This is a genomic window from Segatella copri, from assembly GCF_051861805.1.
In the GTDB taxonomy this organism is placed as follows: domain Bacteria; phylum Bacteroidota; class Bacteroidia; order Bacteroidales; family Bacteroidaceae; genus Prevotella; species Prevotella copri_M.
In genome coordinates this window covers 3522672-3580342 of record NZ_CP146520.1, presented here as the reverse complement: position 1 = coordinate 3580342, position 57671 = coordinate 3522672, and the positions used below count along the sequence as shown (strand labels likewise).

Annotated in this window: 48 protein-coding genes, 4 pseudogenes and 1 CRISPR repeat array (1 of these 53 only partly in view); of the genes and pseudogenes, 32 read left to right on the top strand and 20 right to left on the bottom strand. The window is 44.7% G+C overall.

Annotation, left to right across the window (positions count from 1 at the left end):
- Positions 1–4455, top strand: partial view of a cell surface protein SprA gene (sprA, locus tag V8Z93_RS14190; RefSeq protein ID WP_439431914.1) — the 3' portion only. 3309 nt of this gene lie to the left of the window's left edge; only the last 4455 of its 7764 coding nucleotides appear in the window; its start codon lies off the left edge, out of view; its stop codon occupies positions 4453–4455.
- A gap of 87 nt (positions 4456–4542) precedes the next feature.
- On the opposite strand, the gene nadB is transcribed toward sprA, so the two are convergent.
- On the bottom strand, positions 4543–6138 hold the full coding sequence (gene nadB / locus V8Z93_RS14185) for an L-aspartate oxidase (RefSeq protein ID WP_203049762.1): 1596 nt from the start codon (positions 6136–6138) through the stop codon (positions 4543–4545).
- A 272-nt stretch (positions 6139–6410) separates the two neighbouring features.
- Between nadB and V8Z93_RS14180 the strand changes: the two genes are divergently transcribed.
- The 4 genes from V8Z93_RS14180 (at position 6411) to mutY (ending at position 10759) form a co-directional block, all read left to right on the top strand.
- A complete protein-coding gene (locus tag V8Z93_RS14180) occupies positions 6411–6818 on the top strand; it encodes a PH domain-containing protein (RefSeq protein WP_439431913.1) in 408 nt (135 codons plus the stop codon).
- Positions 6815–8095, top strand: a complete 1281-nt coding sequence (gene dacB / locus V8Z93_RS14175; RefSeq protein ID WP_203049766.1) for a D-alanyl-D-alanine carboxypeptidase/D-alanyl-D-alanine endopeptidase — start codon at positions 6815–6817, stop codon at positions 8093–8095. The genes V8Z93_RS14180 and dacB overlap by 4 nt, the downstream gene beginning before the upstream one ends.
- A gap of 95 nt (positions 8096–8190) precedes the next feature.
- Positions 8191–9474: a mechanosensitive ion channel family protein gene (locus V8Z93_RS14170; RefSeq protein WP_439431912.1), complete on the top strand. Its 1284-nt coding sequence runs from the start codon at positions 8191–8193 to the stop codon at positions 9472–9474.
- 205 nt (positions 9475–9679) lie between these two features.
- Positions 9680–10759 carry an A/G-specific adenine glycosylase gene (gene mutY / locus V8Z93_RS14165; RefSeq protein WP_439431911.1) on the top strand — a complete coding sequence of 360 codons (1080 nt, stop codon included), beginning with the start codon at positions 9680–9682 and terminating at the stop codon, positions 10757–10759.
- Between the two features lie 421 nt (positions 10760–11180).
- Here mutY and rbr read toward each other — a convergent pair whose 3' ends face one another.
- Together rbr and V8Z93_RS14155 are read right to left on the bottom strand one after the other, a co-directional pair.
- The gene (gene rbr, locus V8Z93_RS14160; RefSeq protein WP_439431910.1) at positions 11181–11723 is read right to left on the bottom strand and encodes a rubrerythrin; all 543 of its coding nucleotides are present in this window, start codon (positions 11721–11723) and stop codon (positions 11181–11183) included.
- Between the two features lie 96 nt (positions 11724–11819).
- Positions 11820–13433, bottom strand: coding sequence for a Na+/H+ antiporter NhaC family protein (locus V8Z93_RS14155; RefSeq protein ID WP_439431909.1), 1614 nt, complete (start codon positions 13431–13433; stop codon positions 11820–11822).
- 280 nt (positions 13434–13713) lie between these two features.
- Between V8Z93_RS14155 and V8Z93_RS14150 the strand changes: the two genes are divergently transcribed.
- The 4 genes from V8Z93_RS14150 (at position 13714) to trxA (ending at position 17078) form a co-directional block, all read left to right on the top strand.
- A complete protein-coding gene (locus V8Z93_RS14150; RefSeq protein WP_439431908.1) occupies positions 13714–14421 on the top strand; it encodes an SIMPL domain-containing protein in 708 nt (235 codons plus the stop codon).
- Between the two features lie 17 nt (positions 14422–14438).
- Complete coding sequence (locus V8Z93_RS14145; protein WP_439431907.1) at positions 14439–15857, top strand: hypothetical protein; 1419 nt, start codon at positions 14439–14441, stop codon at positions 15855–15857.
- A 411-nt stretch (positions 15858–16268) separates the two neighbouring features.
- On the top strand, positions 16269–16502 hold the full coding sequence (locus tag V8Z93_RS14140) for a DUF2442 domain-containing protein (protein WP_203039805.1): 234 nt from the start codon (positions 16269–16271) through the stop codon (positions 16500–16502).
- A gap of 36 nt (positions 16503–16538) precedes the next feature.
- On the top strand, positions 16539–17078 hold the full coding sequence (gene trxA / locus V8Z93_RS14135) for a thioredoxin (protein ID WP_439431906.1): 540 nt from the start codon (positions 16539–16541) through the stop codon (positions 17076–17078).
- 51 nt (positions 17079–17129) lie between these two features.
- On the opposite strand, the gene V8Z93_RS14130 is transcribed toward trxA, so the two are convergent.
- The 8 genes from V8Z93_RS14130 to V8Z93_RS14095 all read right to left on the bottom strand — a co-directional run bounded on the left by V8Z93_RS14130 (position 17130) and on the right by V8Z93_RS14095 (position 23497).
- Positions 17130–17690 carry a DUF5675 family protein gene (locus V8Z93_RS14130; RefSeq protein WP_439431905.1) on the bottom strand — a complete coding sequence of 187 codons (561 nt, stop codon included), beginning with the start codon at positions 17688–17690 and terminating at the stop codon, positions 17130–17132.
- A 37-nt stretch (positions 17691–17727) separates the two neighbouring features.
- A complete protein-coding gene (locus V8Z93_RS14125) occupies positions 17728–20169 on the bottom strand; it encodes a hypothetical protein (RefSeq protein WP_439431904.1) in 2442 nt (813 codons plus the stop codon).
- 24 nt (positions 20170–20193) lie between these two features.
- Positions 20194–20577, bottom strand: coding sequence for a hypothetical protein (locus V8Z93_RS14120; RefSeq protein ID WP_439431903.1), 384 nt, complete (start codon positions 20575–20577; stop codon positions 20194–20196).
- A gap of 33 nt (positions 20578–20610) precedes the next feature.
- Positions 20611–21123: a hypothetical protein gene (locus V8Z93_RS14115; RefSeq protein ID WP_439431902.1), complete on the bottom strand. Its 513-nt coding sequence runs from the start codon at positions 21121–21123 to the stop codon at positions 20611–20613.
- A 201-nt stretch (positions 21124–21324) separates the two neighbouring features.
- The gene (locus V8Z93_RS14110; RefSeq protein WP_439431901.1) at positions 21325–21729 is read right to left on the bottom strand and encodes a hypothetical protein; all 405 of its coding nucleotides are present in this window, start codon (positions 21727–21729) and stop codon (positions 21325–21327) included.
- On the bottom strand, positions 21705–21866 hold the full coding sequence (locus tag V8Z93_RS14105; protein ID WP_439431900.1) for a hypothetical protein: 162 nt from the start codon (positions 21864–21866) through the stop codon (positions 21705–21707). Before V8Z93_RS14105 ends, V8Z93_RS14110 begins: the two co-directional genes overlap by 25 nt.
- Before the next feature lie 262 nt (positions 21867–22128).
- A complete protein-coding gene (locus V8Z93_RS14100) occupies positions 22129–22539 on the bottom strand; it encodes a hypothetical protein (RefSeq protein ID WP_439431899.1) in 411 nt (136 codons plus the stop codon).
- A gap of 589 nt (positions 22540–23128) precedes the next feature.
- Positions 23129–23497 carry a DUF1016 N-terminal domain-containing protein gene (locus V8Z93_RS14095; protein ID WP_022120218.1) on the bottom strand — a complete coding sequence of 123 codons (369 nt, stop codon included), beginning with the start codon at positions 23495–23497 and terminating at the stop codon, positions 23129–23131.
- A gap of 517 nt (positions 23498–24014) precedes the next feature.
- Between V8Z93_RS14095 and V8Z93_RS14090 the strand changes: the two are divergent.
- Positions 24015–24458: pseudogene (locus V8Z93_RS14090) on the top strand (dehydrogenase); the annotation flags it as partial.
- Between the two features lie 90 nt (positions 24459–24548).
- Here the strand turns inward: V8Z93_RS14090 and V8Z93_RS14085 are convergent.
- On the bottom strand, positions 24549–25004 hold the full coding sequence (locus tag V8Z93_RS14085) for a hypothetical protein (RefSeq protein WP_439431898.1): 456 nt from the start codon (positions 25002–25004) through the stop codon (positions 24549–24551).
- Positions 25005–25251: 247 nt separating this feature from the next.
- On the opposite strand from V8Z93_RS14085, the pseudogene V8Z93_RS14080 reads away from it, so the two are divergent.
- A pseudogene (locus tag V8Z93_RS14080) lies at positions 25252–25416 on the top strand (tRNA-dihydrouridine synthase); the annotation flags it as partial.
- A 54-nt stretch (positions 25417–25470) separates the two neighbouring features.
- Here V8Z93_RS14080 and V8Z93_RS14075 read toward each other — a convergent pair.
- On the bottom strand, positions 25471–25665 hold the full coding sequence (locus V8Z93_RS14075; protein WP_439432875.1) for a hypothetical protein: 195 nt from the start codon (positions 25663–25665) through the stop codon (positions 25471–25473).
- Complete coding sequence (locus V8Z93_RS14070; RefSeq protein WP_439431897.1) at positions 25662–27026, bottom strand: phage integrase SAM-like domain-containing protein; 1365 nt, start codon at positions 27024–27026, stop codon at positions 25662–25664. Before V8Z93_RS14070 ends, V8Z93_RS14075 begins: the two co-directional genes overlap by 4 nt.
- Before the next feature lie 818 nt (positions 27027–27844).
- Here V8Z93_RS14070 and V8Z93_RS14065 point away from each other — a divergent pair.
- From V8Z93_RS14065 to V8Z93_RS14030, 8 genes are all read left to right on the top strand, one after another.
- Positions 27845–28546, top strand: a complete 702-nt coding sequence (locus tag V8Z93_RS14065) for an HU family DNA-binding protein (RefSeq protein WP_439431896.1) — start codon at positions 27845–27847, stop codon at positions 28544–28546.
- A 134-nt stretch (positions 28547–28680) separates the two neighbouring features.
- On the top strand, positions 28681–28776 hold the full coding sequence (locus V8Z93_RS14060) for a smalltalk protein (RefSeq protein WP_238405158.1): 96 nt from the start codon (positions 28681–28683) through the stop codon (positions 28774–28776).
- A 282-nt stretch (positions 28777–29058) separates the two neighbouring features.
- Entirely contained in the window at positions 29059–30492 is a 1434-nt protein-coding gene (locus tag V8Z93_RS14055) for a hypothetical protein (protein ID WP_439431895.1), read from the top strand.
- A gap of 24 nt (positions 30493–30516) precedes the next feature.
- Positions 30517–31152, top strand: a complete 636-nt coding sequence (locus V8Z93_RS14050) for a DUF4903 family protein (RefSeq protein ID WP_439431894.1) — start codon at positions 30517–30519, stop codon at positions 31150–31152.
- Positions 31153–31301: 149 nt separating this feature from the next.
- Positions 31302–33656, top strand: a complete 2355-nt coding sequence (locus tag V8Z93_RS14045) for a TonB-dependent receptor (protein WP_439431893.1) — start codon at positions 31302–31304, stop codon at positions 33654–33656.
- Positions 33656–34603: an HmuY family protein gene (locus V8Z93_RS14040; RefSeq protein WP_439431892.1), complete on the top strand. Its 948-nt coding sequence runs from the start codon at positions 33656–33658 to the stop codon at positions 34601–34603. Before V8Z93_RS14045 ends, V8Z93_RS14040 begins: the two co-directional genes overlap by 1 nt.
- Before the next feature lie 222 nt (positions 34604–34825).
- Positions 34826–36133 carry a phosphopyruvate hydratase gene (gene eno, locus V8Z93_RS14035; RefSeq protein ID WP_119229179.1) on the top strand — a complete coding sequence of 436 codons (1308 nt, stop codon included), beginning with the start codon at positions 34826–34828 and terminating at the stop codon, positions 36131–36133.
- Between the two features lie 199 nt (positions 36134–36332).
- Positions 36333–37079, top strand: a complete 747-nt coding sequence (locus V8Z93_RS14030) for a ZIP family metal transporter (RefSeq protein WP_439431891.1) — start codon at positions 36333–36335, stop codon at positions 37077–37079.
- 181 nt (positions 37080–37260) lie between these two features.
- Here the strand turns inward: V8Z93_RS14030 and V8Z93_RS14025 are convergent, their stop codons facing one another.
- From V8Z93_RS14025 to dapF, 3 genes are all read right to left on the bottom strand, one after another.
- Complete coding sequence (locus tag V8Z93_RS14025; protein ID WP_118116350.1) at positions 37261–39450, bottom strand: glutamine synthetase III family protein; 2190 nt, start codon at positions 39448–39450, stop codon at positions 37261–37263.
- Between the two features lie 55 nt (positions 39451–39505).
- Positions 39506–40738 (bottom strand): LL-diaminopimelate aminotransferase, encoded by a 1233-nt coding sequence (locus V8Z93_RS14020; protein WP_439431890.1) that lies wholly within the window; start codon positions 40736–40738, stop codon positions 39506–39508.
- 91 nt (positions 40739–40829) lie between these two features.
- The gene (dapF, locus tag V8Z93_RS14015) at positions 40830–41675 is read right to left on the bottom strand and encodes a diaminopimelate epimerase (protein ID WP_439431889.1); all 846 of its coding nucleotides are present in this window, start codon (positions 41673–41675) and stop codon (positions 40830–40832) included.
- Positions 41676–42164: 489 nt separating this feature from the next.
- Here dapF and V8Z93_RS14010 point away from each other — a divergent pair, with 489 nt between their 5' ends.
- Both V8Z93_RS14010 and V8Z93_RS14005 read left to right on the top strand, forming a co-directional pair.
- On the top strand, positions 42165–42521 hold the full coding sequence (locus V8Z93_RS14010; RefSeq protein ID WP_006849503.1) for a P-II family nitrogen regulator: 357 nt from the start codon (positions 42165–42167) through the stop codon (positions 42519–42521).
- Between the two features lie 155 nt (positions 42522–42676).
- Positions 42677–43354, top strand: a pseudogene (locus V8Z93_RS14005) (ammonium transporter); the annotation flags it as partial.
- Positions 43355–43466: 112 nt separating this feature from the next.
- On the opposite strand, the gene V8Z93_RS14000 reads toward V8Z93_RS14005, so the two are convergent.
- The 3 genes from V8Z93_RS14000 to V8Z93_RS13990 are packed head-to-tail and all read right to left on the bottom strand — an operon-like array spanning position 43467 to position 45894.
- Positions 43467–44945 carry an ATP-binding protein gene (locus V8Z93_RS14000; protein ID WP_439431888.1) on the bottom strand — a complete coding sequence of 493 codons (1479 nt, stop codon included), beginning with the start codon at positions 44943–44945 and terminating at the stop codon, positions 43467–43469.
- A gap of 48 nt (positions 44946–44993) precedes the next feature.
- Positions 44994–45167: an abortive infection family protein gene (locus tag V8Z93_RS13995; RefSeq protein WP_254949409.1), complete on the bottom strand. Its 174-nt coding sequence runs from the start codon at positions 45165–45167 to the stop codon at positions 44994–44996.
- Between the two features lie 49 nt (positions 45168–45216).
- Positions 45217–45894 carry an SGNH/GDSL hydrolase family protein gene (locus V8Z93_RS13990; protein WP_439431887.1) on the bottom strand — a complete coding sequence of 226 codons (678 nt, stop codon included), beginning with the start codon at positions 45892–45894 and terminating at the stop codon, positions 45217–45219.
- 460 nt (positions 45895–46354) lie between these two features.
- Between V8Z93_RS13990 and V8Z93_RS13985 the strand changes: the two genes are divergently transcribed.
- From V8Z93_RS13985 to V8Z93_RS13935, 11 genes and pseudogenes are all read left to right on the top strand, one after another.
- On the top strand, positions 46355–46546 hold the full coding sequence (locus V8Z93_RS13985; RefSeq protein ID WP_439431886.1) for a hypothetical protein: 192 nt from the start codon (positions 46355–46357) through the stop codon (positions 46544–46546).
- 126 nt (positions 46547–46672) lie between these two features.
- The gene (cas6, locus tag V8Z93_RS13980; protein ID WP_439431885.1) at positions 46673–47452 is read left to right on the top strand and encodes a CRISPR-associated endoribonuclease Cas6; all 780 of its coding nucleotides are present in this window, start codon (positions 46673–46675) and stop codon (positions 47450–47452) included.
- 1 nt (position 47453) lies between these two features.
- Positions 47454–48221 (top strand): type I-PGING CRISPR-associated protein Cas5p, encoded by a 768-nt coding sequence (cas5p, locus tag V8Z93_RS13975; protein WP_439431884.1) that lies wholly within the window; start codon positions 47454–47456, stop codon positions 48219–48221.
- Positions 48218–49627, top strand: a complete 1410-nt coding sequence (locus V8Z93_RS13970; RefSeq protein ID WP_439431883.1) for a hypothetical protein — start codon at positions 48218–48220, stop codon at positions 49625–49627. Before cas5p ends, V8Z93_RS13970 begins: the two co-directional genes overlap by 4 nt.
- Before the next feature lie 28 nt (positions 49628–49655).
- Positions 49656–50693, top strand: coding sequence for a type I-PGING CRISPR-associated protein Cas7/Csp1 (cas7p, locus tag V8Z93_RS13965; RefSeq protein ID WP_439431882.1), 1038 nt, complete (start codon positions 49656–49658; stop codon positions 50691–50693).
- Positions 50694–50711: 18 nt separating this feature from the next.
- Positions 50712–53000, top strand: a complete 2289-nt coding sequence (cas3, locus tag V8Z93_RS13960; protein ID WP_439431881.1) for a CRISPR-associated helicase Cas3' — start codon at positions 50712–50714, stop codon at positions 52998–53000.
- A gap of 11 nt (positions 53001–53011) precedes the next feature.
- Positions 53012–53602: pseudogene (gene cas1 / locus V8Z93_RS13955) on the top strand (CRISPR-associated endonuclease Cas1); the annotation flags it as partial.
- Position 53603: 1 nt separating this feature from the next.
- Entirely contained in the window at positions 53604–53867 is a 264-nt protein-coding gene (gene cas2 / locus V8Z93_RS13950; RefSeq protein WP_118119984.1) for a CRISPR-associated endonuclease Cas2, read from the top strand.
- 214 nt (positions 53868–54081) lie between these two features.
- Positions 54082–55804: a CRISPR direct-repeat array (repeat unit 30 nt; unit sequence GTTCTAATCGTACCTTTATGGAATTGAAAT).
- Positions 55805–56533: 729 nt separating this feature from the next.
- The gene (locus V8Z93_RS13945) at positions 56534–56782 is read left to right on the top strand and encodes a DUF3791 domain-containing protein (protein ID WP_203039711.1); all 249 of its coding nucleotides are present in this window, start codon (positions 56534–56536) and stop codon (positions 56780–56782) included.
- Positions 56782–57267, top strand: a complete 486-nt coding sequence (locus tag V8Z93_RS13940) for a DUF3990 domain-containing protein (protein ID WP_439431880.1) — start codon at positions 56782–56784, stop codon at positions 57265–57267. Before V8Z93_RS13945 ends, V8Z93_RS13940 begins: the two co-directional genes overlap by 1 nt.
- 2 nt (positions 57268–57269) lie before the next feature.
- Positions 57270–57476: a DUF3791 domain-containing protein gene (locus tag V8Z93_RS13935; protein WP_203039707.1), complete on the top strand. Its 207-nt coding sequence runs from the start codon at positions 57270–57272 to the stop codon at positions 57474–57476.
- The last annotated feature ends 195 nt before the right edge of the window (positions 57477–57671 follow it).

Genomic DNA, 57671 nt, shown 5'->3' with positions numbered 1-57671 from the left:
TTCGCCACCACCAGCGGCAGCCGTGCCCTGCAGGATGTGGGCTTCAACGGACTCACCGATGGCGAGGAGCAGGAATTCTACAAGAGTGCCTATCTCGACCAGATTCAGGGCAAGGTGAACCAGGCGGTGTTCGACAGCATCTTTGCCGATCCGGCACGTGATGACTACCACTATTTCCGCGGTTCCGACTGGGATCAGCAGAAGACATCCATCCTGGACAGATACAAGTATATCAACAACCCTCAGGGCAACTCGCCGGATAGCGACAGTCGTACCGAGAGTTATGATACATCTTATAAAACCACCCCTGATGTGGAAGATATCAACCAGGACTATACGCTCAACGAGTATGAGAAGTACTACCAGTATCACGTGAGCATCCGTCCGGAAGATCTCGTGGTGGGCAGCAACTTCATCGTGGATAAGCGAGAGTACAGCCAGACCTGGCGCGACAATACGAAGTCGTCAGTAACCTGGTATCAGTTCCGCATCCCAGTGGATGAGTTTGAGAAGCGTCAGGGCAACATCAACGATTTCTCCAGCATCCGCTTCATGCGCATGTTCCTCACCAACTTCAAGAAGCCGGTGGTGCTCCGATTCGGAACCCTCGACCTGGTGATGAGCAAATGGCGCACCTACGACCAACCATTGGGAGCTGCCAGCGGCGGAACCCTGGAGGCGAGCACCGTGAGTCTGGAGGAGAATGCCGAGAAGACACCGGTGAACTATGTGCTGCCTCCTGGCATTGAGCGAGAGAAAGACCCTAGTCAGCCACAGCTGGTTGAGGCCAACGAGCAGGCGCTGAGCATGGTGGTCAAGAACCTGAGCAATGGCGAGGCAAAGGCGGTTTACAAGAACTCTACCATCGATTTGCGCCAGTATAAGCGCATCCAGATGTTCACCCATGCCAATGCCCTGGAGCAGAACACCACCAACCTGAAGGATAATCAGCTGTCTGTGTTCCTGCGTCTGGGTAGTGACTACAAGAACAACTACTATGAGTATGAGATTCCGTTGCAGGTGACCGAACCTGGCAAATACGTAAGAAACAGCACTGCTGACAAGAAAAAGGTATGGCCTGAGGAGAACATGCTGAATGTGGCGCTCAGCGTCTTCACCAACCTGAAGAAGGAGCGCAACAAGGCGAAGGCACAGGGCCTGGCTTCCTATATGGCACCTTATACCATGTATGATGCCAACCATCCGAACAACAAGCTCACCATCGTGGGTAATCCTACCCTGGGCGAGGTGAAGACGATGATGATCGGTGTGCGCAACAACTCGGGCGAGGAGAAGAGTGGAGAAGTTTGGATCAACGAGCTCCGACTGCTGGAGCACAACAACAAGGGCGGTTGGGCAGCCAATGCCAACCTCAATGTGCAGCTCTCCGACTTCGGTAGCGTGAATGCCACCGGAAGATATATGAGCGAGGGCTTTGGCGGACTGGAAGACGGCGTGGCAAGCCGAAGCACCGACAATTACGGCACCTACAGTGTGACCACATCGCTGGAGATGGGTAAGTTCTTCCCAGACAAGGCGAAGGTGAGCATACCTTTATATTATAGTGTGACCAAGGAGAAGACTTCGCCGAAGTATAATCCGCTGGATACCGATATGGAACTGAAGGATGCCCTGGATGCCACCGGTTCGAAGGCAGAGCGAGACTCTATCGAGAACATCGCCGTAACCAAGGTGACGCAGACCAACTTCTCTGTTTCCAATGCCCGTGTGGGTATCGCCACCAAGGGCCATCCGATGCCGTACGACCCAGCCAACTTCTCGTTGACCTACAGTCATGCGCATCAGCATACCACCGGCGAGACCACGGTTTATGAGAACCGTGACAACTGGCGAGGTGCCTTGGATTATTCCTGGACTCCTGTGTATAAATCGTGGGAGCCATTCAAGAAACTCAAGAACAAGAGTAAGTGGCTCGATATTCTGAAGCGGTTCGGTCTGAACTGGCTGCCTCAGAACATCGCCTTCAATACGGAGATGACGCACGAAACCTACGAGCTGGAGGAGCGCGATATGGAGAGTACGCTCAATTCGCAGCTGCCGCTCACCTATAGCGACCAGTTCCTCTGGAACCGAGAGTTCTCCATGCGCTGGGACTTGACCAAGAACCTGCACATGAACTTCCAGAGTGCTACCCATGCTCAGGTGGATGTGCCTTATCCGGAAGTGAACACCGACCTCTATGCCGACCAGTATCATGCCTGGAAAGACTCGGTTTACAGAAGTTCGGTATGGAACAGCGTGAAGAGCTGGGGTACGCCGCTCGACTACAGTCAGAACTTCACGGCATCGTATAAGGTGCCGCTCAATCTGCTTCCTATCTTCGACTGGCTGAACACCGATGCCAACTACAGCGCCAACTATTCGTGGGAGCGAGGCATGGAAGATGAAGAAGGCCACTCGTATGGCAATACCATCAACAGCCAGCGCGAGGTGACCCTGAACGGCAACATCGACCTGGTGCGTCTCTACAACCACGTTCCATTCCTCAAGAAGGTGAACGAGAAATATGAACGTTCCAAGAGCAGGAGTGAACTGGCTAGGATGAAGAAGGAGAAGGAAGACAGAAAGAAGGCCAAGGCGAAAGCCAGGGAAGAGGAGCTGAAGGCGAAGGAAGAGGCTGAGAAAAATGGCGGCAAGGAACTTGCCAAGACCGACGGCAAGGACGTGAAGGATGGCAAGAACGCCAAGACCAACGCCAAGGATAAGGGCAGAAACGACCTGGCAAAGAAGCTGCCTAAGAACAAAAAGGCCTTTGAGAAGGAAGTGACCCTCCTGCCTGATACCACCCTGCTGGTAAAGCATGGTAAGAACAGCAAGCGCCTCATCGTATCGGCGAAGACGGCAGATGGCAAGATGTTCCACCTTAAATATAAAAAGGTGGATAACAACCAGATTAAGCTTCTCTCGAAGGTGGATAGCGCCTTGAAGCTGAAACTTACCGTCTTGCCGAAGGAGCCGCTTGACAACAAGAAGTGGTACAAGGCTGCCCAGTTTGCATCGCGTTTGGCAATGATGGTGCGCAAGGTGAGCTTCACCTATCGCAACAGCTACCAGATGACCCTGCCGGGCTTCACTCCTAGCGTGGGCGATGCCTTCGGACAGAAGAAGGTGGGACAGATGGCACCAGGACTTGACTTTGCCTTCGGTATGATTGACGATGATTATATCCAGAAGGCTAGGGAGAACGACTGGCTGCTCTTCAACGATTCCATCGCAACACCGGCTACGACGAGCAAGACAGACAACTGGCAGTTCCGTGCCACCCTGGAACCTGTTAAGGATTTCAAAATCGACCTCTCTGCCACCCACTCGAAGACTACGCAGAAGAGTATACAGTATATGTATGAGGGCACGCCGACTACCCAGAGCGGAACCTTCCAGATGACCACCATCTCGCTGGGTTCTGCCTTCGAGGGAATGGGCAATGCCAACAGTGGTTACAAGAGCAAGACCTTCGAGAAGTTTGTCAACTCGCTGGAAGGCTTCCGCCAGAGGGTAGAGGCGCAGTATGCCGGAGCGGTTTATCCGGCTGGCTCTGCGCTGAGCGGAGGCAAGTTTGATGCATCCCGCACCCCGGTTAACAAGTACAGTGGTGATGTGATGATTCCTGCCTTCCTCAATGCCTATACATCGATGGGCGGCGGTTCGCTCTCGATATTCCCAACGTTGAGCCGCCTGTTGCCAAACTGGACTGTCCGCTACAGTGGACTCGGCAAGTTGCCTTGGTTCTGCGACCACTTCAAGAGTGTGAACATCAACCATGGTTACAAGAGTGTATATGCGGTGGGCAGTTACAACAGTTTCAGCACCTATCAGGAGTTCATGAACGGCCTGGGCTTCATCAGCGATGCCTCTACGGGCAATCCATCGCCAAGCAGCATGTTCAACGTATCGCAGGTGAGCATCAACGAGGCATTCTCTCCATTGCTCGGAATGGACATGACGTTTAACAACAACATGACCCTGAAGGCTGAGTATCGCCAGACCCGCGTATTGAACCTCAGTATGACGAGTATCCAGGTGAACGAGGCCTTGAGCAAGGATTGGGTGATAGGTATGGGCTACCGCATCAACGACTTCGACCTCTTTGGTCCTAGAGCCAAGAAGGTGAAGAGAACGGGCAAGAAGAATCAGCAGGACAGCAAGAGCACGCAGAAGTCGAAGGGTGCCAACCACGACCTCAATCTCCGTGCCGACTTCAGTTTCCGCAAGCAGGCAGCCATCGTCCGCGACATCGCTTCTATGACGAGCAGTGCCAGCAGTGGCAACAATGCCTTGAAGTTCAGCTTCACTGCCGATTACACCCTGAGCAAGTTGCTCACCATGAGTTTCTACTACGATCGTCAGACCAACACCCCGTTGCTTTCGAGCAGCAGTTATCCGACGACCACGCAGGACTTCGGTCTGAGCATCAAGTTCTCGCTGACGAGATAAACGAAAAAAGCTCGGATGCAAATCTGATAAACGAAAAAAGCTCGGATGCAAATAGCATCCGAGCTTTTTTTATGTTTCTTCTATTCTTTATTTATCTTTCTTGTCGTAAGCATGAACAGGGTAGTCGATGGTGTAGTGAAGACCACGGCTCTCCTTGCGCTCGATTGCCATGCGGGTGATGAGATAACCTACATTGATCATGTTGCGGAGCTCGCAGAGCTCCTTGCTCACCTTGACACGCTTGAAGAGATTCTCGGTCTCTTCGTAAAGAAGGTCGAGGCGGTCCCAGGCACGCTTCAGGCGAAGGTCGCTGCGCACGATGCCCACGTAGTTGCTCATGCATTCGCCCACCTCCTTGACGCTCTGGGTAATCAATACCTTCTCCTCGTTGGTCAGGGTACCCTCGTCGTTCCAGGCAGGAACCTTCTCGTTGAAATCGTATTCATCTACATGCTCCAGACTGTGCTTGGCAGCCGTCTCGGCATAAACCACTGCCTCGATAAGCGAGTTGCTGGCAAGACGGTTGCCACCATGCAGACCCGTGCATGAACACTCGCCCAGGGCATAGAGACGGTTGATGCTTGAACAGCCGTTCAAATCTACCTTGATACCACCACACATGTAGTGAGCGGCAGGACGCACTGGGATGTAATCCTTGGTGATGTCGATGCCGATGCTCAGACACTTGGCGTAGATGTTAGGGAAGTGACGCTTGGTCTCCTCCGGATTCTTGTGGGTAACATCCAGGCATACATGATCCAATCCGTGAATTTTCATCTCCTTATCGATGGCACGAGCCACGATGTCGCGAGGAGCCAGACTCAGACGCTCATCATATTTCTCCATGAAACTCTCGCCGTTAGGCAGACGCAAGATGCCACCATATCCACGCATTGCCTCGGTGATGAGGAAGGCAGGATGAGTCTCGCCCGGATGATAGAGGGCTGTAGGGTGGAACTGAACGAACTCCATATCGGCCACGGTACCCTTGGCACGGTAAACCATCGCCTCGCCATCACCCGTGGCGATAACTGGGTTGGTGGTAGTCTGATAAACGGCACCACATCCGCCGGTACACATCACGGTAACCTTGCTCAGATAAGTATCCACCTTCTGGGTCTCGGGATTCAGCACGTAGGCTCCGTAACAGTTGATATAAGGAGTGCGTCGGGTAACACGGGCACCCAAGTGGTGCTGAGTGATAATCTCCACGGCGAAATGATTTTCCTTGATATCGATGTCAGGGCAGTTGCGCACTGCCTCCATCAGTCCGCGCTGGATTTCAGCACCCGTATCATCGGCATGATGAAGGATGCGGAACTCGCTGTGTCCGCCCTCACGGTGGAGGTCGAACTTGCCGTCCTGCTGCTTGTCGAAGTTAACACCCCACTGCACGAGCTCTTCGATCTGCTTCGGTGCCATGGTGACAACCTGCTTTACAGCATTGTAATCGCTGATGTAATCACCAGCAATCATCGTGTCTTGAATGTGCTTGTCGAAGTTATCCACTTCCAAGTTGGTAACTGACGCAACACCACCTTGTGCAAATGATGTGTTCGCCTCGTCGAGAGAGGTTTTGCAAATCATGCACACTTTACCTTTATGCGCTCTGGCTACTTTCAGGGCGTAACTCATACCGGCAACTCCTGAGCCGATAATCAGAAAATCATACTTATAAACCATCTGAGTTTATTCTTATCTAATTTCTATCTATAAGAAGTGGCCTTTTCTTTGCGAAAAAGCCGCTTTCTCTAGGAATTAATTCTTAATTCGTTGCAAAATTACTAATTTCTCTTTAAAATGAGTAATAAGAGAGGGAATTTTTGTAATTTTGCAGCGAAATTTAAGGTAATATAGTCTTTTAGACTATCAAAAGGTAGTAAAAAATGACTTTTTTGCGGATATAATTGAATTGAAAATGACTTTTTAACAGAATAGGATAGAATAGAATAGGTATGGCAGATAGAACTTTTCACAAGCGCTTCTCGGTGACGGCTCGCATCGGGGTGGTGGTCTTCGCCCTTCTTGCCGGATATTTCTTCTGGGTAAAGATGGCGATTATCGGCATCTTCCTGGCCATCATCATCGTGGGCATAATAGAGCGCATCTTGAACACCACCTATACATTTAAGAAGGTGAAACCTATCGACAGGGACGACGAGATGGAGTATCTCATCATCAACGAGGGCAGGTTCTCATCGAACAGGAATGTACCCGTGTGCGACATCATCAGCGTGCATCAGGCCAAGACCTTTATGGGGCTGGACCATTGCATGGTGATAGAATACGGAGCCAAGAACATGGTGGCCATTCAGCCGGACAACGAAGAGGCTTTCGAGAAAGAAATTAAAAAACGACAATGAAAAAGATAAGATATATGATGTTGAGCCTGATGGCGGCAATGCTGATGGCAATGCCTATGCAGGCTCAGAATGTGACGAATGATGAAGTGGTGGAGGCGCAGGACGACACGGAAGTGGCTGACTCCACAATGTTAGACTCGCTGGCTGCCGATACGCTGAGATTGCCTTGGCCGGAATCGGTGAAGGTGGGTATCGACAATCTGCTGAAAAGCAAGATGTTTGAAACTTCGCAGGTGGGTATCATGGTTTGGGACCTGGAGGCTGACTCCTGCATCTACAAGCACAACGAGCGCCAGCTGATGCGCCCGGCTAGCACGATGAAGCTCCTTACCGCCATCACGGCGCTGGACAAGTTGGGCGGGTCCTATCAGTTTAAAACCCAACTGAAATATACGGGAACCATCGAGGAGGGTGTGCTCCATGGCGATGTATATTGCGTGGGCGGCATGGATCCCCGTTTCAACAGTGATGACCTCTCGGCATTTGTCAACAGCCTGAAGGAGATGGGTGTAGATACCATCCGTGGCAAGGTGTATGCCGACCGCTCGATGAAGGATTCTGATTTGTTGGGCGAAGGCTGGTGCTGGGATGATGACAACCCGGTGCTTTCGCCTTTGGTGTTCTCCAGAAAGGATATCTTCATGGATAGATTCCTGGCTAAACTGAAGGATGCGGGCATCGAGTATGAGGAGATGTATGCCTCTACCAAGACCTGTCCTACCAATGCCTTCACCATCTGTACCCGTTTCCACACCATGGACCAGGTGCTGCACAAGATGATGAAGGAGAGTGACAATCTCTATGCCGAGAGCATGTATTATCAGATAGCGGCTTCCACGGGCAATCGTCCGGCGAGTGCCAAGAGTGCCCGCAGCGTGGAGCGCCAGTTTATCAACCAGAAACTGGGCTTGGATGCATCACGCTATAAGTTGGCTGATGGTTCTGGACTTTCGCTCTACAACTATCTGAGTGCCGAACTGGAGGTGGCAATGCTTCGCTATGCCTTCCGCAACGACAACATCAAGCAGCATCTGATTCATTCACTGCCTATAGCGGGCGTGGATGGCACCCTAAAGAAGCGTATGAGGAGCGGCAGTGCCCACGGCAACGTGAAGGCTAAGACGGGCACCCTGACGGGCATCATCTCGCTGGCTGGTTATTGCACTGCAGCCAATGGACATGAGCTTTGCTTCTCTATTATCAATAATGGTATCATGCATGGCAGCAATGCCAGAAACTTTGCAGATAAGGTTTGCAAGCTGCTGTGCCAACCGTGACTTTAGTTGATAGTTTATAGTTGAGAGTTTACAGTTAATAGTTTATAGTTTACTGTTTATGGCTTATGGAGGAAATTAGAAAAATTGTAGATTCAATGATAACATGGGCGGGTATCACGGGTGATTACGTGCCTATGCTTCGTCATATATTGCTCACCATCATCGCCGTGTTGCTGGCGATGCTGAGCGATTTCCTTTGTCGCAAGATATTGGTTCCGCTGATTTCGAAGATTACGGAGAAGACGGAGTTTTCTTGGGATGATGTGTTGCTGAACAGGAAGGTGCTCACCTCGGCTTGCCACATCGTTCCGGCTGTGGTGATATGGTCGCTCATGCCGCTCATCTATCTGGAATATCCTATATTCAAGGAGATACTGGAGCGTGCCACGGGCATCTATATCGTGGTGATGTCGGTGCGCACGGCATTGGTGTTCATCGGTTCGTTTAAGGGATTGGAGAACAGCGAGGAGCGCCGTTCTTCGGCCCAGCAGTATTTCCACACCTTCTGCGGTGTGCTCAGAATATTGATGCTCTTCGTGGCTGGAGTGGTGGTGGTAGCCATCCTGCTGGGTAAGAATCCGATGACTCTGTTTGCCGGTTTGGGTGCCACCTCGGCTGTGCTGATGTTGGTGTTCAAGGATACCATCCTCGGATTGGCTGCCGGTGTCAGACTGACGAGTAATGATATGCTCCACAAGGGCGACTGGATTACGGTGAAGTCGGTGGATGCCAATGGTATTGTAGAAGAGATGTCGCTCACCACGGTGAAAGTTCGCAATTTCGATAACACCATCGTTACCATCTCGCCAGCCACGCTGGTGAACGGTTCGTTCCAGAACTGGATTGGTATGCAGAAGAGTGGGGGAAGAAGAGTAAAGCGAGTGGTTTACTTCGATTTCCGCAGTGTGCGATTGGTGGATGATGCCTTAAAGCAGACCTTGCTTGCCAAGCATTTCGCTACGGAGGATTCCTTTAAGTTGAAGGAAACGTTGCAGAAGGCATTGGCAAAGGATGGTATTCATGTTTCTGAGATTTCTGCAGAATCGGCAGTTCCATCTGATGCGGAATTGGAGAAAGAGGGTATTAAGGAAGGGGCTGACCTGCTGAATCCTGCAGCTCTGGCTCCAACCAATCTTCAGCTTTATCGTAAATTCATGGAGAAATATCTGCGTCAACGCCCTGAGGTAAATACGGAGTTGACCTTGATGGTTCGCCACATGGAAGCCACCCAGTGTGGTCTTCCTATCGAGTTCTATTTCTTTATCAAGGATAAGGTTTGGGTTAATTACGAGCATATCCTTGCCGATATCATGGAGCATGCCTATGCGCTTGCCAATGAATTCGGTTTGAAGATTTACGAGCAATATCCGGAGCAGTAATTACTTTGAACAGTTTCGGCGGATTTGCAGTTTCGGCGGATTTGCAATCCGCCGCCGTATGAGTAACTATTGTGGATTTGCAATCCGCTAAAAGGACCGAAGTAAGAATGTAACGCCCTGAAAGGGCAGAAGCTCCTAGCCCAGGGCATCGCCCTGGGTTATAGTTGTTTATAGAAATACGCCCTGAAAGGGCAAAAGCATTACAATGATCAATAACTCTTTTTTTTCAACTGAAATACTCCGTTGGTTTCGTGAAAACGGCAGGGAACTGCCTTGGCGCGAAACCCGCGACCCTTATGCCATCTGGCTCAGCGAAATCATCCTGCAGCAAACCCGCATTGCCCAGGGATGGGAATATTGGGAACGCTTTATGCAAACCTATCCCCATGTCGAAGACCTGGCTGCTGCCAGCGAAGATGATGTTTTGAAGCTCTGGCAGGGCTTGGGCTATTATTCCCGTGCCCGCAATCTTCATGGCGCTGCCAGGCAAATCGTGGCTTTGGGTGAATTCCCTAATACGCTGGATGGCATCAAGTCGTTAAAGGGAGTGGGTGATTATACAGCCGCTGCCATCGGCTCCTTTGCCTTCAATCTTCCAGCCGCTGTGGTAGATGGCAATGTATATCGTGTGCTTTCCCGATATTTCGGAATCGATACACCCATCAATTCCACCCAGGGAAAGAAGGAGTTTGCGGCTTTGGCGCAATCGTTGTTGCCTGCTTCAGAGGCAGCAGCCTATAACCAGGGAATGATGGATTTCGGTGCCATTCAGTGTACCCCTCAATCGCCGAAATGCCTTCTTTGTCCGCTTGCCGAAACCTGTGAGGCTTTGCGAAACGGCAGGGTAGAGGAACTGCCAGTGAAGAACAAAACGGTGAAGGTGAAGACTCGTCATCTCTCTTATGTGTATATCAGATATAAGGCACCAGCTCTGGAATCTCAAGCTGAGGCTGAAAATCATGCTGAGGCTGAAAAACATACAGAGGCTGAATCGTGGATTGCGATTCATCGTCGTGGTGAGGGGGATATTTGGCAGGGATTGTGGGAGCCGTATAATATATCGGATATGAAGGAATTGCCTTCTTTCGTGAAGGATCCGATATTGCTGGCAAAGGATGTGAAGCATGTATTGACCCATCGCATTCTTTTGGCCGATTTCTATCTGCTGGAGGTTGAGGAGCGTCCTTCTCTTCCTGATGATTACATCTGGATTAAGGAAAGCGAGATAGAAAACTATGGTGTGCCGAGATTGATAGAAATTATGCTGGAGAAGATTCATCAATAATAAAGTTGTGGCTTCCGTTTTATAGTACGTTAAAAAAGAGGGTGTGTCATTATTCATCGGATTACGCAGAATAAACGGAACCTTAGCCGCCTTTCTCGGATTACTCACGGATTTTAAACGGAAACTCGACCTGACGGTCGTGGCGATACCCCCTATAGCTGGAAAAAGTCTGCCATTACTGTGCAATCGCAAGCCGGCCTATACGGCGCTAGCCCAATGGCCGCAAGGCCAAATCCGTTTTAATTCCGTGCGTAATCCGTGAAGCAAGAATGTTCCGTAAACTCAGCGTAATCCGATGAAGAAAAGAGATAAAGATGAAGATAAGAAAAGAGATGAAGATAAGAAAAGAGATGAAGATAAGAAAAGAGGGTGTGTCATGAGCTTATGACACACCCTCTTTGTTATTCTATTTGCAAATTACTTAGTAATTCTTAGCCTCAATCTGGAAGTAGCTCTGTGGGTGGTTGCAAACTGGGCAAACCTCTGGAGCCTTCTTGCCTACTACGATGTGACCGCAGTTAGAGCACTGCCAGATGCAGTCGCCATCACGAGAGAAGACAACCTTGTCCTGAACGTTCTTCAAGAGCTTGCGATAACGCTCCTCGTGGTGCTTCTCAATCTCAGCTACCATCTCGAACTTAGCGGCAATCTCATCGAAGCCCTCCTCACGAGCCTCCTCAGCCATGCGCTTGTACATCTCTGTCCATTCGCCATTCTCACCCTCGGCAGCAGCCAGGAGGTTCTCTTCTGTACTCTTGATGGCACCGCCCTCCAAGTACTTGAACCACAACTTGGCGTGCTCCTTCTCGTTGGCAGCTGTCTCCTCGAAGATGTTAGCTATCTGAACATAACCATCTTTCTTAGCCTTACTTGCAAAGTAAGTATATTTGTTACGAGCCTGTGACTCACCAGCGAAAGCCTCCTGGAGGTTCTTCTCTGTCTTTGTTCCTTTCAATTCCTTCATAATGTATTCTGTATTAAAATGTTAATATGTTCTTTATCTGTTTTCTCCTGCAAAGATATTGAAAATATTTCAATTATGCAAGAAAATTAAGAACTATTACGATTTCTGGCGCTTATTTAAATAAAATAAAGCCAATCCGAGCATCAATATACCGAATATCCATGATACGATGGCACTCGTAGCCATGCCCCAGGTATGGGTGAAGCCAGCCACGATGAAGGTGAGGAAGCTTACGCCAGCCACTGTCAGGGCGTATGGTAACTGCGATGACACATGATGCACATGCTTGCACTCGGCTCCTGCACTCGCCATGATGGTGGTATCGCTGATAGGCGAGATATGGTCGCCGCAAACGGCTCCTGCCATGCAGGCTGAGATGGAGATGATGCGCAGCGGGTCGGCAGCAGGGAATACGGCGATGCAGATAGGAATCAGAATACCGAAGGTTCCCCAGGAAGTTCCGGTGGCGAAGGCCAGGAAACCGGCTACCAGGAAGATGATGCCCGGCAGGAGCATCTGCAACTCTGAAGCACTGCTTGCCACGACACCAGATACATATTCTGCTGCTCCCAGCGAGTCGGTCATGCTCTTCAGGGTCCATGCCAGGGTAAGAATCAGAATGGCTGGCACCATCGCCTCGAATCCCTTGATGAGACTACTCATCGCCTCATCGAATGGCAGGGTCTTGCGCACCGTGAACATCACGATGGTGAGAATCAGGGCTGCCAGCGAACCGAGTACCAGGCCCACCGAAGCATTGCTGCCCGCAAAGGCATCAACGAAATTCAGATAGTTGGCATTGGCGGCATCGAAGAATCCGCCCGAATAAACCATGCCCGCCATGCAGAACACAATGAGCATGATGATTGGAATCACGAGGTCGCTTACCGAACCTCTACTCTTAGAACTCTCTTGCTGCTTGGCTCCCACGCCGTGTTCCACGATTTGCAGCTTGGTATCGCTCACCTCGTCGAGCTTTCCGCCGTTGGTACGTTCGTACCAGTCTTTCAGTCGGACGTCATACTTGCTCATCGCCTTGAAATCGAAGTCCAGTACCACGATGCCCAGCATGAAGAGGATGGTGAAGAAGGCGTAGAAATTGAAAGGTATCGCCTTGCAGAAGAGTGCCAGTCCGTTTTCGCCTCCTGATACGAAGCCCGATACAGCTGCTGCCCAACTGGAGATAGGCGAGATGATGCAGACCGGTGCTGCTGTGGAGTCGATGAGATAGGCGAGTTTCTCCTTGGTCACGCCGTTGCGTACGGCGATGGGGCGCATCACCGAACCCACGGTAAGACAGTTGAAGTAATCGTCGATGAATATCAGAATGCCGAGCAGGATGGTGGCTATCTGCACTCCCATCTTCGACTTCACGTGCTTGGAAGCCCAGCGGCCGAAAGCCGCCGAACCACCCGCCTTGTTCATCAGCGAAACGATGCTGCCCAATACCACCAGGAACACCAGAATGCCTACATTCCAAGGGTCGGAGAGGCAGTGGATCAATCCGTATGACTTGGCGTCGTCGCCTTCGCCCACGGTGTGGTTGGTCAGGTGAACCAGGAATCCATCGAATCCCGTTCCCATCGAAATACAATATTGCACGGCACCCAGAATGATGCCGATAAAGAGAGAAGAATACACCTCTTTCGTCTTTAGTGCCAGAGCGATGGCGACGACGGGAGGCAGTAACGACCATGCGGTCCCAATCATGTTATAATCCATTTTATTGTTTTTGGCTAGAAATGTTTTATTGCAAAGATAGTGCAAACGAGCGCCATGAAAGCTTGCTTTCGGATGGCCGAGTGCAGCCTATCTTATGCAAAGATAAGGGTTTTTGGTAATATATGCAAGTTTTTAGGCAGAAAAATGGTGATTATGGGTTGATATGGTGTGTTTTAGCATATTTTATCATTATAATGTATTGCTTTTCTATATTTTTATTGTATCTTTGGAAACTCAATTTTAACAACTTAATAATGGAGGACTAATTATGAACATCAATTCTGGTATTAAGCAAGCCGTGATTTTAGCCATCGGCATCATCATGCTTGGATTCTGTATCAAGTCGGGACTTGAGAGTGTGATTAGTAAAGACCGTAAGGTTGTAGTGAAAGGCCTTGCCGAGAAGGAGGTGGAGGCGGACAAGGTGACGTGGCCTATCGTTTCCAAGGAAATAGGCAACGACCTGCCTGAACTCTATCAAAAAATCAATGCCACCACGAGAACCATCAGAAACTTCCTGGTGGAGAATGGCGTGAAGGCGAGCGAAATCAATGTCAATGCACCTGTGGTCATCGACCTCAATGCTGAGCGATATGGCGAAAACCGCCAGGGCTATCGTTATAACATCACGTCGATTATCACCGTTACTTCGCACAACGTGAAACTGGTTCGCAGCATCATCGCCCGTCAGGGTGACCTGCTCCAGAAGGGCGTTGCCATTGTGGATGGTGGCTACGAGAATCCGGTGAAGTATGAGTATGTGGCATTCCGCAAGATGAAGCCGAAGATGATGCAGGAGGCGATAGAGAATGCCGAGCAGACTGCCACACAGTTTGCCGAAAACAGCAAGAGTAAGATTGACAAGATCATGAATGCCGACCAGGGGCAGTTCTCGATAGAGGATAGGGATTCGAATACACCTTATATTAAAAAGGTGAGGGTAGTGACCACGGTTACCTATTCCCTGAAAGACTAGTAATTAAATAAATATCAATGTACGAAATGAAAAAAATGATTTGCATGGTGATGGCTGTTGCATCACTAACCTACACAACCCAGACAATGGCGCAGTCGCCGGGCTTGCAGAAGAAGGTGAATACTTACTTTCTGCAGTCGCTGAAAGCGCAGCAGAAAGCATTGGAGAAGGAAGGCAAGGCTGAATTTGCCCAGAACGCTCCGCTTGAAACCAAGTTGCAGCAAGCGATAGGGGGCAAGGACATAGCCAGCTATCAGAAGATGGTGTGGAGTGCGTGGTGCGATGCCAACAGGAATTTGCAGGAGGAGAAACTCATTGAGCCGGAAGACTTGAAACTGGCTAAGAACAGCTCCTGGAACCTGCCTAAATGCTTGGAGCCAAATGCCGTGATGCCTTATTATTATGGCAAGAAGGGCGTGGCTGCCGACGGAAAGTTCCCGCTCTTCCTGTATATCCACGGCTCGGGTCCTAAGGACAGGGAGTGGTCTAATGGCATCAAGCTCGGTCTGAGCTTCCAGGATTCTCCTTCCATCTATTTCATCCCTCAGATTCCTAACGAGGGTGAATACTATCGCTGGTGGCATCTGTCTAAGCAGTATGCTTTCGAAAAACTGATTCGTCAGAACCTGGTGAATGGCGAGGTGGATGCCAACCGTCTCTATGTGTTCGGTATCAGCGAGGGTGGATATGGCAGTCAGCGACTGGCATCATTCTATGCAGATTATTGGGCAGCAGCCGGTCCGATGGCTGGTGGTGAACCACTGAAGAATGCGCCTGTAGAGAACTGTGCCAACATCGGTTTCTCCTTCCTCACGGGGGCTGATGATACCGGTTTCTATCGCAACGACCTAACCTGGTACACCCAGGTGGCATTCGATTCTGCGCAGCTGGCCCGTCCGCTGGCAGTGGATAAGACGCCTATCTTCCGTCATCGCATTCATCTTTTGCCGGGTATGCAGCATCACATCACCTATGGTTTGACTACTCCTTGGCTCAAGCAGTTTGTGCGAAATCCATATCCTAAGACCGTGCTCTGGGAGGATTTCGAGATGGATGGCAGACGCCGTTCGGGTTTCTACAACCTGCAGGTGCTGGCTCGCCCATCTGAGCAGAGAACTTACTACGAGATGGATATCGACCAAAATGTGGTTTCCATCAAGGTAAGCAATGTGGATTACACCACGACCATGAAGGATAAGCAGTGGGGCATCGACCTGAAGTTCAACCGCAGCTATTCCGTAGCCACTGGTGGCAAACTGAGAGTATATCTTAACAATCAGCTGGTTGACCTCGGCAAGCCTGTAACCATCAGGGTGAATGGCAAGCAAGTGTTCCAAGGCATCGTCAAGGCCGATTTGCAGGCAATGGTAAACAGTTGTGCCGAGTATTTCGACCCATGCCGCGTATATCCAGTGGCAGTTGATTTGGCTTATTAAGAAATATCATCAATCCCGCATGTCTCAGAATGGGGCGTGCGGGATAGAGTTTTTCGGCTTTAGTAGTAAAGAATTAAGTTTCATAGAAAAAATACTTACTCAAGTTTCGCAAGTGAGCTCCACACGCCCTGAAAGGGCAGAAGCTCCTAGCCCAGGGCAGCGCCCTGGGTAATCATGGACGCAAGTTTGTCGCCCTGTAAGGGCAAAAGCTTCAAAAGAATCAGGCAATTTACAAAGCTTTTGCCCTTACAGGGCGCCTTGTTGATTGCCATTATACCCAGGGCGATGCCCTGGGCTAGGAGCTTTTGGGCCTTCAGCCCGTACTTGAACCACTTGCGAAACTTCAAATACTTAAAGAAAATGGAGACGATTTTAAAATCAAATTCGCAAGACACACAGGTAAGCGTCTTGATGATTAATGATAAGGGCATAATGCTTTCTGTTTTAGGGAATGATTATTTTGTTTCCTATAATCGGATACCCTGGATGAAGTATGCTTCAATTTCTGATGCCCTTGAAGTTAAAATGAGCGGCAGAAATGCTATTGAATGGCCCAAACTTGATGTGGATTTGGAAATAGATAGTTTGAAACATCCAGAACGCTATCCTCTCATCATGAAGAGAAACGAACTGGAAGTATTGTAATGATGCTTCTATAATAAAGATAACAAAATTGCTTATATGGTGAATATTCATATCCCTTTCAGGCAAGCATTCTTGCTTGTTTTTGCAGCCCTCCCTTTTTGTTTTTGCGCCTGCACGAAGAAGGCGCAAAATGTGGCGCAGGTTAAACAGATTCAGAAGGAGAAAGAGCAGGGGGCTTCTTCTCATGTAGAATCTTCTTCAGAGTCTGCTTCTGCAGGAAAGGTGCAGGTGCTTACAGCTTCCGATTTCAGAAAGAAGATTATGGATTACGAGTCTCATCCCGATGAGTGGGTGTTTGCAGGATCCCGTCCTGCCATTATCGATTTCTATGCCACCTGGTGTGGACCTTGCAAGATGATGGCTCCCATGGTAGAATCTCTTGCCGGGAAATATGCCGGCAAGATAGATTTCTATAAAGTGGATATCGATCAGGAACCCGAGTTGGCTTCCGTCTTCGGCATCCGCAGCATTCCTACCTTCCTCTTTATCCCGCTGAAGGGCAATCCCACCATGCAGATGGGTGCCATGCAGAAGGAAGATTTCGAGGAGATTATCGGGAAAGTGATGAAAAAGTAAAGGGCGGATTTGCTTTATTAGCAGCATCCCTTATGCCGGGATGCTGCTTGTCTATTGGATGGTAATCCAGATGCTTTCGCCTCTGTCGCGAGCCGTTTCCATGGCGTTGATGAGTTGATGCAGCCAGATGCGAGAGTTTACCACCATGCCCTCGAACTTGTTCTCCCCAACGAGGATACAGCCTTGCGTGTCGTCAGGATAATTGCCTGCATGGATGCGGATGCCCTCGAAATTCGGCACGCTCAGCAGCAACGGCAGCCAACGTTTGAATCTTGGCGAATACGATATGACCACGGGATATGATCCCTCAGGAATGGCCGTATGACCAGCTACCTTACGTGCCTTCTTGCCACTTATGCGGCTATAGCGGGCATCCACTTCCTCTGGCTTTAGTTTGATGCCCAACAGATTGCGCCATGTAGGTTCCAAGGTATCGCAGAGATACGTATCCTTGGACAGCAACTGGCTGTCAAAGGTATGAACCAATGTACTCTTATCGCCTATCTTCTTGCCGGGCAACGAGATACGCTTTACACTATCATCGGCCAACAGATAGAGTCTGCCGATGGTATAATTTCTTTTTTTAGCAATTCGCTTTAATACTATTTCCATTTGTCTGAATGTTAAATATTATAAGTTTTCAAAACTGTTAAACGTCGAAACTTCTCAGGTCAAGTCCGTCAGAACGATATAATAGCTTCTTAAAACTGAATAACTGAATACTGAGTACCTTTTCACCCTGCTTTCCGTCAGCTCCGTCGGCATTTGCTCCCTTCGGAGGAATTTTCTCGATGTAATGGCGGTTCACCCAGTTTCTCAGCATCTTCGCCGTACCCTTCTTGCCGAAGTCGTTCTGTAGGCGCACCATCTCAGCCTGCGTGTAGGTGAAGTTGTCGGGCAATTGCTGGAGCAGGTTGGCAGGTCCTCGCTTGTTCGATTTCTCTCCCACCTCATTAGCCTTGGCTATGCCTGCGCCAAAGAAAATCATCTTGCACCACAGGTCATAGCTCTCGCTCCATCTGATGAACTCTTCTATTTCGGGTTCCCATTTGCAGCCATTTGCCACGTATAGCACGCAAGCCTTGAGGAAGGCAATTACGTTGCCACGGAAGGAAAGATTCTCGAACACCCTGTTTTGCGACATGCGAGAAAAGTCGGCATTCTCTTCCTTCAACTTTTCTGCCAGGGAAGAAGCCTCAGCACAGTCTATCCTACCCGACGCCTTGCACAGATTCTCGATGTACGGTCTGAGTGCCTCTCTAAAGGCATCGTCATATTCGCCGTATACAGGCATTTCGGCACCGATTTCCCGCTCCGGGATGGTACAGAAGTTGATGCGGCTGATAGGTCCGTCGGTGAGCACCTTGGAGAAATATCGCTGCCCCAGCTGGATGGTGGTCGATGCATTCCAGTTGAACCGGATGGTGATGCGCTCGGTGACGCTCGATGTGCCCACGCGCGTCTGACCATACTGGTTGCCCGGATCAAAGGCAAGGCAGATGATCTTGAACTGCTGGTTGCCCTGCCCCTTGAGGGCATCAAACTGGTCTATCTCGTTGAGCGTTGTATAGAGGAAATGATCCTGTGCCTCGGCCGTGCGCATCACGAAGGCAGGGTTTGTCATATCAGCATCTATCTCCTGGATGATGAGGTTTTCCGGGCGCTTGCGCTTATCCTTGTTGGCGCCCTTGCGTGTCACCTCGTCTTTCCATTCCTTCTCACGTTTCAGGTTCTCACGGTCGCGCTGTCTGATGTCCTCCATAATCATGTTGATAGGCATCTGCACACAGTTCTTGCCTGCTCCCGTGCCTGCCAGCAGACAGCACATCAGGGTAGCCTCATGCTCCACGTTGTCGATATACTTGAAGGTGGTCTTGCAGAGGTGTGTGGCAAGTGGCGGGAAGATGGCATGTGCCACGGCAGGCTTATAGACGTCTGGAGTCTTCGATAGCAGCAGCTCCACGAGTTTGGGGAGATGTTCGGGCATCGGAGGCGGAGCGATTTTATCATCTTCCGCATTGGAATCCGTGCCGCCTTCGGAACCCACGGAACTCATGGTCTTGAAGGGATCGGCATCCTTCTGGGAGTACTTCTCTGCCTGGGCATTGATGCGGATCACGGCTTGTGACATCGGCTTCGAACTGTCACCATATTTCGCATAGAAGTCGTGGATGAGCTGCTGGCAGTCACGCTCCTGCGAAAAGACAGGCATTTTCTGCGCCACCACCGCCTTCAGTTCCTCTTCGGCCATCACTCTCGATGCGCCTGCGCTCATGATTGCCAGAAGCGATGAGTGGCGGGAGCCTGGGGTGTTGATGTCTACGTCCTTCAGGCCTGCAGCATTGCGGAAGAGGTCGAAGGCTGCGAGGTTCTTGCCGGATGCCATAGCCCCAGCATCCTGATGAGCTCCAGCAGGGCTGAGATGAGCAGCATGAGCAGTATTGCTATTAACTGTTAACTGTAAACTATTAACTTTCCCAGCTCTTCCGTCGATGGTGAGCCCACGGTCCAGGTAGGCTTGTCTGCGCTTCTTCAGCTCTTCCTGTGGCAGCACCTCGTACCAATGGGGTGAGCGATAGATTTCCGACTCCTTGTCGGTGATGAAGAGCATGCGCTCTGGCGTGATGCAGCTCTCGTCGTAGGGCACGCCCAGCGCCTCGCAATAGGCTCGCTGCGTTTCCTCGATAGTCATGCCGATGGGCATGCGGATGTCGATGTGCAGCTTCTTGCGGGCAGAGTACTCCAGGTGCAGCAGGGCACCCTTCCAAATGGTGTCGCTGCAGTTCAGCTCACGTGCCTTCTCTATCGCCTTGTCCACATATTCCTTGTCGTCCACGTCGATGGTGGTCTGAAAGAGGAAGCTTTCGGCCACGGCGTTCTTCTGCGAGCGTCTGTTGTTCTGGAATTGGTAGTAGTGTGCGCAGCGGAAAGGCAGCTGCTTCTTCAGTTCATCGTTACCCCCACGGATGGCAGCTACCAGGTCTGCCATCCAGGGATAAGCGATGGTCTTGTCGTAGACCGAGAGTGGCTGGGAGCTTACGCTCCCCTTATTGCCATTCTTGTACGGATTATATGCTATAAGATGTTCCATCGTTCTTGAATGTTGAATTATAAATTATAATTTCTCCTTGAATCCGGCAAGCAGTTCCTTGTGCTCTGCCTTGAGATAGCGCAGCATGTCCTGCTTGTCCAGGTCTCTACTGAAGGTATAGTTCACCTGCACCGAACGCTTGGTAGTGCGCACCACGGCGTGATTGGTCTTGAAGATCTCCTCGAATACCTTCTCACCCGTACGCTCGTAAGGCTTGAAGTCGAACATGTCACCTCTATTCTCGCCTGAGCATACCATTCTGCCCGGTATCACCTTAGGCTGTTCGCAAATAACCTCACTATCGTTCCATGGTGCCTTGCGGAAGGCGATGGCACCGTTTTCCTCACTGATGATGGCTCCGTCCACCTTCTGGGCGTTGAGGAGCTGCTTCTTTGCTACTTGTTTCATGATTGTAATCTCTTGTTTATAAGATGAATAATGTCAGTTGATTCTCATATCGTTGATATACAGGCCGTCGGCAGCATATCGGATGTCCATCGGCTTGTCTAGAGGGTCATAACAGACTCTTTTCATCATGACACATTCATAACGCCAACATCTGTCCTCGTCCTCCATCACAGGCTGGATAAAATCCTTGACCCACTTGTAAAACAACTTACGCTCCGGATCTTTCGAACAGCCTATCGTCATATCTCTCACCACCTGAGAGTCAACGAATATCATATTTCTCCAAGCTATTTTACTTTTTCGTTCCACCTTGTCAGCATTGCCAAAGAATTCACCGAAAAACAAACGATGCGTAAAATCCTTCGGCACCTTTTTTATATGCACTTCCACATACATTTCGACCACTTTCCCCTCCGTGTCAGCTAATACCGGGAACAATGCATCTCTGCCGATATCAGTGATGGCAACCAGGTCCTCAAGGCAAAAGAACAACCCCACGTCGTTGTTCACCACTCTCAATCCGCCATACTGCGGATGAAAAAACACATAAGCATTTTCTGCCATATCAATATATCATATTAAAGGGTTGGGCTGCGAGATATTCGCCAGATTTCAGTTTCAGGAACGGTACCGGATTCCTATAAACAAAAAACGCCCGCAACCAGACTTTACTTGTCTGATTACGGGTGCAAAGATACGGTGATTTTTTTATATTTACCTAGTACGTACTATGTACGCGTACTAGTACTATACTTTCAGCAAAGGGGTTATTTCATCCAGGAATTTTATCGTCTTCTTCTGCTCCATACCTCTATTATAAGCAGCTCTCAGGGCATTGGGAGAAATATTCCAAAGGTCAGAGAATACTTTCCACATCTCCTTGATATCCAGCGCTATGGCTATCTGATAGGCAAGCACCGCAGACTCTGAGTTGGACAACTCCAGAGGGTAGAAGTTCTCGTCGAGTACCCCATGCATCTGCAGATTCTTCAAGATTACCTGTCCCTTCTCTCCCTTCAGTTCATCCGTCATGCGTGCCGCAGGATCATCATCGTTCTTCTTTTGGGCGTTACCATTCATATAGCAATTCTCCACATACTCAATATAACAGGCATTACCTGATACATTTATGGTTCTTCCTTCTCCAAGCATGGCTTCTCCTCCTTAAATTCGTTGTTCATATACTCAATATACTTGCTGTTCCCATTCAATTGAATGACCACGCTAACAAGGCTGAATCGCCCATACTTCAGTATCAAGCGAACGAGCTTGATTATAAATCTACCCATATTTCTTAAATTTATAATGGTTAGTAATTAAGTTCTTTGTCGCTCGTTTCTTAGTAGAGGACGTCAGAATCTGTTTGCGCTAACAATTATGCTGGTACAAGCAAATGCCAGGAGAGCTATAAGGGCATACACCCTTAGGGGACAAGTAGTCTCCGAATTCATCAGATTTTACTTTCTTTTTTTTGTATTTATTTTATAGATTAGTAATTAGCCCCAAAATGAGTTAACCAGCACATAGTGGGGCGGAAAATCACACTTATACTCACTTCATAAAAGCCAGCAAATCCTTTCCCTGATGCATGAGGTTGAGAACCACAGTGGCTTGCATTCCGTAAATTTTCTTATATTTTTCTTTCATCTCATACAGCATGGCAAGTCTGGATTCCCTTTCTCTTACATTTTTCTTGTAATTCTCCACTGCCTCTATTTCTTGGTAAAGATAGTAGCCAATGACGTAGCAGAATTGTCTGATAATCTCAAAAGATATTGAGGTTTCTTGCTGCCTAAGTTTTCTGATGGTATCGTAAGCAGAGCCAAACTCCAAATTTATTATTGTGGGGGTTGTGATTTCCTCCACTATCATGTGTTCAAGGAGTGCTCCCACTTCCTTGACAACCTTTCCTCTCATATAGCCGTCGGCATATGAATTCATGTAACTACGTCCTCTTGCCATAACTTCTTTTTTTTAATTCGAGCGTGAAGTTATAAAAAAGGAGCGAAATAGAGGCGTGTACTACGATTCCTTAATTCGTAAAATGAGTACGATTATTTTTCTGATTTTTAGATTTTTGAAAAAAAATAGGGAAAAGTGAGCATTCTTGCAGCATCACTTCTCCCTGTTACTTTTATGGAATATGAATGGTAGGTGCAGTGCTCTACACTGCTGATGAGCGAACTGTTGAGTGCTTCAAACTATTGAACCGGTCACAATTTGTGACCAGTTCTCCTTTATCTTAATGTTCTATATTATCTGCCATATTTCTATCTTTATTTTTAAGGTCACAAATTGTGACCTTAAACGTGTTGTTACTTATTATTGTATGTAAAGGTAGTGCTTTTAGTCTTTAAGCCACTATTGCACAACCCGTTTTTTGAAAAGAACGAAAAAATAATAGTATTATTGCGGTGATTGTACTTTTATTAATCGCTTCACTCGTTGTACAAATGAAAAAAGGAGTAAGAACATTATAGCCTTACTCCTTAAAAACATTGATATGGTTTTCATTGATTGCTTAATGTCTGGTATCGCTTTCGGAAAATTGTTAGGCATATTTTTCTCCTATTTCAACACCTTCTTCTATCTTATTTTCAAGCTGTTGTAATTGGTTCGCCAATGGCGAACCAATTGAAAGGCATTGCCATTCCTCATAGAAGATACGCATTTTTTTCAAGTTGCCTGAAGAAAAGCCTCTTAATCCTGGCAATTCACGCTGCAATCTCTCACTAATAGTATCAAGAGCTTTTGCGCCCCAATGTGCTTGCTGTAAATTGATAGACACATAACGCCCTATACCATAATATAAAGACAACTGTATGGCATTACTTGACTGGCTCGCCTGTGCTTGAGCTCGCAAAATTGCCCCTTTTATGGTTTGGACAGCTTTATCTACTGTTATATTGTTTTCTTCCATTATACTCTGTTTTGATATTATTTACAAAGGTAGTGCTTTTAACCTTTAAGCCACTATTGCACAACCCCTTTTTGAAAAGAACGTAAAATTAATAAATCTAACTCGCTCTAAATTGGACTTTGATTGAAAATCAAGAAGTTGGGCGTTTGCCTATATTATATAGGTAACAATATGGAAACGAGCGGACTTCTGCTCGTTTCTGTATTTTGCAATATGCAAAGAACGCCTTAATTCGGGGACAAAGATACGATATTTTTCTAAATCTCGCATAGCTTACAAGGAGAAAAACTTGGAAATTAGAACTTTTTACGTTAAAATCCATATTTGACAAGCAGATTTTGAAGAAAATATTTGGAGTTTCCAATAAAAAAGAGTATTTTGCAGCAACAAATCCCACCACGCCTCTCAACGATGCGTACCACGGTGGGACTTCGCTTTTTATAAAGGGTATATGGATTACGACAAACAACCGATAAACGTAGATGAACAGGTTGCCTTGCTCCAGAACAGAGGGCTGGTGATAGAAGAGAGAGCCTGCGTAATAGGCAAACTGGAGAACGAATGCGTAAAGGCATTCCTCGACTACGAGGAAGAGATTCTTGCCGGTACCTTCGAGGGAGCCCTCATCGACCACATCTCGGAGCACGAACGCAATGCCTACATCACCTGCACCCAGGTTTCGAGAAAGAAGATTTATGCCAGCAAGCCCGTTCTCGACATCGAGCTTTCGGGTTACAAGATCATGGCTACGCTGATGGAGGTATTCATCGATGCCGCCGTCAACCCGTCCCGTTTCTACTCCAAGCAGCTTCTGCGCCGGGTAAGCAGCCAGTACGATATCGAGAACGAAAGTCTGGAAGAGCGAATCATGGCAGTATTGGATTACATCAGCGGCATGACGGATATCTATGCCTTAGATATTTATCAGAAGATCAACGGAATAAGTCTGCCGATAGTATAGAAACAAAACAGGCGTTTCTTATATTTTGAAGTAAAAAATAAAGGGATGAGAAAGGCACAATTAGTCTTTCTCATCCCTTTTATTTCAAATTTACTTACTTGGAGCAGCTTGGACTATATAAATTGTCTCAAAAACATCTCCTACTGTCATTTCCATTTTTATGGTACGAGGTACAGAAGATATATTCTCCGAAATAGTACATTTAAGTTGATTGGAAGCAACCATAGCATTGAACCAATCTTTATAAGATACTTTTTTATTGTCTATTTTAGGGACTAATACATAACTATTACTCGACAGTTCTTTTACAGAAAACGAATGTATCCACCAATCATCATAATTAGTAACTTTCAAACTAAACGTGCTTTCTGCCGCAGGAACATCTATGTACAGAGTTGCTTCACCTTTAGAATTATCCAACGTGGCATTTTCTGCCGATATTTCCATTATTTCCCCTTTACCTACAAGGGCTGGATCATCATCCGTACATGAGAAAAACAAAACTAATCCCAAAACTAGGAATAACAAACTTAACTTTTTTTTCATTTTTATTATAATTTATAGAGCTATAATATTATGGCGCAACTAGCCCTAGAGAATTGCGTCTAAGCATAAAATTGCACATATCTATTTTTTTTGCAAAGGTACAAAACTTACCGATACGATGCAATACCTAAAAAGCGTGATTTTTAAAAAACAACACTTGCAAAACATCATCATTCAAGGTGATGCTTGGTAATCTCAAAAAAAAGATGTAACTTTGCAGCCGCAAAAACAGAACAGAAAGATTCAGATGAAAATAGGTAATATAGAATTTGGGCCTCAGCCCCTCTTCCTCGCTCCGATGGAAGACGTAACGGATATTGGCTTTCGCATGCTCTGCAAGCGATTCGGAGCTGCCATGGTTTATACTGAGTTCGTATCGGCGGAAGCCTTGGTGCGAAGCATCAAGAGCACATCCAATAGTTCTTCTTTCATCTTTCTTTTGTTGTTTGAATGGTTTTAACTTGCATCAAAGGCTAAAGCCTCTTCTGCGTTTCTTCTTTTTCTTCTTGACTGATTCATCCTCTGGGAATGGCTCAAAGGTCTGAGCATTGGCTGGAGCAAAAAGTCCCATGTCGGCAATCTCCTGCATGGTCATCCATACAGTATCGGTCGGCATGGATACCGTTCCGCTCTCGCTGATAGTTATAACTCCTCTGTTCATTTTCCAATAGTTTTTTCGTTCGACAATCTGTTCCTTTCTCGCTTGGCAATAAGCTTATCCATGTCATTTGAAATCTTCTGCTCCGTCACCTGCGCATAGACCTGTGTGCTTGTAATGTCTGCGTGTCCCATCATCTTGGCTATGCTGCCGATGGGAATGTCCTCGTTGAGCATCAAGACTCCGAATGTATGGCGGCTGGCGTGGAATCCCAACTTATTACTTATGCCAAGCACCATTCCAAGGGTATGCACATCAAGATAGATGTCTTTCTTCTCACCCAGTGGAAAAACAGGCTTGCTGTCGTCCGTGGTATTGTAGAGCGAAAGAATCTTCTCGGCTATCGGATGGAGTGGCACGAAGAACTCCACGCCTGTCTTCTCTCTTTCCTTGCGGATGAACTTCCTACCCTCGGAGTTCTCACTGATATGGTGAGGGTACAGTTTCTTTACATCTATATAGGATAAGGAGGTGAGCGAGGCAAAAATGAAACATCTGCGTGCAAGCTCCGTTCGCTCGTCAGCCATCGGGGTAGAGAGCATCTTGACGAAGTCTGCCTTGCTGATATGGGTCATCTTCGGGGCTGCCTTCTTCTCATACCCTATCTTGGCTATGGGATTGAAGCGGATAATGCTCCTGTCCACTGCCTTGTACATCAACATGTTCAGCCAGAGAAGGCAATGGTTCACGTAGCTGTCTATGCGTCCCTGGTCTCGTTTCAGGAACAGCTTGTATTCCTCCCCGAAATTCTCGTCTATGTCCTCAAAGGCGATGCGGCACATCTTCTTGAAGAGCGACACATAGATGGTGATGGTTCCTGATGAAAAGCCTTTCTCGTCAAGCAGGTAATGGTGAAAGTCACTGATGAAAGGCTCGGTCAGCTGTCCGAAAGCCAAATCAGTCAACCTATACTTCTCCCCGATGAACTCAGCGAGATTCTTGCGAATCTTTCTGTAAGTCCAGACACTGCTCTTCGACATATCGATGCCCTCATGGGTGCTGAGTTCACTGATATGCTCGTCCACGAAGGAGAGAAGGGTGGTCTGTGTCTTGACGCTGCCCTGCAAAGCCTCCTTGACATCCTTAGCCTCGAAGTCCGTTCTCTTTTCCACAAGCACATCGAAAGCCTTTTGGATGGAAAGCAACAACTGCTCGATATCCTTGTTGGTCTCCACGGCTTCCTTGCTCTTGCCCTCCAATCGGCTGGCACGAGGATTCCAAAGCGATGGAGTGCAAGACAACTTGCAGGAGAACTGCGCCATAGTCCTGTTCACCGTGATGCGTCCCATGATGGGAGCTTTTCCATTCTTGTCCATTCCGCTCTTTTTTAGGTAGAGCAACACCTTGAATTTTTCGATTTTCATAACGCTTACATTTTGAGTGTGCAAATATAATCATTTTGTAAGCGTTCCTTGATACGCAAAACATTGAGAATCAGTGCAATAAAATCCGTTGATGCACAAAGTTGCCTTTCCGCATTGTTACCTGCTTTGCATAGGTAACTGTGGCTCACGATTTAGTAACTGAACTACTTCAATATTCCTCACTCGCTTGCTTTATGCCGATTTGGCAAATTTGTGCAAATCTACTCATTCCCAACTGTTTACGTTCCAATCTCTCTTATTCTCCTTTGGCTGCTTTAGAGCTTTATGTTAATAGTTTTATTGCTATGATTGTACTTTTAGTAATCGCTTCACTCGTTGTACGGTACTTGATGACTGCCGTTATACCTCAGGGCGTATGACACCTAAAGGGGTGTTCAGTATTCAGTATTCAGTTTTTTTCGCGATAGTTACCCTTTTTGTGGTTACAGATTATAAGTAATTATTTTATATTATATATTAATATATATATATAATATATAATATACTATCTATACAGAGGATGAAAACAACAGCGAAAAAAACTGAATACTGAATACTGAATACGTTTCAAAATCGTAAGCTGCTGAAAATCGACCCTTATCACATGCCTAAATTTGTCGGATACCAAAAATCTTCGTATCTTTGCACCGGCAATCGAAAGAACAGCCTTTTGTGCCTCAGGGCGGTCATCATAGAAGACCGCAGCGGGTCTTAAATGATGGCAGGCGCCGGTCATCTATTAAGACCAGAAAAAGCACAGGAAATGGGGCTTTCTGGGTAGTTGTGATTTTAACGAACTCATTAAAAACAAAACGAGTATGATTAACTACAGCATCGTAATGCGCAGCGTGAACGCAAACCTTTTGGAGATTAACCAGGCAAAGTCACGCATCAACCAGGCTAAGCAGGAGGGTAAGAATCCTGACCAGAAGGACCTCGATATCGTGAAGACCGAGAAGCAGAATGCGTTCGCCATCTCGCAGTACACCGATGTGATGACCATCGAGAAGTTTGCCAAGCACATCACTTCTCACGGCAGTGTGTATTCTAGAGCTGACATCAGCGCCATCCTCTACATGGCTGTAGATTGCATGAGAGAGATGCTGCTCGAGGGTAAGAAGATTCGTCTGGGAGATTTGGGCGATTTCTCTCTCCTGCTCGGCTCCAAGGGCGCAGAGACTGCCGACAAGTTTACGGCGCAGAACATCACCCAGGTGAAGGTTCAGTGGGAGCCTGGCAAGGAGTTCAAGAACCTGATAGACGACGCCGAGTTCAACCTCGTGGCTAGCCGCAGCGCTCAGGCTGCCGTGCTCAAGGCCATCAGAGAGGGCAAGACCAACGTTGACCTCAACCTGCCTATCGACCCTGATGGTGGCGATGATGGCAACGGCGGAAGCGGAACCACCGGCACCGAGGGTGACAACAAGGGTGACGCGGGTACTTCTGGCGGCAACACCGGAGAGGACAAGGGCAATACCGACGCCGGTTCTAACGGCGACAACGTGCAAATTACTCTCTAGCCTATAGGAGGGTGTATAGATAAGGCACGGATTACACGGATTACACGGATTTATGCCGCTAATGTAAATAAAACGATTATAGCCTCATGAAAAAATCCGTGTAATCCGTGTAATCCGTGCCTAAAAACAAAAAGATGATGAAAAAGGAAACCTGGAAAATGGTGATTCAGATAGCCATCAGCATCCTGACGGCCATCGCTACCTCGCTCGGCGTAACGAGCTGCATGTAAGCAGCAATCAGCTGCATGTGATTAGTTTTGAGATGATCCCATAAACGACAAGAGGAGGGTGTGTCAAAAGTCCAAGACACACCCTCCTCTTTTTAAAATACCTAGAATTTGTGAAGAATAGCATGAAAAACATGATTTTTGCCTTTTAAATCCCCATAAATGAGGATGACGTATTTCATAATTTTTAGGTATTGCATACCTTCTTAGAAATATGTACCTTTGCAGCCTAATTCAAGATAGTATTTAATTTTAATTATAAACATTTTAAAAGTTTAAAAAACAATGAAGATTTTTAAGAATTTCATCGGTCTCGCTGCCCTGGCACTCTGCCTCGGCTTCGCTTCTTGCGACCCTGACGACGATGCACCTTCTTACAGCAATGTGGCTGTAAGCAACTCTGAGTTGATGACTATCCTCAAGGGTAAGGGATACCAGTTTGATGAAAATGGCAAAATGCTCCTTGACGACAAAGCAACCAGCACTACTTCACTCGACCTTTCAGGCACAAAGGTTGATACCGCTGCCTTGAAGGAACTTTCTGTTTTTCCTAATTTGAAAGAGTTGAACCTTAGCAGCAATGGATATGGTGAGACTTTCGACTTTTCAGTTCTCCCTGCTCAGATTACAGGCATTGACCTCACAAATAACGACATTTACAACTACGATAACCTCGTAAAGGTAACAGTAGAGGAAAATGGCGATGAGACAGTGGAGAACCTTCATAATATCACCAAACTTTATTTGCCAAAGGAAGCCAAATACAATATGGCTCAACTTGTGCGTTTCTATCGTCAAAACAAGCCTGCTATTGATGGAGGCACTATGGATATTAAGATGCAGAATGAAAATGGTGTATCTGAAAAGTACAATACTTTGAGAGAAATACCAGATGCAACACTTAGAGCATATCTTAATCAAGAGACAACTTTTTCAGGCTTATTTGATGGGGAGAAAATTGATTTGAGTAAAAGATTGAATAATGAACAAAAGATAAATAATATTTATATTACTTCTTATTTCTTTCAGCAAGCAAATTTGAACATTGATGAAATGTCAACTCTTGAAGGTTTGCAATATATTATAGATAATCCATATTGGGAAGGTACAAATTTGTATATTGCCCCTAATACAAATATGGTAATGCCAAAGATGACATTGGGAAATTCATTGACATTATTAAATCTTCAGAATCTAAACTTGGGAGAAGTCAATGTTACGAATGCAACTCAACTATACTATATAAAATTAATAGGTATAGAAGGTATGGAAACTCTTGACTTGTCTAAAAATACAATTTGGGGGCAACGAGGGATTGCCGCAGAGGAAGATGCAATGACTGGCAGTGTACTTACTGTAGCTGATTGCTCGGACTTGAAAAGTATAGTCTTCCCTAACACAGAACAGCTTCATGCTTCAACTTTAGATATAGAATATCTCCCGAAGATAGAAAAGTTGGATTTATCAAAGTTTGCAAAGATTGATGCTTTTGTCGTAGGAGATTTGCCTGATGAGTTTAATTTAGTCTATCCAAATCTAACACAGTTTCACTCTGTTATAGGAACATCTTCATTTGCTTGCTCAGTAAAGACATATGCCTTAAGTTCTACTGTTGACTTTATTAACAAATACAATAAGGATACAGATTCGCCAAAGCTAACAAGAGCAACAATGATGGCTACAAAGAAAAATAAAGCTGCACGTTGGAAAGTTCGATAATTAATATATTTAGTAACAATTCTTATGAGCTGGATAAAGAGTTTAACACTAATATTTTTAGCATCTTTTACAATGCTAGCTTCTTCATGTAGCAGTGATGATGATTTGAACAAAGAAGCACCTACTGAAGAATATGTGACAAAAGCAAAAGATATACTCAATGGTGACATTGTTCTTTCTACAAAAGCAACCATGAGTGGAGTTGACAAGACCCATTTAGCAAATGGATGTCCAACTAAATTTAATTTTACTTGGAAAGAAGATGGAACAATGAGCCTCTCATTGGTTGATTTTACTGTAGGTTCAATGCCTTTTGCCGTAACATTCAAGTGTAATACCAAATTTATGAACTTGAATTCATGGGATAAGGATGAAAGACCGGAGGCTGGTTGGATTAAATTCCAAGGTAAAGATGGCAATGTTACCACTAATGGTGATGATCCAAATGATTGCCAAACAGGAAGTGGAGCATCTGTCGATGGTTATCTGAATGTATTGACAAATCAGATTGAGTTTATAGTGAACTATAATATGATGAATGTACGTACAGAAACATTCCAACAAACTATTGACAAAAGTCGCCTTAACAATTTTAAAGCCGAGTTTGATCAATATGAAAAAGATCTTGCACAGTGGAAGAAAGATAATGGTCAAGGATAACTTTAAAGTTGTTCATATAATTAAGGAAAGAGAGATATGCCCAGACATGTCTCTCTTTCCTTTGCAAGTAAAAAATGAAGGGAAGAGAAACAAGCCATAGCGAGGCTGAAATCGTGTAAGAAATTGGAAAAAATAGAATAGCAATATAAATGAAGACAATTAGAAATGTAATGCTTATCGGCTTGCTGCTGATACTCGCCCTCCCTGTCGCAGCACAGCGAAAGGTGAAGTTCGGTATCTTCGACAAAGCCACTGAGCAGCCAATCATCGGCGCAGTCATCACCTACGCCGACAACGAGAAATTGAAGTCGCCACAGCGTGTTGTTACCAACATGGATGGTGAGGCTACCATCTCGGTGCCTCAGAGTGGCAAGTGTTATTACCAGGTGGTATCCGTGGGCTACAACCCGCTGAAGGGAACCATCGGAAGCGACAGCTCCCTCAAGCTCTTCATGACCGAGGACGTGATGAAGGTGAATGAGGTGGTGGTTACTGGTTCCCGTACCGCCCGACCTATCAAGCTCTCGCCAGTGAGCACGCAGGTGCTCGGCGGTAAGGAACTGGTAGATGCAGGCTATGCCGACTTGACCAAGGCACTGCAGCAGGAGACTCCGGGTATGAACATCCAGAAGGTGGGTTTCGGCAACGAAATCTCCATGCAGGGCTTGGATGCCCGCCACGTGCTCTTCCTGCAGGATGGTGAGCGATTGACGGGCGACATGGCAGGCAACCTCGACTATGAGCGTTTCAACCTCCATGCCATCGACCGCATCGAAATCGTGAAGGGTGCCAGCAGTACCCTCTATGGCAGTCGTGCATCGGGTGCCGTCATCAACCTCATCACCAAGAAAACTACCAAGCCTATCGACATTCAGGCTGGTGTGCGCTGGGGACAGATGAACGAAACCAACTACAAGAATCCATCCCAAAAGGATTTCCTGTATATGTTTGAGAAGAACGCCGACCGCCCGAACCTGCAGAGCTGGGTGTCGGCAGGATTCAATGCAGGCAAGGTAACTTCGCAGACGGATGTGTGGTATTCTTCGAGTGATGCCTTCTACATGTACCAGGCGGAGAACGACAAGAAGGTCTATACCCAAGAGGCGAACCCTTGGCTCGACCACGACGTGACCATTACCAGCGTGGCTTCCCGTCCGCCAATGGGCATCGAGGGCACGGAGCATATCTCGGTATCGCAAAAGGTATTCTACGACCCATTCAAGAACTTGGAGTTGCTTGCCTACGGTAGTGCGTTCTACATGAACACCTACGACTTGATACAGGATATGACCTTCAGCCAGGCTCGTGACTGGACGGCAGGCATGAAGGTGAAGTACTCCTTCAAGGATTGGTTCAAGATTACCGCCTCCCTTCATGGCGACTTCTACGACCGCTTCAAGCGACATGAGCGTATCGACGAGCGTACCAAAGTGTATAAGAGCCGTATCTTCCAGCCTCGCCTCTCCATCACCTCGCAGAAGTTCGAGGGCCACGACCTCATCCTCGGTATCGAGCACCTGAGCGATGACCTGACGAGCGACCGATTCAACGGTGATGCCTCCCATATCATGCGCACCCGTTCGCTGAAGGAAACGGAGGCTTTCCTGCAGGACGAGTGGACGATGAACGACCACTGGATGGTTTCGGCAGGTGTGAGAACCAACTTCAGCCGTGCCTTCGGACTGATGGCGATGCCTAAGATTGCCTTCAAGTGGAGTCCTTCGGATCACTGGGCATGGAGAGCCAACTACTCGATGGGCTATCGTTCGCCAAGCATCAAGGAGCTGTTCTTCAACTGGGACCACCTCGGCATGTTCATGATCAAGGGTAACGAGGACCTGAAGCCTGAGAAGAACAACTACGTGAGCCTGGGCACAGAGTACTCGAACGATAACTTCTTCATCTCGGGCAATGTGTATGGCAACTTCTTCCGCAAGAAGATAGAGGGCGTATGGCGCATCTACGACATGCAGTACAATTTCGAATATACTAATCTGTCGAAGCAGAACCTCATCGGACTGGAGGCCATCATGCGCTGGCACTTCCTCAACCACTTCACGATGAATGCCACCTACAGCTACGTGAACGTGAGCAAGACGGATGGCATCCAGGTGAACACCACTTCGCCTCATGCTGCTACGGCGAGCCTCGACTATAAGTACAACAAGAAGAACTACCGCCTGGGCGCCACCTTCTCGGCAAGCTACATGGGTGAGAAAAAGTTTGATGTGCAGGACCGACTCTCTGTAAACGGTGAGAGCCACGATGCCTACTTCCGCTGCCAGTTGCCACAGTATGTATTGTGCAACCTGTCGGTGATTCAGACCTTCTATAATAAGGTGAAGGTAACGGTGGGTGTGGATAACATCTTTAACTATGTGCCAAAGACCCTGGGTTCGGGCATCACCATGTTTAACGTGCCAGCCACGGCAGGAGCCAAGGCGCATGTGCAGGTGGAAGTGTTGGTAGATGAATTGGTAAAAGCATTTAGAAAGAAGAAATAATGAAGAAAGCATTACTATATATAATAGGTGTGGCAGCCGCAATGACGAGCTGCGTATCTTATGAGGCTGAGGACTTCACAGGTCATACCTTGCCCCGAAAAACAGGTTATAGCACGGGTGTTACCAACGACTGGCTCTATTTTGACCTGAAGACGGGCCATCGCTATAATGTGCTGAATCCTAACCAGAGTGTCATCGCCTTTATTGACGGCAAGCCGATAGAGGAGTATTTCCATTATAAAGGTACTACCAAGCTCGTAAAGTATTGGAGCGAAGGTGTGCAGAAGAACATCTTCGAGGATGTAGAGCGTGATGCAAACGGCGATACCATCTTTACCAAGAATCAAGCTACAGGCAAGTCTACCTATAAGACGGTGAAGCGCCAGGCAAGCAGCATTATGGTGATGGAGAACATGGAGGATGACCCCAACACGATGGCTTATCCTGCTACGGAGTGGGACCTCGCCTTCAATGGTTATCAGCTCCGCACCAACAGCGGAACGAGCGGACCAGGCAAGGGCGGTGCTGCCGACCTGGGCTATGGCGAATATGACAAGTGGACGAGCAAGGCGCAGGTGGATGCTTATCTGGCAGAACACAACATGACTTTCGCCGTGGATGATTCAGCAAGCGTCTATGTCACCATGTCGCAGAACGACTGGAACAAGTATTGCATCGCGAACAAACTGGATATGAACGAGAACCCTTGGTTCGACCCGAACAACGGTCCTGCCAAGCAGTTGGTAAGCGGCAATCCGGTGCTCGAAAAGGCAATGAGTTTCTCGGGTCCACCTCCAGTATATACTCCTTCTTTCCATACCTACGTAATCCGTTCATGGGATGGCGAGAGATATTACAAGCTCCAGATTATCTCCTGGTATGATGCCAATGTGCAGATAGGTGACGAGGGAGGAAGAATCAGTTATTACTTAGACGAACTGAAATAATTCAACTGTTCATGATAGGGCAGATGATGATATGGCGGAAAGTGAATGTTCTGCCATACATCATCTGCTTTTTTGTTCAATGCCTATTATCCTTATAAATGGGTATTTTTGGGCGAATACCTACTTTTTATGATGCCAGAAATTTGGTAGTTTGCCAGATTATAACTAAATTTGCACTCAGAAATAAGAAATGTTTTATGTAATTAAAAGTATTATAGTATTATGATTATTGAAAATGTTCATGCAAGAGAAATCTTGGATTCTCGTGGCAATCCAACAGTAGAGGTTGAAGTTTCATTGAAGTCAGGTGTCGTAGGTCGTGCATCGGTTCCTTCTGGTGCATCAACTGGCGAGAACGAGGCTTTGGAACTTCGTGATGGCGACAAGAACCGCTATGGCGGCAAGGGCGTCTTGAAGGCCGTGGAGAATGTGAATCAGGTGATTGCTCCGGCTTTGGTAGGTTTTTCTGCCTTGGAGCAGCGTGCCATCGATTATAAGATGTTGGAACTCGACGGTACCAAGACCAAGTCTAATCTGGGTGCCAATGCCATCCTCGGTGTTTCTCTGGCTGTGGCTCATGCTGCTGCTGAGTATCTCCACATCCCATTGTATCGCTACATCGGCGGTTGCAATACTTACACCCTTCCTGTTCCTATGATGAACATCATCAATGGTGGTGCTCACTCTGATGCGCCTATCGCCTTCCAGGAGTTCATGATCCGTCCTGTGGGTGCTCCTTCCGAGAAGGAGGCCATCCGTATGGGTGCTGAGGTGTTCCATGCCTTGGCTAAGCTTCTGAAGAGCCGTGGACTTTCTACTGCCGTAGGTGATGAGGGTGGTTTCGCTCCAGCACTCGATGGTATAGAAGATGCGCTCGACAGTATCTGCCAGGCTATCAAGGATGCCGGTTATGAGCCAGGTAAGGACGTGAAGATTGCCATGGACTGTGCTGCCAGCGAGTTTGCCGTTCAGGAGAATGGTGAGTGGTTCTACGATTACCGCCAGTTGAAGGATGGCAAGAAGAAGGATCCTAATGGTAAGAAACTGACTGCTGCTGAGCAGATCAAGTTCCTGGAAGAACTGATTACCAAATATCCTATCGATTCTATCGAGGATGGTCTTGATGAGAACGATTGGGACAACTGGGTGAAGTTGACCGCTGCCATCGGCGACCGTTGCCAGTTGGTAGGTGACGACCTCTTTGTTACCAACGTGAAGTTCCTGGAGAAGGGTATCAAGATGGGTGCTGCTAACTCTATCCTCATCAAGGTAAACCAGATTGGTTCTCTCACCGAGACACTGGATGCTATCGAGATGGCTCATCGCCATGGTTACACCACCGTAACTTCCCATCGTTCTGGTGAAACCGAGGATACAACAATTGCTGATATAGCCGTAGCAACTAACTCCGGTCAGATTAAGACGGGTTCTATGAGCCGTACCGACCGTATGGCCAAGTACAACCAGCTTATCCGCATCGAAGAGCAGTTGGGCAATAACGCAGCTTACGGTTATAAGAAGTTGAAATAGTTTCGATGATAAGAAGTTGAAATAAAACAATTTCACCATGACTATACACATTAATATAGAATAGATCAGATACGAAATAGATGGGCATGGATAGCCGTGAGGTTGTCCATGCTTTTTTTATCTTCTATCAAGTATCTGCATCTTCACATACATTACTGATAACTTCGATATATTTTATAGTTTAAAAACAAAAAATGCAATGACAAACGTATTGATAAGTGCTGCCGGACTTTGCGGTGCCACCATTATTGGTGCCATTCTGGGATTCTTCGTCAAGGAGTTGCCCCATAAATGGAACGATGCCGTATTGGGATATTGTGCCGGAATCATGCTGGCAGCTTCCACGTTGGGACTGATAGTGCCAGCCTTCGAACAGACCAGCCTTTGGTGGCTGGTAGTAATCGGTGTGATGGCAGGAGCCTTGTTTCTGAATGTGCTAGATCTGGTAACTCCCCATCTTCATCATATCACCGGACTAGACCCCGAGGAGCATCGCAACAATGCCCGACTCAGCCATGTGATGCTTTTCGTGATGGCGATAGCCTTGCACAAACTGCCAGAGGGAATGGCGGCAGGTGTGAGCGTCTGTTCATCAGAAGGTGCAACGGAGTGGGGTGTTTCTTTCGGTATCGCCCTGCAGAATATCCCCGAAGGAATGGTGATCATTGCTCCCTTAATGATGGCTGGTGTTACAGCAGTCCGCACCTTCTTCATTTCCATCTTCATCGCCCTGCTCGAAGTGGCAGGCATTCTTTTGGGTTTCGGTTTGGGTTCAGCCTCTTCCACCTTCCTCCCCGTGATGCTGGGTTTTGCCGGTGGTGCCATGCTTTATGTAACGAGCGACGAGATGATTCCCGAAACCCATGCCCATGGCTTTCAGAAGCAAGCCACCTACGCCCTTCTCCTTGGCTTCATCACCTTTGTGTTGATGGAGAAATGTGTGTAATCAGATTTTGATGAGGAGCATATAGCAGAGGGTGCCAAAAAAGCGGAGCGTGATTTCACAACCACACTCCGCGCAAACTTAAACAACCAATAAAAGAAATAGATTGATCGTTCAATTGTTATATCTGATGAAGAGTAGCCCTTTTTAGAGCTTTTTTTATTTCGATTTGAAGATAATGACCTTAGCGGATGAACAGGAGTTCGCGATACTTAGGCAAGGTCCAGAGCTCATCGGCTACAGCCAACTCCAACTTGTCTATCTGATAACGGATCTCCTCCATCTTTGGAGCTACTGTATCATGATAAGCTATCGCCTTATCGTGTTCATTCTCAATCTTGTTGGCTACCTTGCGGGCATTAACCAACTCCTCAACACCGGTCTCGATAATCTGAGTGCGCTCGGCAATCTTCTTGATGATATTGATGTTGCGGGCAGTCAACTTCTTGCCTTCCTCGTCACCGAAGATATCAATCATGTTCTCCACATTCTTGGCCAACTGACTCTGATAGTGAGTAGCCACAGGGATGATGTGATTCATGCTCAAGTCGCCCATTACACGAGCCTCAATCTGAATCTTCTTGGTGTAGGTCTCCCATTTCACCTCGTTGCGGGCTTCCAACTCGTTCTTCTTCATGACACCCATATCCTCGAACATCTTGATAGATGCAGGGTCGAGATAACGCTCGAAAATCTTTGGACAGCTCTTCTCGCAGTCCAAACCACGCTTGGCAGCTTCCTCTACCCACTCATCTGAGTAACCATTACCGTCGAAACGGATAGGCTTGCAGGTCTTCAAATCCTGACGAACGATATCGATGATGGCAGATGTCTTGTCCTCACCTTTGGCAATCAACTCATCCACACGCTTCTTGAAGTCGGTCAAAGCCTCAGCCACGGCTGTGTTCAATACGATCATCGCTGATGCACAGTTAGCCTCAGAACCTACGGCACGGAACTCGAAACGGTTACCGGTGAAGGCGAATGGTGAAGTACGGTTACGGTCGGTGTTATCAATCATCAACTCTGGAATCTCAGGGATATCCAGCTTCATACCCTGCTTGCCAGCCACGGTGAAGAGATCCTTCTTGTCGGCTTTCTCAATGTGCTCGAGAAGGTCGGTCAACTGCTTGCCGAGGAATGAAGAGATGATTGCTGGAGGTGCCTCGTTGGCGCCCAGACGATGCGCATTGGTTGCACTCATGATAGAAGCCTTGAGCAAACCATTGTGCTTATATACACCCATCAAAGTTTCTGTGATGAAGACTACGAAACGGAGGTTATCCTCTGGTGTCTTGCCAGGACCATGAAGCAGAATGCCGGTATCTGTAGCCAGACTCCAGTTGTTGTGCTTACCGGAACCGTTGATGCCTGCGAATGGCTTCTCATGGAGAAGTACGCGGAAACCGTGATGGCGAGCCACCTTCTTCATCAAGCTCATCAGGAGCATGTTGTGGTCAACGGCAAGGTTGGTCTCCTCGAAGATAGGTGCCAACTCAAACTGGTTTGGTGCTACCTCGTTATGGCGAGTCTTGCAAGGAATACCGAGCTCAAGAGCCTGGATTTCCAAATCCTTCATGAAAGCCTGAACACGCTCTGGGATGGCACCGAAGTAGTGGTCGTCCATCTGCTGGTTCTTTGCAGAATCGTGACCCATCAGAGTGCGGCCTGTCAGCATCAGGTCAGGACGTGCAGCATACAAGCTCTCATCTACCAGGAAGTACTCCTGCTCCCAACCGAGATTGGAAATAACTTTCTTGACATCTGGGTTGAAGTAGTGGCAAACCTCTGTGGCTGCTACGTTTACAGCGTGCAATGAACGGAGCAATGGAGCTTTATAGTCGAGTGCCTCACCTGTATAAGAGATGAAGACAGTAGGGATACAGAGTGTATCATCGATGATGAATACAGGAGATGTTGGATCCCATGCAGAGTAACCGCGAGCCTCGAAGGTAGAGCGGATACCGCCAGATGGAAAAGATGAAGCATCAGGCTCCTGCTGAACGAGCAACTTACCTGAAAATTCCTCGATCATACCACCCTTGCCGTCATGCTCGATGAAGGCATCGTGCTTCTCGGCAGTACCTTCTGTCAGTGGCTGGAACCAGTGGGTGTAGTGGGTTACGCCATTCTCGTCAGCCCACTGCTTGATGCCTTTGGCTACGGCGTTGGCGATGTTACGGTCGAGACGAGCTCCGTTGTCGATGACGTCTACCAGTTTCTCATAGACATCTGCAGGGAGATACTTGTACATCTTCTGTCGGTTGAATACCTTCTTTCCGAAGAATTCACTTGGTCGCTCGCTAGGAGCGGTTACCTCAACAGGCTTTCTCTTGGAAGCCTCTGAAACAGCTTCAAATCTTAAGTTGCTCATACCTTATATATTTTAAAATTTTTGATATTCAATGTTTAATAATCTGTTGGAATGTTTATTTTCCCAGCCACTTGGCAATTCTCTCCATGGCTTCTTTGCAGTCCTCATGCTCGCCGAAGGCGGTGAGACGGATGTAGCCTTCGCCCGATGGACCGAAGCCGACACCTGGGGTGCAGACTACGCTGGCGCCATAAAGCATCTCTTCGAAGAATTTCCAGCTTGGCGTGTTGTTTGGAGTCTTTACCCAGATATATGGGGCATTCTCGCCACCATAAACTTTCAATCCGAGCTTCTGGAGTTCTGCTCTCATGAAGTGGGCATTCTCCATATAGTAATTGATGGTAGCCTTTACCTGTTCCTTACCCTCTGGGGTATAGATGGCTTCGGCAGCACGCTGGCTGATATAGCTGGTACCATTGAACTTGGTGCACTGGCGGCGGTCCCAGATAGGGTTCAGTGCCACTTCCTCACCGGTCAATGTCTTTGCCTTCAACTCCTTAGGAACAATGGTGTAACCACAGCGCACACCGGTGAAACCGGCTGTCTTTGAATAACTGTGGAATTCTATCGCCACCTTTCTGGCTCCACGAATCTCGTAGATAGAATGAGGGATTTCCGGGTCGGTGATGTATGCCTCGTAGGCAGCATCATAGAGAATGATGCTCTCGTTCTTGATAGCGTAGTTAACCCATTTTCTGAGTTCTTCCTTCGAGATGACCGTACCTGTTGGGTTATTTGGATAGCAGAGATAAATCATATCCACACGGTGGTCTGGAATCTGAGGGATGAAGTCGTCGCTCTCATCACATGGCATGTAGGTTACGTTGCTCCACTTGCCGTTCTCAAAAATTCCCGCTCTGCCAATCATCACGTTAGAGTCGATATATACAGGATAAATCGGGTCGGTGACACCGATGTTGTTATCCCATCTCAAAATCTCCTGGATATTTCCTGTATCGCTCTTGGCTCCGTCGTTTACGAATACCTCGTTGGGGTCGAGATGGATGCCACGAGGCAGGAAGTCGTTCTTGATGATAGCCTCGCGGAGGAAGTCGTAACCTCGCTCCGGACCATAGCCACGGAAGGAAGCCTGTACTGCCATCTCATCCACTGCCTTGTGCATCGCCTTGATGACGGCAGGGCAGAGAGGCTGGGTTACGTCACCGATGCCCAGACTGATTACTCGCTGCTTAGGGTGGGCAATCTTGTAGGCTTTCACCTTCTTTGCGATGTCGGCAAACAGGTAATTGTTGGCCAACTTCAGGAAATGTTCATTAACTAATGCCATATTTTTGTTCTCCTTTTATTGCGGTCTCTTCAGATATCTCTTTTTCTGATGTATCTTCATCAACCTTATTATTATTTAAGTTTGCTCTTATTTATTCTGGAATCTCAATTTCTCCTTCAAAGGCGAAGACGGCAGGTCCCGTCATGTATACATGGTCGTCTGCCTCGCTGTATTCAATGTGGAGTGTTCCGCCATCCATCACTATGCTGCTTTTTCTGCCAGCACGCTTGGTCAGGGCTGCGGCTACAGCAGTGGCACAAGCCCCTGTTCCGCAAGCCATCGTAATTCCGCTTCCCCTTTCCCAAACTCTAGTTCTTATGATGTCAGAATCAGTAACCTGCGCGAATTCGATGTTGCAGCGCTGCGGAAAAGCCTGGTTTCTTTCCAGTATCTTGCCGTAATGGGCAATGTCGATGGAGTCGATGTCATCCACGAAGGTAACGAAATGTGGATTGCCCATGCAAACGTAAGTGCCTTCGAAGATTCTTCCGTCGGCTTCGAGTACTGAAGGACCGATAAACTGCTCAGGATTTTCCAATTTTGGTTTCAGCATATCCACTGTTACTGAATCCACAACTTTCTTGTTATCCTGAAGATGCAATTTCAAGATTTTGATGCCTGATAGCGTCTCCAGTCGGATTGTTTCCTTTCGGGTCAGTCCTTTTTCATAAAGATACTTTCCGATGCATCGGCTAGCGTTGCCGCACATCATTGCTTCTGAACCATCGGCGTTGAAGATGCGCATCGAGTAGTCTGCTCTTCTGCCATCCTGCGGTTTTCCGATGAGAACCAGTCCATCGCTTCCTATTCCTGTGTGGTAAGCACTCCAGGCTATGGCTGCCTTCTCTGGGTTGGGTATGTCGTACAGCTGGGTATCTACATAGATGTAGTCGTTACCCGCTCCCTGCATTTTTGTGAAATGAACTGTTTCTTTCATTTTGCGTTGTCCTTTAAGTTTGAATACTCTTCTATCTCTCACGCCTTGTCTCTATCTTGAGATTCGACATTCTTTCCAGTTTTGTCTCTTTCGAGACTTTACTTTTTGATAGTCTTTCGAATATTTCGATGACTATTTGTCTGATTTCGGTTGCAAAGGTACGACTATTTGTTGAAATATGCAAGAAAAGATATACAGAAAATGATAGTTGTTTTTTAGTGTCTTACAATTTGCAATGAAGAAAAGTAGGATAGATTACAAATTGTAAGCAGAATATAGGATAGCTGGATAAATTTATAATATCAGTAGAAAAGTAGAAACGAAATGCTTTTAATATCTTTGAAATTCTGACAAAATGTATTAATTTTGCAGCCGAAAACGAACAATATGTAAAAGAATGGCTTGATTTGAGTGACAATCAATGAAAGTCCGTTTTTCGTTGGAGACAATCAATAAAAGTATTAACACATTATTAATTATTAAAGGATTATGAAGAAGATTGAGGCAATTATCCGCAAGTCTAGATTCGAGGATGTCAAGAAGGCACTTTTAGCTGCCGACATCGAGTGGTTCTCTTATTATAATGTAAGGGGTGAAGGAAAGATGCGCCAGGCTCGCATTTATCGTGGTGTGATGTACGATACGAGCAGTATAGAGCGTGTGCTCCTGAACATCGTGGTTCGCGATAAGAACGTGGAGCCAACCATCGCTGCCATTCAGGGTGCCGCCCAGACTGGCGAGGTAGGAGATGGCAGAATCTTCGTGATTCCGGTGCTGGATACCGTTAGAATCAGAACCGGCGAGCGAGGTGACATCGCATTGTATAACGCTGAGAAAGAGGAATAAAGATACTTTGAACTTTGAGGTTTGAACATTGAACTTTATGATTGGTATTGAAGTTTATATTTGAGAGACTATATTATAATATTGTATTCTAATTTAACTATAAGATATAAATATGAGCAGTTTATTATTGACGACACTTGATACGGGTAACACAGCGTGATGATTACCGTGCGGGTCATCCTATCACACCTCACAACATCACCTTCGTGTTCATGGGAATGTCGTTCCTCTGGTTGGGATGGTTCGGCTTCAATGCCGGTAGCGGATTGGCAGCCGATGGTCTGGCAGCCAATGCCTTCCTCGTAACCCATATCGCCACAGCTGCTGCAGCCACCACCTGGATGCTCATCGACTGGATTGTAAACAAGAAGCCAACCACAGTGGGTGCTTGTACCGGTGCCGTAGCCGGTTTGGTAGCTATCACTCCAGCAGCCGGCAGTACCGATATTTTGGGTGCTTTCTGCATCGGAATCATTTCCACCATCGTCTGCTTCTTCATGGTAGCAGTGGTGAAGGAGAAGTTCAAGTATGATGATGCCCTCGATGCCTTTGGTGTTCATGGCATGGGTGGTATTCTGGGATCTGTCCTCACCGGTGTTTTCGCCACAAGATACGTAACAGGAGCCGAAGGCGTGCAGGGTGCTCTCTATGGCGACTGGCATCAGCTTTGGGTTCAGGTGGTAGCCACCGTGGTAAGCATCATCTACAGCATCGTAGTTACCTATATTATCTTCAAGGTAGTAGATAAGAGTGTAGGTGTACGTGTTGACAAGCGAGTAGAGGAGGAAGGTCTCGACATCTACGAGCATGGTGAGAGTGCTTATAGCAACTAAAAGACATTTATTGAGAATAGTATGGGAATGGGCAAGAAAGTATCATATTTTCTTGCCCATATTTCTCCTTCTCTACTTACTTATTATGGATATAGCCACCTGCTATTATCGTTTATATTCTTTTGAAGAAGCCTTCGTATTCATCGTCCAAGATTTTCCAAATGCCATTTTTGCGACTACCTTCTCTTACAATTAGGTTTTGGTCGGAAAGTTGCTTGAGGTATCGTTGCACTTGTCGCAAAGAAATCCCCATGTTCTCTGACATTTGCGCAGCACTGATTTGGGGCATCTGCGAAATCAACTTATAAATTTGCCGTTGTGCTTTAACAAATTCTTTTGTAGTATTTGCTTTTTCTTTTACGACATCTTTTACGACATCTTTTACGACATCATCCGTCTCTTTTACGACATGAAGGTTGTCTTTTACGACATCCTCCCCATAATTGAGGTTCCATAGAGTAACATGAAATTCTGTTGCATTGGAACAAAACTCTGGTGCGTGATAATTTTCCAAGTTTTCAAAACGCTTATACTCACCAATTATCTTTTTCATGCCACTACCTCTACGCTCCATCAGTTTCAAACGATGAAAGAAATCTGCCAATAAAGGATTGCGACGTTTCGATGGCACAGTCAGAGGATTAAGTTGTTGTATCAATCGTCCATCAAACATGCCACCAGGGGAATACACTTCCATGCGGTCGTCATACATATCTATGTGTATCTCACTGCCAAGTTCCATATAATCTCTATGAATGATGGCATTACATATCACTTCGGTTACGGCACGCTCAGGATAATCTGGCAGTTCTTCTCGATACTCAGCTTCTTTCCACCATCTTCTGTGAGAGTTGTTTCTCACAAAAGCAACTGCATCTTGCAATTGACTGATGACACTACCTTCCAATTCGGCATCATCCAAAGCCTCCCCCAAACCACTCGTCATGTCAAGTCCATTCCAACGTGTGCAGAAGATACGAGAATGGCGTATAGGGGAATCATCTGCCAATAATGCACCGGCATTGGTTAGTTTCCCGTCAATGTCAACTATTCCCCATGAAACGAAATCACTATCATCAAACGATTGGTTCAATCGCTTAAAATGAACAGATTTGAGTTTGGAGAAAGACATATCCTCAAACTTGTATGGTGATGGGATAGCATCAAACGAACGACCAGCACCTCTCATAACAAGGTTCTTCAATTGAAGTCTGTCAGCTACCACTGACTCGTTACCGACTCTCACAAATGCCAATCGTTGTTTGTCACCTATATAATAATATGGTGTCTCTTGTCCTTTATAGACATGAAGCAGCACAAGCTTCTTGCCGTCCACCTCCTTAAATTCGAGGTTGACGGCAGGTATAGGGTCAAGTTTGGTCTTTATCTCCTCACTTATTCTCTCTGCGTCACTTTCAGCATCAGCAAGTCCTACCACTTGGTCGTCGTCACTGATACCAAACACCAATGTTCCGCCCTCACCATTGGCAAAGGCTGAAACACTTTTTAGCCAGCTCTTAGGTCTCTTGACTTCGAGTTGTTGCTTCTTATCGTAGGCGGTTGTTTCGCCTATTAACTCATTTATGTTCATTTTAAATTCTTTTCTTGTTATTATTACGATAAATCCTCATGTGCCATTTTAGACCTTATTCTTGTCTTTTGTTCTTTCATGAGTACACCACAAAAACTCAACCAATGTTATTGAACTGCCCACAGCTAATTTGGCATGACGTTCTTCTAACCCTTTATATGAAGCAGCACGTCCATGTCCGCTTCCATATGAATTTCTCAAAGTAGCCATTCCTTCAGCTATTGCGCTTAGATTTTATATCCATTCTTAGGAAGGTTATGTTGCGGAAATTTTATTTCTTTATCACCTTCAGAACCTGGTCGGCAAGGCTTCTCATTCCCTTGATAGTTGGGTGACCGTTCTTCTTGTCTATGTCATGAAGGGCGATGACCGGAACCTGATAGGTCTTGCAGATCTTTTTTACTGACTCGTTGATTTCATCCTTCAGCTCAGAATTTAGAATGAAGTAGATATCTACATTCGGATGGCGCTGACGGAGATCGGAAAGCAACTTCGCCAGGGCAGGACGGAAACAGTAGAGGTCGGCACGCTTCCAGTTGCTGTACTGGTAATTGCCGATAGGGACATTTGCCCAACTGTCGTTCGTTCCGCCGCAAATCAAGATGATGTCCGGATTGCCCAGCAGGGTAGTGCGGTTGATGAATGAACGGTCGCTGTAATCCTCATCGCGATAGCCGGTGTTGCAGATGGTGGAACCGGAATAGGAATTGATGTTGCCCATCTTGTAACCACCTTCCTTGATAACCTGCCACCACCAGGTTTGCTCCACCTTGTTGACATCGGTTACTTTTTGAACCGCAGTGGTGTACCAGGTGGCATATCCCTTTGGAATGAAACCCTCGAATGTTGAATACGAGTCGCCGAGAACGGCAACGGTCTGCTTCACCTGTGCCAGAAGAGGCATCAGAGCGAACATAAAGAGGCAGACGATAACTGATAATCTTTTCATGACGTTTATTTGTTTATAGTTTGATTTTTTTATATGATCCTCTTTTTGGGATAGAGTCTGAAACCCGATTGCAAAGATACAATATTATTTATGGATATACAAATGTTTTGGGCAATAATTTTATATGAAATTCTCAACTTGCACAATGAAAATGCCACAACTAGCACAATGAAACGCTTAAGTTGTTGATATTCAATAATGTTATGCCTACTATTTTCCCAAAGAATTCCTATATATAATAATGTGTAATCCCCGTTTCTCCTTAAATCTTCTTGTTCTTTCCCTTTTGGGATAATTTTGGTAAAGTTATCAATTTAGCGCTGGTCTGTGAACGCTGAAGGTTGATGCTGTTTTGTCGGTGTAAAATGTCGGTGCAAATATTGTTTTGGCGGTAATGTGGCGGTAATGCCGATGTATATGTCGGAGAAAAATGTCGGAGACATGTCGGAAAGAAAAATAATTGAAAACCAATATGTTATCGTTTTATGGGGAGTTGTTACCGACAATAAATGTCGGAGAGTTTGTCGGTAACCTTGTCGGAGACTTCAAAAACGGTGAAAAAGATTTGGCGGTAATGCAAAAAGCGGGTATTCTAAGGCATGAAGGTAAGGGTAATGTCGGTGTTTGGGTGATATTCGAAAAGAAGATATAAATTTGTTGGTTACTTGCTAAACTGGCATTTCGAAAGATTAAAATGAAATATTAGTATAATAATTCTTAAAGAAAATAACAACATATAAGTTTTTTTATTAACTTTGTGTCCATAAAATAAATATTTATGAAGTTTAAGATAACTTTGAAAGTAGATAGAAATTATGGTGACTTGCTGCCCTTTAATTATCAGTATGAGCAGTCTGCAGTCATTTATCGCATATTGGCGCAAGCTGATACGCAATATTCGTCATGGCTTCATGAAAATGGCTATCTATTACATGAAAGAAAGAGGTTCAAGCTATTTTGTTATTCACCCTTCATCTTTGAGAAAGTAAGGCCTTTGCCAGAAGCAGGGTGTTTGAAAATCATAGGTGAAAGAGCAGTATGGTACATTAGTTTTATACCGGAAAAAAGTACTCTTGAATTCATTCAAGGTATATTTGCCCATCAAAGCTTTACAATTGGTAATAAAAAATATCAAGTTGCTTTTGATGTTGTTGGAGTAGAGGCCATACCAATGCCACAATTATCTGAAGGAATGACTTTCGTAGCTCTGTCTCCTATTTGTGTTAAGCTTCATGAAGATAACAAGACTCAATATCTATCTCCTGATAATCCTATGTTCGCTGAAGGAGTATTAAAGGGATTGATGGCGAGATATGAGAGCATTTATGGTCAACCATTTAATATGGAAGACAGGGAGTTTTCGTTCGAATTGACAGATAATAAGATCAAGTCAAAATTGATAACGATAAAAGCCAATACTCCATACGAATCAAGAGTGCGTGGATATCTCTGCTCCTTCCGCATGAAAGCACCTTTAGAGTTGATGAAGATTGCTTATGAAGGAGGAGTCGGTGAACATTGTTCTCAGGGTTTTGGATTTATAAAAATGAAGAATTAAAATGGAAAGTAATATAGACTTATCAATATTGAAAAAGTTGCCAGAGCTGCAAACACAAGCAGTTTTGGAAATTAGACCTTTAGCACCTTTGTCTATGGTATCTGAATTGCCTGGCTCTTTTTATAAGACCATGAAATATCCTAGTAAAAAGATGCTATGCGGTATGTTTGAAAATTTGATAGGATGGCACTTTGATAATGTTATTCGAGAGGAAATTCTAAAGGACATGAACTTAGAAAGGGAGCAAAATGCAACAATAAAACCAAACACTTTTCCAGGCTCTACTTATATTCCATTATTGATGGAGTTTTTCTCGTTAAACGGTCAGCCTTGGTATGAACCTATAAAGCCTTTGGAAGAAGGCGATATAGGATTTATGTATTATACTGATTTATGGAGCCGTGCTCGAAGAAGATATAATACATATGTTCAAGTAAATGGCTCTAGGCATATAAGCTTAGATGTTATAACAGAATTGTATAATGAGATTATGCATTCTGATAGTGATGGCAGTAATATTAATAAACAGATAGACAATTGGCTGAAATCGCCAGATAAAAGCAATAGTGAAAAGTATAATTGGCAACAATTGCCATATTATTACTATACGCCAGTATCTCGTGAGTACATAGAAATACATGGTATCATAAAGATACCAATTAATATTGATGCTGATTTATTCAGTTTGTTGAAAAAGAACATAAATAATTCTGTAACATATCTTGGCAATAGCGAAGGTTGGGTAGAAGTTGAAATAACAAAAGTATGACAACGCATCCATTTTTAAAATATGCAATGGCGCTTCTGATGGTGCATAATAATTTGCAAAAAGAAGAGGAAATAAACGAAGACCATATTCTATATGAATTAGAAAATGGTCTAAATCATTATGCTCTTAAAGTCGCTGCTGGAAGGAATATAATAAAGTATCGTTTTGCAAAGAAAGACGCTGATTTTATTTCACCTTCCTTTATAAACAAAAAAGCCAAGGATACAATTGAAAAATTAATTGGAAAAAAGCTAACAAAAGACAAACTCCCATTAGTTGGAAATCCATTTGCAGGCGAATTCTCTATATTTACCTCACAAGGAAAAGGTTTAAATGAACGAGGAAAACCGAAATGGACATTAAGAGAATATTGCTTGGGGTGTATTACACTGTCAACGCCAAATAAACCTTGTTATAGGGATAAAAAGAATTGGTGTCTCATCCCAGACTTAGAACTTCCTGATATGATTCTTTTCATTAATCTCTTTGAGGAAATGTATATAAATGAAACGAAGAATTTATTGCATGGTAAAGTTACTTGGAAGAAAGGTGGAAAATATACATTACATCGTCCTCGTTTGCTTAATGGGAATTTTCCGTATGCACCACAGACAAGTGTTATGGGAGCTGTTGCTTTGCTTGGGGCGATTGGTAAATTTGCAAAGGATGCGGAAGACCGAATTTCGCCAGAGATTTGTAATGTTGTGAACCGATTGAAAAATACGAATATTTATCTTGTGTCGTCAGACGAGATAAAAGCATTTTCATTCAATCATGTCATTATAGATTTGGCATCGAAGGGAAAGTTGCAAAGCATAGTTGATAGTATTTATAGAATCGAATTATTTAAAGTTGGTAGTCGAAGTAAAATAGATAAGTTTAACGATATTAGAAAAAATGAATACGATAGGTTTGACTTGTTTGCAAGTCGATTCTTGACTTTATTTAATAAGGTATCTTTTCGTGGTTTCTTCTCTTTTAGGGCAGAATACCCTAATGAAATGGAATTATTATTAAAAACATATTTTTGCATTATGGAAAAAATAAATGAAGATATTGTTAATTCAGCCATCGCTTTTGGGAATTGGCTAAACTTTCAAGCTTTCACTTATGCCTCTAATGAAATACGTAATATTTCAAACTTGAAGGAAGATGAAAAAAAGGAAAAACAAACAGAGTTAAAAAATAAAATTTTAATTCAATTTGAAAGTGCTATTATGTCTGCAAAAACAGGAGATGCATTAGTTGCATTTATTACAACAAGAGCAGCTCGTCTTACAGGTCATGACATATATGAAGGTGCTAAATTATTTATGTCAAAGGTATCATGTGGCGAGTTGCCCTTAGAACAGGCAAAAAACCTTCTGATGGCTTTTTCAAGATTGAAAACAGTGAACAAAAAATGAAAATGTATAACTTTTAAAAAATATAAAAATGATAATTAAAGGTATTTTAGTAACGCTTATTGCACCTTTAGAGAATCATATCGCAAATGGAGGTGACAAATTGTTAGGAAACATGCCAACAATAAAAAAGCGTCTTGATGAAAGAGCATATATCTCTGGACAGATGCAGCGCCATTCTCTTTTCTCTGCTATAGACAGAGTAAATATTGATGATCAAAAGGCGAATCATATTGGAGAAAATGATGATCAGTATACTTATGTATCTAATGCTGATGGTATAACAAGTAAGATAGAGCGTGATTTGCGTGCTGATATGGGTGGGTTTATGCATGCAATAGATGGTATTGGTTCTATAAGAAGAACTTCTCCAATATCGGCTACACCTGCGGTAGCAATAGATCCAAGTAAAATTGGAAATGACCTGCTTGTATGTGTAAACAACAATCCAAATGAGGATGCAAAAAAGCAAGCAATTGTTACTGTTGAGTATAGTCAGGAAGACGATATGCGTATGAATTTCTTTTTGGATGTTACTTCTTTGAGCATATTCAAGACGTATGAATACGACGGGAACTTTCATGTTAAAACTGTTGCGCATAAATTTGCCAATGAGTCTGAAAGAAAAAGAAGAGCAAGAATATTCTTGGAGGCAACTCGTTTCCTAAATGATTATGCCAATCAAGCGCGTAATGAGGTGTGTGGTGAACCTCAAAAGGTTTTCATTGTATTTGATCCCAAATTAGGTAGAAAGGCTTCACGTTACTTTAAGGCATCTGAAACTGAACGAAAAAGAATTAAAGAAGAGTTGAATGACCGAGGGGCTGTTTTCTTCTATGGTGATGATACAGATGAAAAAACCGATAGCGTTTTGACAGCTTATAAGAAAGCAATGCAATTTCTTAATGAGAATGAATTGTATACATGCTTTCCTGAAGATAAGGTTGAAAAGTTTGACGATGTTCAAAGTTTGATTATAAATATTAAGAAAAAGACGGAAGTAAAGAAGGAGAAAAATAAGATGAAACAAAATAAAGAGGACTCTCCTAGTTCCGACGAACAAGCGTAAACTCTATATTGCGGACAAATGAACAAGGCTGAAAATAACACAGTATTGGCTAAGCCTTCTGGCATAACTTTAGAGCAACATAATAAAGATGTTGTAACGGAGTCTTTATCTATTTGTCAGGTTCTTCCTGCTTCTTTGAGTAAATACTCAAAAATGGTCGGGAAGAACTTGACCAACCTTTTATGCGCTTCTGCTGAATGGCATGATGAGGGGAAAAAACATAATAAGTGGCAAACTGCCTGTTGGAAAGACTATCAAAACTACAAAGTCTGGAAAACTAAAAATCCTGAAGGAAATTTCTTAAAATATAGTAAAGAATGTCAGGATGAGGCAGGTGAAAATCTAAGGAAAAATAATTTTCGTCATGAGATGGAATCACTACGTATAGTTGATCCACAAGGTGATTTGCTTATGTCGCAAAAAGTAGCAATTGCTGCTCATCATTCTAAGTTGGGGAGTCGATATGAAGACAAATGGAAGGCTTGTGAAGCATACAGCTCAATATGGAAAGAATTCCGAAGAACTTCATCAAGTATAACTCTCAGAAATGATTTTTCACTCTTATGTTCTGCACATATGAAATATGACGCAATTAGAGGATTACTTCAATTAGCAGATCATAGAGCAAGTGCAAAAGAAGAAATGGAAGATATTTCCAGCTTAGAACCTTTCTCTTATACATTTCCTTACACTCAAAAGCGTGGTGTGCAAAAAATAGTAGAAGATAACTGGAAGAAAGACCTTCTTCTTCTTAGGGCGCCAACAGGTGCTGGTAAAACAGATGCTGCGTTATTATGGGCATCAAAGCAGATAGAAGCACAAAGAGCGGATAGATTGATTTTTGCAATGCCCACCCGTTTTACTGCGAATGCTATATCAGTAAATGTCTCTAAGGAATTGGGGCAAACTGGATTATATCATTCCAGTGCGTGGTCTGCCATTAGTGATAAAGTGAAAAATAATGAAATTAGTTTGTCTGATGCGTTGAATCAGCATAAGATGGCGAGATGTTTGTTATCGCCTATAACAGTATGTACAATTGATCATCTTCTGATGTCTTTGACGATGACACGTGAAGACCATCATCTTATTAGTTATAACTTAGCAAATTCTTGTGTCGTTATTGATGAGGCTGATTTTTATGATGACTTTACTCTCGCTAATATTCAGTATTTACTAAAGGTTTTGCATGAATGGAAGGTTCCGGTACTTATAATGAGTGCATCGCTACCTGATTCTTCATTATCATTATATCAGAGTACAGGATATAAGATAGATTCAATCTTAGAGGATTCTCATGATGTTAATAATATTCGTAAACGATTTGAAATTAAAGATATTATAGATTATAATGAATTTAAAGATATCGATCCCTTGATTGAAAAATGTTTTGAGATAGGGAATGGAATACTCTATATGAACACAGTGGATAGTGCTATAGCTTTATATAAACATATTTGTAGTGATAAAAAAAGAACCAAGGAAGAAATTGAGAATGTCCATCTCTATCATAGTAGGTTTACAGAGCCTGATAAATTGAAAAAGGAAGAAAAAATTATAAAGGCATTAGGTAAAAAAGCATGGGGTGAAGGTACCGCTAAGGGCATCGTTATTATGACTCAAATAGGAGAAATGAGTATAAACATAAGTTCTGAAATCATGATATCAGAATTGTGTCCTATAGACAGGATGATACAACGAACAGGAAGATTATGTCGATTTTCTGATGATATGGGAAAGTTATATATTCTTATCCCTTATCGCAATAAAACTATATATCCTGCACCTTATGGCATACTTGAGGATAATTGTTGGATACCAAGTAAAGCGTTCCTTGTGACGAAAGATGTATTGCAGCTGAAATGTTACTCTTCTGACGATATGACAGTTTTGTTGAATGATGTATATAAAGAGAAATTTAAATTTTCATCTGATGCAAAGAGAAATGTCGGAGAGTTGGAAAAAATGTTTAAATACAATTGGTTAATTTGCCCAAAAGATGTTAGCGATGAAGATGATGTAGAGAGTAAGGAATGGAGAAGTAGAAATATTGTCTATCAAGATGATGTCTTTGTTTGTCCTCCGCCAACGCATCAATTCAGAAACTATTCAGAGTTCTTAGAGTATAAATTACTCTACGCTATTAGTTTACCTGAGTATCTGGTTATCAAGGGAAAAAACAAACTAAATAGAATTGATTCTGGATACGAGGTTAAGATAGGAAAAAATAGCATTGTTAGGTTAAATTTAGTCCGCACTGGTTTCTATGATGACAAAAAGGGGGTGGACTTGACAAGTGATGAATAGGACGCTTTATTATCGATACTATTAAAAGGTTGAGTAATACTTTGCCAGATGCTAAGGCTGTAGATGAGATAATGGGAATTGAGGGAAATATCAGACAGGCATATTATGCTGCATTCGATATCATTCTCGATGATTTCAACATGGGATCAAGAACCAAGCAACCGCCGGAGAACGAGGTAAATGCTCTCATTTCTTTTGGCAATATGATGTGCTATACCGAAACTCTCCGGGCTGTTCATCAAACTCAGCTCAATCCAACGATAAGCTTTCTGCATACTCCGGGAGAAAGGCGTTTTTCGTTATGTCTGGATATATCCGAGATCTTCAAACCTATTATCGTGGATAGAGTCATCTTCAAGGTACTCAATAAGCATGCTTTAAGCACCAGTCATTTTGATAAGAAACTCAACAAATGTCTTTTGAACGAAAAGGGAAAGAAGATTTTTGTAAAGGCCATGGAAGAGCGTTATGATGAGACTTTCCGTCATCGTTCTTTAGGACGTAATGTAAGCTATAAGCATCTTATAAAACTTGAATGCTATAAGCTACTGAAAGATATTTTGGGAATAGAAGAATATAAACCTTTTAAAATGTATTGGTGATATGTATGTGATTATAGTTTATGATGTAGGTGAGAAGCGAGTAGGCAAAATGTTGAAGCTTTGCCGCCAATATTTGTGTTGGATTCAGAACTCAGTTTTGGAGGGAGAATTATCTGAAGCTAAACTTCGGGAATTGCAAATGAAGATGAAAGCTATCATTGATGAATCCGAGGATAGTGTCATTGTTTTCACCAATAAAATGGGGTATAATATGAACAAACAGATTCTTGGAAAAGAAAGAATGACTACCGATAATTTCTTATAAAGAGTTGTCGATGTGGTTCTATTTTGCCGTTTCTAGGTTCGGCAAAACCTCCAAAAGTGCTCTTTGACTTATTGAAACCTCCATAAATAGGCAGGTTGTCGTAAGGCCGCAGAAAAAATATCTTTAGGCATCGACATTTTTCTGAAGATTTTTTTGTATCTTTGCACTCGCAAACTCATTGATTCTTTGGGCATCTATAGCCAAGGATTAACGGGTTCTAATCGTACCTTTATGGAATTGAAATCCCTTGGCTGAGATAGTTACAGAGTTTGCAGACAAGTTCTAATCGTACCTTTATGGAATTGAAATGTCCGATGGCGTGGCCACCTCCTGCACAGGCTGCGCGTTCTAATCGTACCTTTATGGAATTGAAATATATCAGTGTGCCTACTCACGAAATGCAGATGTCGTTCTAATCGTACCTTTATGGAATTGAAATCACAAATAACCAGGGCGGTTTACCGCCCTACCTTGTTCTAATCGTACCTTTATGGAATTGAAATCTAAGGAATATAAAGAATATCTGGGCACGACGTTCGTTCTAATCGTACCTTTATGGAATTGAAATGTTCGTTGAGCTTTTCACATCTGAAGCCCGAAGTGTTCTAATCGTACCTTTATGGAATTGAAATGGTGTACCAGAGCAGAGGGGAGGATGTTGGTCTGACAGTTCTAATCGTACCTTTATGGAATTGAAATATTTGCTTGGAGGTGATGGCAGCATCAGACTGCTTCTGTTCTAATCGTACCTTTATGGAATTGAAATTAATAAATATATGTTAGGGGTGCCCATATCAACGGTTCTAATCGTACCTTTATGGAATTGAAATCTATCATCAAGCGTTTCACCACTGATGATTGGAAGTTCTAATCGTACCTTTATGGAATTGAAATTATACGGTTGTTGTAGATAAGCGAGAGCTGGCAAGGTTCTAATCGTACCTTTATGGAATTGAAATTGGACCTGTCTCAGGACAAGGAGCGCAACATGAAGTTCTAATCGTACCTTTATGGAATTGAAATGATATATTGCGACACCGACAAAGGGTAGTCAAAGAGTTCTAATCGTACCTTTATGGAATTGAAATAAGGGAAATCGCCAAAAGCTTCTTTGAAGCTTGTTTCTGTTCTAATCGTACCTTTATGGAATTGAAATTAATGTATTTGATGAGTAATGCAATTATCACCCAGTTCTAATCGTACCTTTATGGAATTGAAATAAGACTCAACATAGGCATTTTGGCTCTGTAATTTGTTCTAATCGTACCTTTATGGAATTGAAATTTAGGGTTGGCTACGATACCGTTGTAAGTGAGTGGCGTTCTAATCGTACCTTTATGGATTTGAAATTACGGCAGTCGTTTCTCTCGGACAGCTCCTTGAAGTTCTAATCGTACCTTTATGGAATTGAAATCCCGAAGGGCACCCACCTGGGAGCCAGGAAAAGAAAGTTCTAATCGTACCTTTATGGAATTGAAATGCAAAGATGGAGTGCCAGAGGGCATCGGCATAATACGTTCTAATCGTACCTTTATGGAATTGAAATAAGAAAGAGGATCCGGACTCCTGGATTGTTGACAAGTTCTAATCGTACCTTTATGGAATTGAAATGGCAATACACCGAAAGCCAATCCAGGTTAATACAGTTCTAATCGTACCTTTATGGAATTGAAATTAGTAGAATGGTGGCATGGTGTCGCAGGCAACAGAGAGTTCTAATCGTACCTTTATGGAATTGAAATAAGGATATTAAGTCTAGTGGCTATATAAGCGGATTGTTCTAATCGTACCTTTATGGAATTGAAATTATCCACTACCGAATACATCACGTTCCAATACATCGTTCTAATCGTACCTTTATGGAATTGAAATTAGTTTCCAAGTTTGTAGTTTAAGTGAAACACTGAGTTTTAATCGCACCTTTATGGAATTGATATCGGAAATCATACTATCAAGGTATAGTGAATTGATTCCAACCTATAAGAGCATCAAGGAATCGGCCTGTCTGTTAGGTTTGGAGTTTGATGTAAAGTAAGGCTATTATATTTCGTACCGGAGTGGTTGTTCGGAATTTCCGAACAACCACTCCGAATTACAAGAGTAGATGTAGATAATGTGAATTCAACAAGCGAAACTTAAATCTTAGTATTGTTTGCAGTGATAGTATGGTATCGGTACGGCGCTATCGTCAAGTATCTTCGCCTACTACTTCAATGCTAACGATTTCTACCTTAATTTCATGTTCGGGCTTGTTCGATTCTTCGTTGTTGTTTGCAGTGTCTGATATGCTGTTGTTGTTCTGATAATCATTTTCCATAACGCTTAGTTTGAATGTTTACGCCACAAAGATACTAAAAATATTGATTACTTCGTTTTTTATACGAAGAAATTTTAGCAAAAGAAATAAAACTTAACGTTAAATGGACTTTGTAAGAAAAAAGTGGTTTGTCGGAATTTCCGACAGACCACTCAACATGGTACCTTAGAGGGGAAAACGCAGAGCCTCCAATCTGCTTCGCAAAAAGTGCAGAAATTGAGTGAGATTCAGGAATGTTTAGCAAAGAAATTGGCAAAATCAGTCTATTTTTCTTTATTTAACTCCGAAATTGAGTGGAATATCAGAGAAAATCTTTAAATTTGCATTTAAATACAATATTTTGCAAAGAATGGAAGATAGAGAACTATTACAGAAAAGTGCTCCAGAGTTCGAACGCCTCGCCTTTACGGTGTTGGCCATCGAGGCTTCGGCACAAAAAATGGGTATATCGCCGTCTGAAATGAGAAAGCGATTGGATAAGGTGGGGCTAATCAAGAGTCTCATTCAAGATTGCTATGACACTCTACATACCGAGAGCCGAGAAGCTGTAGCAAATGATGTGGTCGAAGCTCTTAAAAATTGGGAAAGAAAAGAATAATGGAAAAGCAAATATTATATCATGGTTCAAATGTCATTGTTGAGCATCCTTTAGTAAGCATTGGCAGAAAGGACTTGGATTTTGGTCCAGGCTTCTATCTCACGCCTTTATTTGAACAAGCCTCCAAATGGGCTGTCCGTATCAAGACCATCAGACGAACCGGGCAAGCTATAGTGAACACCTATGAGTTCGCTCTACCACAAGACAGCAAGGTAAAACGATTTGGTGCTTACGATAAGGAATGGCTTGACTTCATTGTTGACAGCAGAAGAGGAAAGCAGCCTTGGAGTGGGTATGACATCATTGAAGGAGGAGTGGCTGACGATCGTGTAATTGATGCAGTAGAAGCCTATATCAATGGCTATGCAGATGTTGAGCATACTCTTCGCCAGTTGGTTTATCACAAGCCCAACTATCAGATTTGCATATTAAGCCAAGAGATAGTAGATAAGTATTTGCAATTCAAATCATATGAAAGGATATAATTATGTTGGACTTTTTATTATGGAACAAAATCGCTCGTGTCATAAAGCAGTTAGCCGACACGCTGCATATATCAACCGACAGAGCATTACAGATATTCTATGACTCTGATGTTTGCCGTATGTTACATGACAAAGAACTTGGCTTGCATTTAATGAGTGATACATATATTGTAAATGACTTGATAGAAGAGCTAAGGAATAAGCAATAGCAAAACAATTGTTGTGGTGTCATAGTTCCTATAAGACAAAAAACGCCATAGCCTTGTTGCGTGGTAACTACTATAAATAATTCCCTCTTTTTTATTACCACTATTACCACGCACAATCTAACTACCTGATAATAAGAATGATAAGGCGTGGTAATAAGCGGATTTTTATTACCACCTGTTACCACTATTACCACG

Coding starts and splice junctions, on each gene's coding strand:
- V8Z93_RS14125 (WP_439431904.1), bottom strand. CDS start 20,169: ATGGAACATCTTATAGCATATAATCCGTACAAGAATGGCAATAAGGGG.
- dapF (WP_439431889.1), bottom strand. CDS start 41,675: ATGAAAGAAACAGTTCATTTCACAAAAATGCAGGGAGCGGGTAACGAC.
- V8Z93_RS14060 (WP_238405158.1), top strand. CDS start 28,681: ATGATGAAAAAGGAAACCTGGAAAATGGTGATTCAGATAGCCATCAGC.
- eno (WP_119229179.1), top strand. CDS start 34,826: ATGATTATTGAAAATGTTCATGCAAGAGAAATCTTGGATTCTCGTGGC.
- V8Z93_RS14105 (WP_439431900.1), bottom strand. CDS start 21,866: ATGGGTAGATTTATAATCAAGCTCGTTCGCTTGATACTGAAGTATGGG.
- nadB (WP_203049762.1), bottom strand. CDS start 6,138: ATGGTTTATAAGTATGATTTTCTGATTATCGGCTCAGGAGTTGCCGGT.
- V8Z93_RS13935 (WP_203039707.1), top strand. CDS start 57,270: ATGTTGGACTTTTTATTATGGAACAAAATCGCTCGTGTCATAAAGCAG.
- V8Z93_RS14045 (WP_439431893.1), top strand. CDS start 31,302: ATGAAGACAATTAGAAATGTAATGCTTATCGGCTTGCTGCTGATACTC.
- V8Z93_RS13990 (WP_439431887.1), bottom strand. CDS start 45,894: ATGAAAAGATTATCAGTTATCGTCTGCCTCTTTATGTTCGCTCTGATG.
- cas7p (WP_439431882.1), top strand. CDS start 49,656: ATGATAATTAAAGGTATTTTAGTAACGCTTATTGCACCTTTAGAGAAT.
- V8Z93_RS14110 (WP_439431901.1), bottom strand. CDS start 21,729: ATGCTTGGAGAAGGAAGAACCATAAATGTATCAGGTAATGCCTGTTAT.
- V8Z93_RS13970 (WP_439431883.1), top strand. CDS start 48,218: ATGACAACGCATCCATTTTTAAAATATGCAATGGCGCTTCTGATGGTG.
- V8Z93_RS14155 (WP_439431909.1), bottom strand. CDS start 13,433: ATGATTGGGACCGCATGGTCGTTACTGCCTCCCGTCGTCGCCATCGCT.
- V8Z93_RS13945 (WP_203039711.1), top strand. CDS start 56,534: ATGGAAGATAGAGAACTATTACAGAAAAGTGCTCCAGAGTTCGAACGC.
- V8Z93_RS14170 (WP_439431912.1), top strand. CDS start 8,191: ATGATAACATGGGCGGGTATCACGGGTGATTACGTGCCTATGCTTCGT.
- V8Z93_RS14100 (WP_439431899.1), bottom strand. CDS start 22,539: ATGGCAAGAGGACGTAGTTACATGAATTCATATGCCGACGGCTATATG.
- V8Z93_RS14085 (WP_439431898.1), bottom strand. CDS start 25,004: ATGAAAAAAAAGTTAAGTTTGTTATTCCTAGTTTTGGGATTAGTTTTG.
- V8Z93_RS14055 (WP_439431895.1), top strand. CDS start 29,059: ATGAAGATTTTTAAGAATTTCATCGGTCTCGCTGCCCTGGCACTCTGC.
- V8Z93_RS14140 (WP_203039805.1), top strand. CDS start 16,269: ATGATTAATGATAAGGGCATAATGCTTTCTGTTTTAGGGAATGATTAT.
- V8Z93_RS14095 (WP_022120218.1), bottom strand. CDS start 23,497: ATGGAAGAAAACAATATAACAGTAGATAAAGCTGTCCAAACCATAAAA.
- V8Z93_RS14010 (WP_006849503.1), top strand. CDS start 42,165: ATGAAGAAGATTGAGGCAATTATCCGCAAGTCTAGATTCGAGGATGTC.
- cas6 (WP_439431885.1), top strand. CDS start 46,673: ATGAAGTTTAAGATAACTTTGAAAGTAGATAGAAATTATGGTGACTTG.
- rbr (WP_439431910.1), bottom strand. CDS start 11,723: ATGAAGGAATTGAAAGGAACAAAGACAGAGAAGAACCTCCAGGAGGCT.
- cas5p (WP_439431884.1), top strand. CDS start 47,454: ATGGAAAGTAATATAGACTTATCAATATTGAAAAAGTTGCCAGAGCTG.
- V8Z93_RS14150 (WP_439431908.1), top strand. CDS start 13,714: ATGAACATCAATTCTGGTATTAAGCAAGCCGTGATTTTAGCCATCGGC.
- V8Z93_RS14075 (WP_439432875.1), bottom strand. CDS start 25,665: ATGAACAGAGGAGTTATAACTATCAGCGAGAGCGGAACGGTATCCATG.
- V8Z93_RS14070 (WP_439431897.1), bottom strand. CDS start 27,026: ATGAAAATCGAAAAATTCAAGGTGTTGCTCTACCTAAAAAAGAGCGGA.
- V8Z93_RS14180 (WP_439431913.1), top strand. CDS start 6,411: ATGGCAGATAGAACTTTTCACAAGCGCTTCTCGGTGACGGCTCGCATC.
- V8Z93_RS14120 (WP_439431903.1), bottom strand. CDS start 20,577: ATGAAACAAGTAGCAAAGAAGCAGCTCCTCAACGCCCAGAAGGTGGAC.
- V8Z93_RS14130 (WP_439431905.1), bottom strand. CDS start 17,690: ATGGAAATAGTATTAAAGCGAATTGCTAAAAAAAGAAATTATACCATC.
- V8Z93_RS14020 (WP_439431890.1), bottom strand. CDS start 40,738: ATGGCATTAGTTAATGAACATTTCCTGAAGTTGGCCAACAATTACCTG.
- V8Z93_RS14065 (WP_439431896.1), top strand. CDS start 27,845: ATGATTAACTACAGCATCGTAATGCGCAGCGTGAACGCAAACCTTTTG.
- cas2 (WP_118119984.1), top strand. CDS start 53,604: ATGTATGTGATTATAGTTTATGATGTAGGTGAGAAGCGAGTAGGCAAA.
- dacB (WP_203049766.1), top strand. CDS start 6,815: ATGAAAAAGATAAGATATATGATGTTGAGCCTGATGGCGGCAATGCTG.
- cas3 (WP_439431881.1), top strand. CDS start 50,712: ATGAACAAGGCTGAAAATAACACAGTATTGGCTAAGCCTTCTGGCATA.
- V8Z93_RS14040 (WP_439431892.1), top strand. CDS start 33,656: ATGAAGAAAGCATTACTATATATAATAGGTGTGGCAGCCGCAATGACG.
- V8Z93_RS14000 (WP_439431888.1), bottom strand. CDS start 44,945: ATGAACATAAATGAGTTAATAGGCGAAACAACCGCCTACGATAAGAAG.
- V8Z93_RS14050 (WP_439431894.1), top strand. CDS start 30,517: ATGAGCTGGATAAAGAGTTTAACACTAATATTTTTAGCATCTTTTACA.
- V8Z93_RS14030 (WP_439431891.1), top strand. CDS start 36,333: ATGACAAACGTATTGATAAGTGCTGCCGGACTTTGCGGTGCCACCATT.
- trxA (WP_439431906.1), top strand. CDS start 16,539: ATGGTGAATATTCATATCCCTTTCAGGCAAGCATTCTTGCTTGTTTTT.
- V8Z93_RS13940 (WP_439431880.1), top strand. CDS start 56,782: ATGGAAAAGCAAATATTATATCATGGTTCAAATGTCATTGTTGAGCAT.
- V8Z93_RS14145 (WP_439431907.1), top strand. CDS start 14,439: ATGTACGAAATGAAAAAAATGATTTGCATGGTGATGGCTGTTGCATCA.
- mutY (WP_439431911.1), top strand. CDS start 9,680: ATGATCAATAACTCTTTTTTTTCAACTGAAATACTCCGTTGGTTTCGT.
- V8Z93_RS14025 (WP_118116350.1), bottom strand. CDS start 39,450: ATGAGCAACTTAAGATTTGAAGCTGTTTCAGAGGCTTCCAAGAGAAAG.